Origin of the sequence: Metallococcus carri (assembly GCF_011440275.1) — a bacterium.
GTDB lineage: Bacteria > Actinomycetota > Actinomycetes > Actinomycetales > Dermatophilaceae > Metallococcus > Metallococcus carri.
Map to the genome: position 1 here is coordinate 1 of NZ_JAAOIV010000013.1, position 54,362 is coordinate 54,362.

The following is a 54,362-nucleotide window of genomic DNA, read 5'->3' on the forward strand; positions in this document are numbered from 1 at the left end:
GCTCGACGCCGGCGCGGACAAGCCGCTCACCTTCGCCGACCTCGGCCCCGAGGAGAATCCCGCGCTCGGCCGCCGCGGCCTGCGGCTGTCGGCCGAGCGGCCCGACCTGCTCGACAGCCAGCTGGCCGCGCTCGCGGCGGCCGGCAAGGCCACCGGCGCCGACCTGCGCGTGATGGCACCGATGGTCGCGACCGCCGAGGAGGCCGCGTGGTTCGCCCGGCGCGTGCACGAACACGGCCTGCCCAAGGCCGGCGTGATGATCGAGGTCCCGGCCGCGGCGTTGCGCTCACACCACGTGCTCGCCGAGGTCGAGTTCGGCAGCCTCGGCACCAACGACCTGGCGCAGTACACGATGGCCGCCGACCGGATGCAGGGCGAGCTGTCCGACCTGCTCGACCCCTGGCAGCCGGCCGTGCTCGACGTGATCGCGGCGGCGTGCACCGGGGCCGAGACCACCGGCCGCCCGATGGGCGTCTGTGGCGAGGCCGGCGGTGACCCGCTGCTCGCCCTCGTGCTCGTCGGCCTGGGCGTCTCGTCGCTGTCGATGGCGCCGAGCAAGGTGGCGATGGTGCGCTACGCACTCTCCCGGCATACCTGGTCGCAGTGTCAGCAACTGGCGACCCTCGCCCGGGCCGCCCGCACCGCGGGCGACGCGCTCGCTGCCGTGCGGGCCGAAGCCGACGAGGAACTCACCGCCCTGTTGTGACGGCGGCGGGCGGCGGCTGCCTCGACAGTCGCCGCCCGCCGCGTCGGTCGGCTCAGGCGGTGAGCTGCGGGTAGTCGGTGTACCCCTTGGCCCCGCCGCCGTAGAAGGTCGAGTCGTCGATCTCGTTGAGGTCGGCACCCGCACGCCACCGGGCCGGCAGGTCCGGGTTGGCGATGAACTCGCGCCCGACGGCCACGGCGTCACCGAGATCCGCCTGCAGGATGTCGTCGACATCCTGCAGCGTGGTGATGCTGCCGAAGCCGGAGTTGACGATGACCGGTCCGCCGAAGCGGCGCCGCAGATCCTGGGTCAGCTCCGCTGCCGGGTCGGCCAGGATGCTCAGGTAGGCCAGGCCCAGCGGGGCGATGCCGTCGACCAGGGTCTGGTAGGTCGCCCGGATGTCGGCCGGGTCGGTCTCCTCGATGCCGTTGAAGGCGTGCCCGGGGGAGATGCGCATGCCGACCCGGTCGGCGCCGATCGCGTCGGCCACGGCCTGCGCGACCTCGATCACGAAGCGCGCCCGGGCCTGCGGCGAACCGCCATACCCGTCGGTGCGCTGGTTGGTGTTGGGCGCGAGGAACTGGTGCAGCAGATAACCATTGGCGGCGTGCAGCTCGACGCCGTCGGCGCCGGCCTCGATGGTCGACTGCGCGGCGTGGACATATTCGGCGATGATCTGCGGCAACTCGTCGGTCTCGAGGGCGCGCGGCTGGTCGTGCGGCTTGGGGCCGTTGACAGTGATCATCTCGCCGGGAGCCTGGACTGCGCTCGGCGCGACGGTCTCCAGGCCGTTCTTGTTGTCGCTGTGGGCGATCCGCCCGGCGTGCATCAGCTGTATGACGATTGTGCCGCCGTCCGCGTGCACCGCGTCGGCGACCTTGCGCCAGCCGGCGATCTGCTCGGGGGTGTGGATGCCAGGGGTGTTGAGATAGCCCTGCCCACGCTCGCTCGGCTGGGTGCCCTCGCTGATGATCAGGCCGGCACCGGCGCGCTGACCGTAGTAGGTCGCGTTGAGCTCCGTGGGCGCCATACCTTTGCCGGCACGGTTGCGGGTCAGGGGTGCCATCACAAAGCGCTGCGGCAGGTCCCAGCGGCCGATGCGGATCGGGTCGAACGCGGAGGTCATGAGGTGGTGATTCCTTTCGTTGCGGACGCAACCACCTCGAACTGCTTTGTGCCGCAACCTATTCCGCCGTATGACGAGACTCACGTCCCGTCATACGGCGGAAGGTCGATCAGCGCTTGCTGGTGGAGACCACCGCGCCGGTGTCGGGGTTGAGGATCACCTGCGGCGCCTTCGGGTTGGGCAGGTGCAGCATGCCGGTGATCGGGTTGGCCCAACCGTCGGCCGAGCTGTCACCGATCCGGCCCAGCCCCCAGTTGTCCTCGATGAACCGCAGGATCGAGGACTGGTCGGTCTGGGTGTGGTCGACGTAGTTCGACTTGGCGTAGGGCGAGATCAGCAGCAGCGGCTGCCGGGTGCCGGGACCGCAGCGGTCGACATACCCACCGTGCATCGGCACGCCCTTGGCGTAGGCGTCGGTGCAGACCGCCGCGTCATCGGTGGTGTTGGAGGAGTTGGTCAGCGTGGCCATCTGGTGGTCGTACCAGCCGTCGGAGTCGTCATACGCGAGCACGACGAGGGTGTTCTTCCAGTTCTTCGACTTCTGGATCGCGTTGACCTGCTGCGCGACGAACTTCTGCTCGTCCAGCGGGTCGGAGTATGCCGCGTGCCCGTCCTGGTAGTTCGGCGCCTTGAGGAAGCTCACCGCCGGCATGGCATCGGAGTTCACCACCTTGGCGAAGTCGGTGATGTCGTACTGGTGGTTGGCCTGGTCGGTCTTGCCGATCATGGCCGTCGAGCTCGGCGGTAGGTGCTTCGGGTTGGCCGTCGACTTGTAGTACTGGAACGGCTCGTGGTGCGGGTTGTAGTCGGTGGAGCTGACCCCGGCGACATTGGTGTGCTTGTCGCCGCACACCGCGCGGGTGGTGCCGGTCGCCGGGACCGTCGGGCGGAAGCCGTCCTGGAACCAGCCCCAGGTCACCTGCTGGGCGTTGAGCAGGTCGCCGACGTTCTTGCCATCCAGGCCGGCCACCGGGTACTTCGTCGAGGAGCAGTCGTCCCACACCGGGTCCGGGTCGCCGGTCACCGTGCCGACGCCCTGGGCGTTCGGGAATTTCACCGTGTAGGGGTCCGGGGTGGCGGTCGGCCGGCGGGTCACCGGGTCGTAGGAACGCACGCCGTGGGTCTGGCCGGAGATCAGGTTGAGCGCGCCCGGCGTCGACGGGCCGAAGGTCGTGGAATACGAGTTGTCGCTCATCGCGTAGTTCTGCGCGTAGTTCCACAGGCCGGTGACGGTGTTGCCGTCGTAGTAGCCCATCGTCAGGCCGGTCCGGCCGTACTGCCCGGGCGCGCAGGCGTCCCGGCTGGTGTACTCCACGAACTTGTCCATCCTCCCGCCGTCGAAGGCCTTCTGCTCGGCGGTGTAGTCGTGGTCCTGGTCGCAGGTCACGGCCTGGCCGGGCGTCAGCCGGAAGGGCTGCACCGTGTTGGGATTGTTCGGTGCGAGCAGCCCGGCGTTCGCCAGGTTGTTGGTGCGCGGAGTGTTCGGCTCGGCGGTGAACGTCGTCGCCGGCCGGCCGGTGCCCTGCTGGGTCTCACCGGGGATATTCGCGGCCTTGGGGTAGGTCGCGAAGTAGTGGTCGTAGGAGATGTTCTCCTGGAAGATCACGACGACATGCTGGATCGGGCTGGCGACCTTGCCCCAGCCGTGGCCGCTGCTGCTCGTCGCGGCGTGGCCAGCGGACGCGCTGGCCGGGGCGAGGCTGAGGGCGAGCAGGCCGAGGCCGGCGGCGCCGATGGCCGCCGTCCGACAGGTGGTGGAACGCTTCACGGGGTTGCTCCTTGAATGACGGACTAGCAGGAGTGCTCGGCAAGCCGCCCGCCCCCGTCGAAGCGGCGGTGCCGAGGCGGCCACACGCTAGGGGCGGAGTCTGAAAGGACTCGGGGTCGTGCGCCGAGTTCGCCCAGCGTTCACGCCGGAGCCGGTGGATCGTCTCCGATTTCTCAGGGTGCGCTCAGGCTCGGGCGGGGTATGCCGCCCAGCCGCAGCCGCTTGGGGCGGGCGCGGCGCCAAAAGTCTCCATAGTGGCGACCTCGTGCGGGCTGCAGGGCGGGCGTGGCACCAAAAGTCTCCATCGTGGCGACCTCGTGCGGGCTGCAGGGCGGGCGCGGCGCCAAAAGTCTCCATAGTGGCGACCTCGTGCGGGCTGCGGGGCGGCGCGGAGCCAGCTCGCTTCACAGGGTCGAGGCGTACCGTCGAGACATGAACAGCCTGGTGCGTCGGCATCCGGCGGTGCGGTGGGCGGCTCCCGCACTCGTCGTCGGTCTGATCGGAGCCGGTCAGCTGGTGTCCCGGTCCGCCGACGCGGCGCCCAGCCTGCCCGCCAAGACACCGCAGCAGTTGCTCGCCTCGGCGCTGTCGGCGAAGGTGCCGGGCCTGTCCGGCACGGTCACCACCAGCGCCGACCTCGGTCTGCCGCAACTGCCAGAGGGCACGGGCAGCGGGGTTGCCGGCATACCGCTCAGTCTGTTGAGCGGCAGTCACACGATGAAGGTCTGGTATGCCGGGGGCACGGGCGCGCGGGTCGCGCTCCTGGGTCGCCAGAGCGAGACCGACCTGATCGCCAACCGCACCGACGCCTGGGTCTGGAACAGCTCGGACCGCACGGTGCTGCACGCCAAGCTGCCCTCCGGGGGTAAGCACGCCAACGCCCCGGTCGAGGCACCGAAGTACTCCCCGCAGCAGATCGCCGACTGGGCGCTGAAGCAGGCCGGGCCGACGACGGCGGTGTCGAGCTCGGCCAACACGGTCGTGGCGGGGCGGTCGGCATACGACCTCACCCTCACCCCCAAGCAGAGCGGCACCAAGGTCGGTTCGATCCACGTCGCGATCGACGCCAAGACCTCGATTCCATTGCAGGTCAAGGTGTTTGCCAAGGGTGCGGCCAACCCGGCGCTGTCCGTCGGCTTCTCCCAGGTGTCCTTCACGGTGCCGGACAAGAAGGTCTTCGAGTTCACGCCACCGGCTGGTGCAAGTGTGAAGTCCGTTGCGCCACAACGGCATTCGACCGATAAGACCTCGGCAGCGAAGGGCCGACTCGCCATGCCGTCGATCAGCGGCACCGGGTGGGAGACGGTGCTCACCACGACGTTGCCGAGCAAGGCCAGCCAATCCGTGCAGGACGCCCTCACCATGCTGCCGGCCGTGTCCGGCAGCTGGGGCAAGGGCCGGCTGCTCGACACCGCGCTCGTCAGCGCCGTGGTGACCGACGACGGACGGGTGGCTGCCGGCATGGTGCCACCGTCGGCTCTTTACACCGCCCTTGGCCGCGGCTGACCCGCCCGCGCAGGCCGGTGACGGCTTCGCGGTGCGCACCGAGGGTCTCGGCAAGCGGTATGGCGCGCAGGACGCCGTGCACGACCTCGACCTGGTGGTCCCGGCCGGGGCGGTCTACGGCTTCCTCGGGCCGAACGGCTCAGGCAAGACCACGACGATCCGGATGCTGCTCGGGCTGATCTCACCCACGACCGGCCGGCACGAACTGCTCGGTCACCCGATGCCCGACGGGCTGCTCGCCGCGCTGCCCCGCGTCGGTTCGCTCGTCGAGGGCCCGGCCTTCCACCCGCACCTGTCCGGGCGTGCTAACCTGACCCGGCTGGACGCCGCGGACCAGCACGCGGACCCGGCCACCCGCCATACCCGCATCGGGGAGGCACTCGAGCGCGTCGGATTGACCGCGGCGGCAGGCAAACGCTTCCGCGCCTATTCGCTCGGCATGAAGCAGCGGCTGGCGATCGCCGCCGCCCTCCTCGCGCCGCGCGACCTGCTGGTGCTCGACGAGCCCACCAACGGCCTCGATCCGCAGGGCACCCGGGAGATCCGCCACCTGGTCGGCGCGCTCGCGCAGGAGGGCGTCACCGTGCTGATCTCCTCGCATCTGTTGTCGGAGGTCGAGCAGGTCTGCACGCATGTCGGAGTGATGCGGGCCGGCACCCTGGTCGCGCAGGACTCGATCGAGGGGTTGCGCGCCCGCCAGCGTGCCGAACTCGTGCTCACCACACCGGACCCCGACCGCGCCCGCGTCGTCCTGCAGCGCGCCGGCGTGCGCGAGCTGGCCGCCTCGGCCGACGGTCTCACCGGCACACCGGGTGAGCAGCCCGCCGAGCGGATCGTCGAGGCACTGGTCGCCGACGGCGTGCGAGTGCGCGGCATCGAACTGCGCACACCGAAACTCGAGGAGCTCTACGTGCAGCTGACGGGTGAAGGGTTCGACGTCCGTGGCTAGCCTGCTGCGCTCCGAGATCGGGCTGATGATGAGCCGCCGGCGCAACCAGATGGGCCTGCTCGTGCTCGCCGGCGTGCCCGTGCTCCTGGCCGTCGCGACCAAGCTGTCCGGCGGCGGCGGCGAGCACGGGGGCGGGGCGGATTTCATCAGCCAGGTCACCCAGAACGGCCTCTTCGTGCCGCTCGCCTCGCTGACGCTCGAGCTCACGCTCTTCCTGCCGATGGCGCTCGCAATGGTGTCCGGTGACGCGATCGCCGGCGAGGCCCACCAGGGCACGCTGCGCTATCTGCTGACCGTGCCGGTCTCGCGCGTCCGGTTGCTCGCGGTGAAATATCTCGCGCTGGTCTTCGGTGCCTTCGTCGCGGTGACCGTGGTGCTGGCCGCGGGGTTGATCGCGGGCACGCTGCTGTTCGGTGCGCGCCCGATGATCACCCTGTCCGGCACGACGATCGGCGTCGGCGCGGGCCTTTGGCGGCTCGCGATCGCCGGGCTGTATGTCGTCGCCGGCCTCTGCGCGCTCGCGGCGATCGGGTTGTTCGTCTCCACCCTGACCGAGCAACCGATCGCGGTGACGGTGGCGGTGATGGTGGTGACCTCGGCAATGTGGATCGCCGATCAGATCCCGCAGCTGTCCTTCCTGCACGGCTGGCTGCTCGTGGACCGCTGGCCGGCCTTCGCCGACCTCATCCGGCAGCCGCCGGTGTGGGACTCGATCGTGCAGGGCCTGCTCGTCGACGGCGCGTATGCCGTCGTCTTCCTGCTGCTGGCGTGGGCTCGCTTCGCGGGCAAGGACATCACCAGCTAACAGCGGGACATCTGGCGCACCCGTTCACATCTGGCACGCCCGGTCAGATCTGGCACGGCATGCGGCGCCAGACGTGACGTGCGGTGCCAGATGTGCAGTCTCGATCTGGCGGGTCGGATCGCCGCTGGTCGTGCCGCGCTGCCACCGTCTTGGGCGCCCTTGCTTCGAAGGCGACGGTCCCGTTGGTCTGGAAGCTGCGTATGCCGTCCGCCCCAGCCCGCGCGAACGCCGCCTCCAGGCCCAGCCGGTCAGGGCTGCCCGGATGACCGAGGTTCAGGTTGCGGAAGAAGGCGACCGCGGCCGGCATACCCGCTCCCGACCGGTCAGGCGGACGGGTGGGTCATGTCGGCCGGGACGACCCACTTGTCGAAGTCCTCGCCGCTGACGTCACCGGAGGCGATCGCCGCCTCGCGCAGCGAGGTGCCCTCCTTGTGCGCCTTCTTGGCGATGGCCGCGGCCTTGTCGTAGCCGATGTGCCGGTTGAGCGCGGTGACCAGCATCAGGTTGGTCTCCAGGTTGTGCGCGATGCGCTCGGTGTCCGGCTCGATGCCGCGGGCGCAGTGCTCGTCGAAGGACAGGCAGGCGTCGGCGAGCAGGCGGCTGGACTCCAGCACCGCGTGAGCCATGACCGGCTTGTAGACATTGAGCTGGAAGTTGCCCTGGCTGCCGGCGAAACCCACGGTGGCGTCATTGCCGAACACCCTCGTCGCGACCATCGTCATCGCCTCGGCCTGGGTCGGGTTGACCTTGCCCGGCATGATCGAGCTGCCCGGCTCGTTTTCGGGAATCCTCAACTCTCCCAAGCCATTTCGCGGACCAGAGGCATACCAGCGCACGTCATTGGCGATCTTCATCAGCGCCCCGGCGAGCACCCGCTGGGCCGAGCTCGCCTGCACCAACGCGTCGTGCGCGCTGAGCGCAGCGAACAGGTCCGGCGCCTGCCGGAAGTCCTGGCCGGTCTCCTCGCTGATCTTGGCGGCGGCGAGCTTGCCGAAGTCGGGGTGGGCGTTGAGCCCGGTGCCGACCGCCGTGCCGCCGATCGCCAGCTCGCGCAATCCGTCGAGCGCGAAGCGGATGCCCTCGACCGCGAAGTCGAGCTGCGCGACCCAGCCGCCGATGACCTGGCCGAGCCGCACCGGGGTGGCGTCCTGCAGGTGGGTGCGACCGACCATGACGACGTCGGTGTAGGTAATCGCCTTGTCGTGCAACGTCTTTCGCAGCACGTCGACCGCCGGCAGCAGCCGCTCGACCAGGTCGAGCGCCACAGCGATGTGCATCGCGGTCGGGAAGGTGTCATTGCTCGACTGGCCGCGGTTGACGTGGTCGTTGGGGTGCACGGGCTTTTTCGAGCCGCGCTCACCGCCGGCGAGCTCGATCGCCCGGTTGGAGATGACCTCGTTGGCGTTCATATTGGACTGGGTGCCCGAGCCGGTCTGGAAGACCACGAGCGGGAACTGGTCGTCCAGGTCACCCGCGATGACCTCGTCGGCGGCGCGCACGATCAGGTCGGCGACATCCTTGGGCAGCTGGTCGAGCTCCGAATTCGCTTGTGCCGCAGCCTTTTTCAGTATGCCGAGCGCTCGGATCATCGGGCGACCCCACACGAAGGTGTCTCGGCCGATGTCGAAATTGCCCAGGCTGCGCTGGGTCTGCGCGCCCCAGTAGGCATCGCTGGGCACCTGCACCTCGCCCATGCTGTCGGTCTCGGTCCGGGTCTGCTGCTGCTCGCTCACCCCTCCACGGTATTAGCCCGGGCGCTGCGGCCGTCACCCGGTTGCCGCGAACCCGCCGGTTAGATTGCATGGGTGAGCGTCGACCTGGCCGAGGCAGAAGCGCTCGTGCGCGAGCGCGGCATACCGGCGCAGTTGTCCGTCCAGCACGCCGACGGGCAGGTGCTCGCCGATCTCGCGGTGAACTGCCCGGCCGACGGACTGTTCTGGATCTTCTCCGCGAGCAAACCGTTCGTCGGGCTGGTCGTGCACGAACTCATCACCCGAGGTGACCTCGACATCGATGCACCGGTCGCCGACTACTGGCCGGAGTTCGCCCACGGCGGTAAGGGCCACATCACCCTGCGTCAGGTGCTGCAACATCGCACCGGTATGCCGACCGCTGGTCACCCCCTCGTCGACATCCTCACCATGCCGTCCTGGCCGGTGCTGGTCCGCCGCATCGAGCGGGCGAAGCCGCGGTTCACCGGGCCGGCGCCCGACCCGGCATACCAGTTCGTCATCTATGGGCACCTGCTCGGCGAGGTCGTGCAGCGGGTGACGGGCGAGCCGGTGGCCAGGGTGCTCGACGAGCTGATCCTGCGACCACTCGGCGCGCACGACACCCACCTCGGCCTGACCGGTGCGCAGCTGCCGCGCGCGGTGAGTTTCGTCGGAGGCACCGGCGATGCCCGGGCGGTCGCGGCCTTCCTCAACCGGCCGCACGTGCGGCGCGCGGTGATCCCCGCCGCGGGCCTGTCGACGACCGCGCACGACCTCGCCAGGTTCTACCGGATGTTGTTGGGCGGCGGCGAGATCGACGGCGTGCGCGTGGTGGCGCAGGAGTCGATCGAGCGGATGCGGGAGCCGTCGAGCGACGGCGGTGTCGACCGGTTCATCGGGCTGCCGATGCGGTGGGGCCAGGGCTTCCAGCTCGCGCTGCCACCCGAGGTCGCGACCGACCCCTTCGGCACCCTTGCGTCACCAAACACCTTCGGGCACAACGGAAGTGACTGCTGCATCGGCTGGGCGGACCCGGATCGCGGCATCGCCTTCGGCTATCTCACGGCCCGCGCGATGCGCAGCGCGGAGCAGAACCGGCATCTTGGCCGCGTCGCCGATGCGGTGCTCCGCGCGGTCGACGGATAGCAATGTGCTGACATTATGACGTGCTGCACGCAGGCTGCCTATGATGGCGCGCATGGCCGTCACGGTGCCCGTCGTGATCGATCGCAGCAGTCCGGTGCCGCTCTACCACCAGCTGGCTGAGCAACTCACTGACGCGATCGAGTCGGGCCTGCTCAAGCCGGGCGACCCCTTCGAGAACGAACTCGCCCTCGCCGAGCGACTGTCGCTGTCCCGGCCGACAGTGCGCCGCGCCATCGGCGAACTCGTCCAGCGCGGCCTGCTCGTGCGACGGCGCGGCATCGGCACGACGGTCGCCAGCGAGGTGATCCACCGCCGCGACGAACTCACCAGCCTGTTCGAGGATCTGGTCCGCAGCGGCCGCACCCCGCGCACCCAGTTGCTCACCTTCGACCGCCACGCGCAGGATGCGACGGCGGCGCAGTTCTTCGGGGTGCCGCCGGACACCGAGCTGGTGCACGTCGAGCGGCTGCGGTTCAGCGGCGAGGTGCCGCTGTCGGTGCTCAACAACTGGCTGCTGCCGGCCACCACCACCTTCGACGAACGCGAGCTGGAGACCCGTGCGCTCTATGACCTGATGCGCGGTGTCGGCGTGCGGCCGGTGGTCGCCAAGCAGCGCATCGGGGCCCGTCGCCCGACCGGCGCCGAGCGCAAGCTGCTGCGCGTCGGCCGCAGCGAGCCGCTGCTCACCATGGTCCGCGAGGCCTATGACGACCGCGGCCACCCGGTGGAGTTCGGCGACCACGTCTACCGCGCCGACCAGTACACCTTCGACATCACCGTCCACGAGTCCTGAACTCACTCGTCGGCAGCGGAGGCAGGCTCGCGCGCCCGTGAGAGATTGGGACGGTGAGCCCGACGCATCGCTTCCGCACCCACCTTCCCTATCCGCCGGCGCAGGTGTGGGACTGGTTCGGCCGTCCCGGGGCGTTCCTGCGGCTCGCCCCGCCGTGGCAGACCCTCCAGCCGTATGCCGAAGCCGCGAACCTTCGCGACGGACGCGCCGAGCTGCGCGCGCAGGTCGCCGGGCGCACCATCCCCGGCTCGACGTGGGTCGCCCAGCACGATCCGGGCCGCTATCTGCAGGGGCAGCAGTTCGCCGACCGGTGCGTCTCCGAACCGATGGCGACGATCACCGGATGGGACCACCTGCACCGGTTCGAGGCCGACGCCGAGGGCACGACCGTCATCGACGAGGTGACGACGCGGCTGCCGCGCCGGATGCTCGAGCCGATCTTCGCCTACCGCCGCACCCAGCTGCTGGGCGATCTCGCGGCGCACGCGAAGCTGGGGCCGGTCGCGCCGCTGACCGTGGCGATCACGGGGGTGTCAGGTCTGATCGGCAGCGCGCTCGCGGCATACCTCTCGACAGGCGGGCACCGGGTGATCTCGCTGGCGCGCAAGCCGACCGACCCGGCGCGGCGCAGCTACGAGGAGCGCAACTGGGACCCCGACAGTCCGGCGCGAGACCTGCTCGAGGGCGTGGACGCGCTCGTCCACCTGGCCGGTGCGTCGATCGCCGGACGCTTCACCGACGAGCACATGGCCACGGTGCGCGACAGCCGGGTCGGCCCCACCAGGGCGCTCGCCGAGCTCGCCGCGAGCGGCCCGCACCGGCCGAAGGTTTTCGTCAGCGCCTCGGCGATCGGTTACTACGGCGCCGACCACGAGGACGAGTTGCTCACCGAGGACAGCCCTGCCGGGGAGGACTTCGTCGCCTCGGTCGTGCGCGAATGGGAGGACGCCGCGCTGAGCGTGGACAACCCGGTGCGCACGGTGCTCGTCCGCACCGGGATCGTGCAGTCGGCCCGGGGCGGGACGCTCGGGTTGTTGCGCCGGCTGTTCGAGACCGGGCTCGGCGGCCGGCTGGGCGATGGGCGGCAGTGGATGTCGTGGATCGCTCTGGACGACCTGCTCGATGTCTACCTGCGCGCCATCACCGACGAGTCGCTGCAAGGCCCGGTCAACGGGGTGAGCGCCGAGCCGGTCCGCAACAGCGAGTTCACCCGCGCACTCGGCTCGGCGCTGCACCGGCCGACGCTGCTGCCGGTGCCGTCCTTCGGACCGAAGCTCGTGCTGGGCTCTCGTGGCGCCGACGAACTCGCGCTCGCCAGCCAGCGGGTCAGCCCCTCGGTGTTGCTGCAGAGCGGGCACACCTTCCGGTGGCCGACCATCGAGCGCGCGCTCGCCCACGAGGTCGGCCGCGACCGCTAGTTGTCGTAGGTGATGGTGACCCGGCGGTTCTTGGCGCGGCCCTCGGGGTTGTCCGAGCCGTCCGGTGTGACGTTCGGCGCCACCGGCTGGGTCTGACCGGCCGAGGACACTTCCAGCTTCACGCCGGGGATGAGCCGCTTCAGCTCGTCCGCGACGGCCTGGGCGCGCTGCTTGCCGAGCTGCAGGTTGCGCGCCGGCGTGCCCTTGCTGTCGGTGTGGCCGACGATCTTCAGGGTCTTGCCCTTGGACGACTCGCGGATCGTCTCGGCCGCCGACTTCACCGCCGCCTTGCCGGCCGGAGTCAGGCTCGAGCTGTCGAAGTCGAAGAGCACGTCGTCGAACAGGTCGAGCGCGGTCGTGTTGCCGACATTGCAGACCGTGTAGCGCCCGGCGAGTTTCGCGCCCGGCCCCGGATTGCCGATCGAGGTTTTCTTGCCGTCCTTGTCGATATAGAAGGCACCGGACCGGGCGGCCGGGCCCTTGCTGCCGTCCGACCCGACGAACTGCAACCCCTGGGCGTTGGCGCACGCCGTCGAACCGTCCTTGGCCACCACGATGACGCCGGTCTTGTCGATGATCGTGCCCGCACCATTCGCGTCGACCACCGAGGCGCCGCTTTGCCCCTTGCCCTGCCAGCTGGCCCGGCCGCCCTTCAGCGTGAGCGTGCCGCGCGGCGAGGTGTAGGTGCCTTGCTTCGGGTCGCTGATCTCGGCGCCGGTGTCCACGACATACCGGACTCCGTTGGTGTAGACGAAGGTGACCTTCGACCCCTCGACGAGATATCCGCCCCTCATCGTCAGGGTGCCGGCAGCGTCGGGGCTGGTCGGTGCGGAGCTCGACGAGCTCGAGGGGCTTGAGGGGCTGGAACTCGACGAACCCGGACTCGGCGTTGCCGAGGGCGACGAGCTTGTCGCGGTGCTCGGGCTGGCCGGCGGATTGGCATCCGAGCTGGGCCCGGTGACGGTGCCGTCCTGGCAGCCGGTGAGTGCGAGCGCGGCGATCGCCGCGGCCGCCGCGCTGGCCGTGCGGATGGTATGACGCATGATTCTCCCCTGATCGTCGCGGCGCTGCCGACACGGCGCCCTGGGCCTCAGACGCACAGCGGTGCGACGCGGTTCCGCCCCGGGTCGGCGAGCGCACGCCCGCACTCACCCGGGAGCGGGGCGGGCGCCATACGCTGGATCGACGCGACCCAAGGAGCAAAAGTTGTCGAGCACGACCTTCATGGCCTACCGCGCGGCGCCGGACGGGCCGGCTCGCGGCGGGATCGTGCTGTTGCCCGGAGACGAGGCGATCGCCGACCGGCTCGCGGCGGAGGGATATGTCGTGCTCGCACCGCAGGGTGACCAGGCCGCCTCCGGGCTGCGGCGGCTGGTCGACGCGCTCGCCGCCGATCGCGGGGTCGACGGCCGGATCGCCGTGCTCGGCTCCGGGCCCGAAGGCGACGCCGGGTATGCGCTCGCCACCGACCGGCGGGTGCGGCTGGTGGTGAGTTTTGACACCGACCCCGGAGATGTCGACGAGGTCGCCGACATTCGCGCCAATGTCGCGGCCTTCTTCGCCGCCGACTCACCGACCGTGGCGGTGCTGCCCGAACTGCGCGCCGCCATGCGCCGGGCCGGCGTCCGGTTCACCGCTCGCGTCTATCCCGATGTCACGGCGAGCTTCTTCGGTGACCCGGCCTCCGACGGCGTCGCCGACGACTCCTGGCACCGTTCGCTCGCGCTGCTCGCCGCCAACCTGGCATGAGGGTCCTCACCACCACGCTGGAGATGACCGATCCGGCGCAGCAGCGACCGGCTCGCCCGCTGCCCGCCGGTGTCCGGATCGAGGAGGCGACCGCGGTCACCCCCGAGTTCGCGCGATTCCTGTATGCCGTGGTGGGCGGCCCCTGGACCTGGGTCGACCGGCTCACCTGGTCGCGTGAGCAGTGGGCGGGCGAACTGGCCGCGCCCGGCACCCGGTTCTTCGTCGCGTATGCCGAGGGTGTGCCCGCCGGCTATGTCGAGCTCACCGCCGGGCCGGGGGAGGACGAGGTGGAGATCCGATACTTCGGGCTGGCCGAACAGTTCATCGGGCGCGGGGTCGGCGGAGCGTTGCTCGCGCACGGGATCGCGGCCGCGTGGTCGGCGCCAGGGGTGCGGCGGGTGTGGGTGCACACCTGTTCCCTCGACGGGCCGGCGGCCTTGCCCAACTACGAGGCGCGCGGGCTGCGGGTGGTGTCGGCGGTGGAGAGCGATGAGCCGGTGCCGGACGCGCCACTCGGCGCCTGGCAGTCCACCACCGGTCTGCCCCGCTAGCAGGGGCGGGAGCGCGGTCGGTCCCGGCGTGCGAGGTTCTGCCCGGCGCCCGGAAATCCCGACATGATGGCGACTTTTGGTGGCTCGGGGCCGTCATACCGCGGGTTGGGGTCGCCGATCCGGACATAATGGCGACTTTTGGTGGCGTGGGTCCGGCATACCGCGGGTTGGGGTCGCCGATCCGGACATAATGGCGACTTTTGGTGGCGTGGGTCCGGCATGCGGCGGCGCGGAGCCCCGGGCTACCCGCGCAGCAGGGCGTCGATGCGCTCGATGGTGAGGGCGGTGGCGTCCGCATCCCCGTCGGGGCCGTCGGTGTCGGTGAACAGGTGGCCCTTGCCCGGCACGACGAAATCGCTGAACGACGCACCCTCCGCCTCGACCGCAGCACGCAGCGCGGCGACATCCTCCTCTTCGATCCAGTGGTCCTGCGCGTAGCGGTGCACCTGCACCGGCTGGCCCGGCCACCGACTGTGCGGCGCGGCCACCGAATGCATCAGGATCACCCCGGCGGCCTGCGGTCGCGTGCCGGAGAGCGTCTGCGCGAAGGCCGCACCGAGCGAGAATCCGGCGAGCGCCGCGCCGTCGTCGAGTCGTTCGACGGTCGGCAGGATGCGCTTGAACAACTCCCGCGCGCCGGTGCGGTCGCGGTAGTCGATGCCGGCCTCCTCGTCGGCGAACACCTGACCCTCGTAGTAGTCGGGCACCACGACGTCGTGGCCGCGGGCCTCAAGCGCCTCGGCGAAGGAGGTCACGGCCGGGCGCAGGCCGAGTGCGGAGTGCAACAGCAGGATCTGGCTCATATCCGGCCAACCTACCGGCCGGCGTCAGCCGAAGAGGACCGCCGCCTCATCCCAGCGATGCCGCGGCACGACCTTGAGCTCGGTGGTCGCCGACCGCAGGTCGACGGTCTCGATGTCGATGCCGCGCAGGCTCACCATCGTGCCCCACTTGCGCTCGACCACGGCGTCGATCGCCGCCGCGCCGAACCGAGTCGCGAGCACCCGGTCGTATGACGTGGGCACCCCGCCGCGCTGCAGGTGACCCAGGGTGGCGACGCGGGTCTCGATGCCGGTGCGCTCCTCGATGAGTGGACCGAGCGCCTCACCGACGCCCCCGAGCCGCGGCCGGCCGAAACCGTCGACCGCATCGCGGGCGATGATGTCGCCGTCCTCCAAGGTGAACCCCTCGGCGACGACGACCAGGGGCGCGCGGCCTCGGTCACGGGCGCTCTCCACCCACTCACAGACCTGGTCCAAGGTGACCGGCACCTCGGGCACGAGCACCGCGTGCGCGCCGCCGGCGAGCCCGGCGTGCAACGCGATCCAGCCGACGTGGCGGCCCATCACCTCGACCACCATGCACCGGTGGTGGGACTCGGCGGTGGTGCGCAGCCGGTCCACCGACTCGGTCGCGATCGACACCGCGGTGTCGAAACCGAAGGTGTAGTCGGTGGCCGACAGGTCGTTGTCGATCGTCTTGGGCACGCCGACGATCGGCACGCCCTCGTCATACAGCATCCGCGCGACGGTGAGCGTGCCCTCGCCGCCGATGGCGATGATGGCGTCCATCGCGTGGGCCGCCATCACCTCCTTGACCCGCTCGGCGCCCCCCGCGTCACCGCGGAAGGGGCTGACCCGCGAGGTGCCGAGGATCGTGCCGCCCTGCCGGGACAGGCCGCGGACTTCGTGCCGCGGCAGCGGTATGACGTCGTCCTCCACCAGCCCGCGCCAGCCGTCGCGGATGCCGAGGAAGGTCTGGCCGTGGATCCGGTCGCCCTTCATCACGGCTCCGCGGATCACAGCGTTGAGGCCGGGACAGTCGCCGCCGGCGGTGAGGATGCCGATATTCACGGGCGAAAGCATCCCTGCTACTCCCGCGTCACCCAAGCGGCTGCCCGCGGACTGGGCGCCGGTGTGCCAGGCTCGCAGCCATGACTGTGCCCGCCAAGCTGCTCTGTCTCGCGTTGGTGATCGACCGCCAGGGCGGGCGAATCCTGTTGGGGCACAAGCTTCGTGGCATCGGGATGGGCAAGATCGTCGGGCTCGGCGGACATCTCGAGCCGGGCGAAACAGCCCGGGCGGCCGCGGCCCGCGAACTGGAGGAGGAGTCCGGTCTGGTCGTGCCCGAAGCCGCACTGGTCGAGGTCGCCCGAGTGTGGTTCGACTTCGCCAGCCCGGACTGGCCGCCCTTCGACGTCGCCGTCTTCACTGCCGACACCTGGACCGGCGAGATCCGCGACTGCGACGAGATCGAACCTGCGTGGTATCGGCTCGACGCGCTGCCCTGGGAGCGGATGTGGGATGACAACCGCATCTGGTTGCCGCACGTGCTGCGCGGCGAGGCGGTCGACACCCGGATCGGCTACGACCTGAGCGGAGAGCGCGTCGTCTCGGTGCAGCTCACCGTGCGGTGAGGTTCCTGCGAAACCCGAGGCACACCGGCATACCCGCAGGTAACCTCGCCTGAAGATGATCTCGGGCCAGTGCAGGGAGTGATGCAGATGTCGACGATCAGCTACAGCCGCAAGGGCAGCGGGCAGCCGGTGGTGCTCATCCACGGGATCGGCCATCGCCGGCAGGCGTGGCAGCGCGTCCCCGACATGCTCGCGCAGCGGTATGACGTGATCGCGATCGACCTGCCCGGCTTCGGTGAGTCGCCGATGCCGCAGAAGCCGGCGAACACTTCGGTGCGCAGCTATGTCGAGCAGGTCGAGGACTTCATCCGGTCGCTCGACCTGCCCACCCGACCGCATGTCGTCGGCAACTCCCTCGGCGGCATGATCGCGCTTGAGCTCGCCACGCGCGACCAGGTGGCCTCGGCGGTGGCCCTGTCACCGGCGGGGTTCTGGAACGCCCTCGAGCTGTGGGGTGTCACCGGCCCCAACCTGATCGCGCTGAAGGCGTCGACCTATGCGCCCGGGCCGGTGCTCAAACTCTTCGCCGACAAGCCGGCGCTACGCAAGCTGTCGATGCGCAGCCTCTATGTCCACCCCGAGTGGCTGTCGCCGGAGGACGCCCTCGGCGACACCCTCAACCTGCGCAACTCCAAGGGCTTCTGGCCGACCTTCTTCCGGGCAATCCCGTTGCAGTACAACGCAACTCCCAAGGTGCCGACCGCGATCGGCTGGGGCGAGAAGGACCGCCTGCTGCTGCCGCGGCAGGCCCGTCGGGCCCAGGAGCGACTCGGTGCACCGGTGCCGGTGCGGATGCTGCCGGGCTGCGGTCACGTGCCGATGCTCGACGACCCGCAGGCCGTGGTCGACCTCGTGGAGGAGACCATCGCCCGCGCCGAGACGCCGGCGGTCGCTGCGGTCTGAGGGTGGCGTCGGCCTCCGCTGGCGTTAGCGCAGTGAGCGCAGTTGGCGCCGTCAGCGCCCGTCAGCGTAGGAAGTCGGCCGCGAGGCCCGGCCAGGCCGCCAGGTCGTCCGGATCGGAGGCCAGCTTCAGGTGGGCGTCCGGGATCAGGTCGGCGAGGCGCTCGGCGGTGGACAGCGGGTGGCCGGGATCACCGACCCACGCCAGGATGAGCGTCGGCTGCGGCAGGCCGGCGAGCGCGTGCGGCTCGGGCAGATCCGAGCGGCCGGCACCGCGCAGGATCGACGGCCACAGCTGCTCGTCAAGGTCGGGATCGGGAAAACCGTTGTCTCCCAACGCTGGTGGCGACTCCTCTTGCGGCTGCATCGCCCGGAAGCGCTCGGCGCCATACTGCTCCAGCAGCCGTGCACCCTGCTCGTATGCCGCCGTCTGCTCGGCCCGCGTGGACCAGGCGGTCGGCGGGATCACCAGCACCAGCCGGCCGAACCGCTGCGGCGCCCGCACCGCCGCATGCAAGATCGTGGCGCACCCCATCGAGGCACCGATCGCAGCCACCGGCTCGGCCGGACTCACGGCATCGGCCACCGCGAGCAGGTCACCGGCCAGCGCGGACCACTGCCAGTCGTCCGGCTCCGGCCGGCCGGTGGAGCGGCCGTGGCCGCGGGCGTCATACGTCACGACCCGGTGCGTGGCCCGCAAGGCGGACGTCCAGTCGAAGCCGATCGCCCGGTCCGATGCGCGACTGGAGGTGAGGCCATGCAGCGCGATCACCGCGGGTCCTTCGCCCTCGATCGTGGCATCGAGGCGGGCGCCGGGCACATCGATGGTCGTCATGGGCCCACCTTGGCATCGTCACGGCGCGGCGATGCGTCGACCCGGTGTGCCGCAGATCACCTTTGCCGCCAGGACACCTACGGCTACCATCGTCGCCGTACATGAAGGGGAGTAGCCCTCCTCCTTGGCCAGCCCGTCGACATACTGGACCGCCCATGCGGCCCCGGCGGCTGGGCCCGCGGCGCGATCGCGGGTGGGCGAGACCTTCGACCGGTCAGACAACTGTCTGTCGCGGGTCGAAGTCGTCCTCGCCTTCTTCTCGTGGCAGCACGAGAGGACTTCCCCTTGATCCACGTCATCTTGCTGCTCGTCTGCGCAGTGATCATCTATCTCGCGTGCGAGTTGTTCGTCAACGCCGTCGAATGGCTCGGCGCCCGCCTCGCGGTCGGTGCGATCGCGGTCGGCTCGATCCTCGCCGCGGCCGGCACCGCCCTCCCGGAAAGTGTCGTCACGCTGGTCGCGGTGCTCTTCGGCAGCGACGAGGCCGGGTCCGACATCGGTGTCGGTGCCGCTCTCGGTGGCCCGCTGGTCGTCGGCACCATCGCGTATGCCGTGACCGGGGCGATGCTCCTGCTGCGGCACCGCGCCAACCCCGCTGCGAAACGCGACGACATGGCCGGCGTCGACCTGCAGCGGATGGGTCGCGACCAGGTGTGGTTCATCGCGATCTTCGTCTTCAAGATCGCCCTCGGGCTGGTCGCCTTCGCGATCAAGCCCTGGCTGGGCTTGCTCTTCCTCGCCGCGTATGGCGTGTACTTCTGGCAGGAGATGCGCCAGGACGGCGACGCCGCCTCGCACGAGGACCTCGAACCGCTGCGACTGCAGCGCAAGCGTGAGCGGCCGGCGACCTGGGCGATCGTGGTGCAGACGCTCGCGACCCTGGCGGTGATTTTCGTGGCTTCGCAGGTGTTCGTGAGTCAGCTGGAGTGGGCCGGCCCGGCGATGGGGTTGCCGCCGATGGTGGTGGCGCTGCTGCTGTCGCCGATCGCGACCGAGCTGCCGGAAGTGCTCAACGCGATCATCTGGGTGCGCCAGGGCAAGACCGCGCTGGCGCTGGCGAATATCTCCGGCGCGATGATGATCCAGGCGACCGTGCCGTCGGGCATCGGCCTGCTCGGCACGCCGTGGGAGTTCGACACCGGAGCCACGCTCGCCGGACTCGCGACCCTGGCGTCGGTCGTCTACCTGACCATCCTGTTCCACCGGCGGGCGGTCACGGCGGGCCGGTTGGTTGTGGCGGGCGGCTTCTACGCCGCGTTCGCGGTCGGCCTCGCCGTGACGCTCTGAGGTATGCCGCCGGGCCCCCGCGGCACTGGCGCAAAACGCCCAGTTGGGCGATCCGTGTGTCCCCCGGACCGCGGCATCGGTGCAAAACGCCCAGTTGGGCGATCCGCGTACCACCCGGGCCGCGGCACCGGCGCAAAACGCCCAGTTGGGCGATCCGTGCACCACCCGGGCCGTGGCATCGGCGCGAAATGCCCAGTTGGGCGATCTGTGTGTCCGCTGGGCCGCGGCACTGGCGCAAGATGCCCAGTTGGGCGATCTGTGTGTCCGCTGGGCCGCGGCACTGGCGCAAGATGCCCAGTTGGGCGATCTGTGTGTCCCCCGGACCGTGGCATCGGCGCAAAACGCCCAGTTGGGCGATCCGCGCACCGCCTGGGCCGCGGCATCGGCGCAAAACGCCCAGTTGGGCGATCCGTGTGTCCGCCGGGCCGTGGCATCGGCGCGAAATGCCCAGTTGGGCGATCCGCGTGTCCCCCGGGCCGCGGCACTGGCGCAAGATGCCCAGTTGGGCGATCCGTGTGTCCCCCGGGCCGCGGCACTGGCGCGAAACGCCCAGTTGGGCGATCCGCGTACCACCCGGGCCGCGGCACTGGCGCAAAACGCCCAGTTGGGCGATCCGCGCACCAGCGAGCGGCCGCCTCAACCAGCGACGCTGTGCTAGGCGACGTCGGGGAGGTGCAGGCGCGCCCAAGCACGGCGGCCGCCGCGGACGGCATACACATTGTCGTGACCGCCGGCGCGCAGGGTCTCGGCGAGCAACCGCGACTGCGAGCCGTCGGCACACATGAGCAGCACCGGCCGGCCGGTGCGCAACGCGCTCGCCTGCAGGTCCTCCACGTCGACCACCGCAGCCCGCTCCCAGAGCAGGTCTTGGTAGGCCGCCCGCGGGCTGACCGTGAGCGAGTCGCGCGAACCGGTGCCGGCGGAGGCGAAGAGGCCTGCCGGTGAGGTGCCGCTCGAGGTAAACATAACGAGAGGTTAGAAAACAAATAACCCGATCTGCAATCGCACGTCCGCGATGTGGGCAGCGGCTCCGGTTCACCGCGCGTGCAGGTCTGCGTGCCATGCTCGGCGCATGACCTCCACGAAGCCCGTGACCCTGCTCGTCCTCGGCGCCGGCGGCGACCTCACCAAGCGACTGCTGCTGCCCGGCCTCGGCAGCCTGCTCAAGGTCGAGACGGGCCGCCAGGTGACCGTGGTCGGAGCCGACCGAGCCGAGTTGACCGACAAGGCCTTCGGCGCGCTCGTGCGCGGGGCCTTCGAGGGCGTGGGTGTCAACAAGCGCACCACCGATCGGATCGTGCGCACCGCGCGCTACCAGCAGGCCGACCTGCTCGACCCCGCCGCGCTCGCCGACCTGATCGCCGGCTGCGGCGACGACGAACTCGTCATCTACTTCGCGCTGCCGCCGTCGATCGCGGTCAAGGTCTGCGCCGAGCTGCAGAAGATCGGCCTGCCCAAGGGCACCCGGCTCGGCCTGGAGAAGCCGTTCGGCACCGACGAGGCGAGCGCCCGGGCGTTCAACAAGCAGTTGCAGCGCCTGGTGCCCGAGGAGCAGATCTTCCGGGTCGACCACTTCCTGGGAGTCGCCACCGTGCTCAACCTGATCGGCTTGCGCTTCGCCAACCGGATCCTGCAGCCGATCTGGAACGCTGAGCACATCGAGCGGGTCGAGATCGCGTATGACGAGGACCTCGCCCTCGAGGGTCGCGCGGGCTATTACGACGGGGCGGGTGCGCTGCGGGACATGCTGCAGAGCCACCTGCTGCAGGTGCTGGCGATCTTCGCGATGGAGCCCATCGCCAGCCTCGAGCCGCAGGAGCTCGCCGACCTCAAGGCGCAGGTGCTGCGTGCGACGCACTTGTGGGAGGACGACCCGACCCAGGCCAAGCGGGCGCGGTACACCGCGGGCAAACTCGGCCGCCGCAAGATCCCGTCGTATGTCGACGAGCAGGGTGTGGACCCCAAGCGCAAGACCGAGACGCTCGCGCAGATGACCGTCGAGGTGCGCAACAACCGCTGGACCGGCGTGCCGATCGTGCTGCGCAGCGGCAAGGCGCTCGGCCAGGCGCACAAGCAGATCGTCGCCTACCTGCGGCCGGTCGCCCATCTGCCGAGCGGCTTCATCGGCGAGGCGACCGGTGACGTGCTGATCATCGACGTCAAACCGGGCGCGGTCTCCTTCCGGCTGACGATGAATGCCGAGGGTGACCCGCTCGACCTGGAGCACAAGCTGCTCACCGCCGAGCTCGCCGACGGTCAGATGACGGCGTATGGCGAGGTGCTGCGCCACATGCTCGACGGCAACCAGCTGCTGTCGGTGCGCGCCGACGCGGCCGAACTGTGCTGGCACATCGTGGCGCCGGTGCTCGCGGCGTTCGAGGCGAACAAGGTGCCCCTGGAGGAATATCCCGCCGGCTCGACCGGCCCCGACGGCTGGCTGCCGAAGGACTCGGTGCTGCTGGACTCGGCATACGGGAACAGTGCCGCGGTCTAAGCGAGTTACTACATTCGTAGGACGGCGGGGGAGACCCGCGGGTAACTTGGACGCCGGACCCATACGGCGAGGAGTAGTGATGCAGCTCAAGGACCATTACGACGTGATCGTGGTCGGTGCCGGCCTGTCGGGAATCGACGCCGGCTACCGGTTGCAGACCATGTGCCCGGACAAGGACTACGCGATCCTCGAGAGCCGCGCCGAGATCGGCGGCACCTGGAACCTGTTCACCTACCCCGGCGTGCGTTCCGACTCCGACATGTACACCTTGGGCTTCCCGTTCGAGCCGTGGCGCGGCCGCAAGGCGATCGCCGACGGTGAGGACATCCTGCAGTACGTCAAGGACACCGCCGCCAAATACGGCATCGATGAGCGAATCGCCTTCGAGCACAAGGTGATTGCTGCCGACTGGTCGTCAAAGGACGCGCAGTGGACGCTGCAGCTGCAGACGCCCGACGGCCCGCGCCAGGTCACCACGCACTATCTCTACCTGTGTTCGGGGTACTACAACTACGACCACGGCTACACCCCCGACTTCCCGGGCGTCGCCGACTTCACCGGCCAGCTGATCCACCCGCAGTTCTGGCCGCAGGACTTCGACCCCAAGGGCAAGCGCGTCGTGGTGATCGGGTCCGGTGCGACCGCGATGACGCTCGTGCCCGCGCTCGCCGACCGCGGCGCTCAGGTGACGATGCTGCAGCGCTCGCCCACCTATGTGCTGTCGATGCCGGGCTCGGATCCGCTCGCGCTCGCCCTGCGCGGAAAGGTCTCGGCGCAGCGCGCCTTCGACATCGTGCGGATGAAGAATGCCGTGCAGACCCTGGGCTTCTACAAGTTCACCCGCAAGGCGCCGAATGTCGCCGCCAAGGTGATCATCAAGCAGGCCAAGGCTCAGCTCATGGGCGGGGCGAATGCCACCGAGGCCGACTTCACCCCGCGCTACAAGCCGTGGGACCAGCGCGTGTGCATCGTGCCCAATGGCGATCTGTTCCGTGCGCTGCGCGCCAAGAAGGCCTCGATCGTCACCGACACGGTCGACAGCTTCGTGCCCGAGGGCGTGCGCACCGGCTCGGGCAAGGTGCTCGAGGCCGACGCGGTCGTCACCGCGACCGGGTTGTCGATGCTCGCCGGTGGCGGCATCACGGTGACCGTGGACGACCACGCGGTCGACCTCGGCGACCGGCACATCTACCGCGGGCTGATGATCGAGGGGCTGCCCAACGCCGCGATGTGCGTGGGCTACACCAACGCCTCGTGGACGCTGCGCGCCGACCTGTCCTCGCGGTACTTCTGCACCTTCATCAACTATGTCGACGGGCACGGTTACGCCTTCGGCTACCCCAAGCCGTCGCAGCCTCTGCAGAGCCACCCGGCGCTCGACCTCACCAGCGGCTATGTGCAGCGGGCGATGGCGGAGTTCCCCAAGCAGGGACACATCTCGCCGTGGTTGATGCGCCAGAGCTACTTCAAGGACCGCGCGGAGTTCAAGAAGGCCGATGTCACCCACGACATGGTCTTCGCCCTGCCGGGGGAGAACCACCGGCCCGAGCGCGCCGCGGCGCAGGACCCGGTCCTGGCCTGAGGGCCGCCCCGAGCACCGGATGAGGATCGCGCTCGCGTCATACCGCAGTAAGCCGCACTCGGGAGGGCAGGGCATCTACGTCCGCAATCTCTCCCGGGAGTTGGTGGCCCTCGGGCACCAGGTCGAGGTGTTCTCGGGGCCGCCATACCCCGATCTCGACGACGGGGTGCGGTTGACGCGGGTGCCGAGCCTCGACCTCTACCGCGACGACGACCCGTTCCGGCGGCCTTCGCTGCGCGAGTTCCGTTCGCGCACAGACGTTTTCGAGTATGCCGTGATGTGCACCTCGGGCTTCCCCGAGCCTCGGACGTTCGGCCGTCGGCTGGAGCGGCTGCTGACGCCGCGGCTGGGTGAATTCGACATCCTGCACGACAACCAGACGCTCGCGCCCGGGCTGCTGCGGCTGGCCAAGGCGGGGTTGCCGCTGCTCGAGACGATCCACCACCCGATCAGCCGGGACCGGCGGCTGGAGCTCGCGCACGCCAGCGGGTGGCAACACCTCACCAAGCGGCGGTGGTACGGCTTCGTCGCGATGCAGCGGCGGGTCGCGCGGGAGTGCCCGCACGTGTTGACCGTCTCCGAGGGTTCGGCGCGCGACCTAGTCGACGACTTCGGGCTGCGCCGCGAGCGGATCTCGGTGGTGCCGGTGGGCGTCGACGTCGACACCTTCCGGCCGCCGGTGGCGCCCCGCGTGCCTGGCCGGCTGGTGACCATCGCCTCGGCGGACGTGCCGCTCAAGGGCTTGCCGGTGCTCATCGACGCGCTGGCCGTGATGCCGCCGACGACCTGGTCGGAGCTGGTCGTCGTCGGCACGCCGAGTGAGCGCACCAACAAGGCGCTCGCCGACCGGGGGCTGCTGGACCGGGTGACCTTCCGCACCGGCATCAGCGATGTCGAGCTGGCCGAGTTGATCGGATCGGCGCAGGCTCTGGTCGTGCCCTCGCTCTACGAAGGCTTCTCGCTGCCGGCGGTCGAGGCGCTGGCCTGCGGCACGCCGCTGGTCGCCTCGCGGGTGGGCGCGCTGCCCGACCTGGTCGGTGACGACGCCGGCCGACTGGTCGCGCCGGGCGACCCGCAGGGTCTGGCCCAGGCGCTGATCGACACCCTCGCCGATCCCGCCGGCGCGGAACTGGCGGGCCTGGCCGGCCGCAGGAGGGCGGTCGCCACTTACAGTTGGCGGGCGGTCGCGAGCGCGACCGCCGCACTCTACGAGCAGGTCATCGCCGACCGCTCGCTCGCCGGACCCCCGTCGCGGCGGGACGCCTGACCCCCGAGGAGCACAGATGATCACCGTCGACTTCGACCGATTCCCGGTCGAACCCGGCATGCGCCTCGTCGACGTCGGGTGCGGCCAGGGGCGGCATTCGTTCGAGGCCTTCCGGCGCGGCGCCCACGTGGTGGCCTTCGACCAGTCCGAGTCCGACCTGGCCGACGTGAAGTCGATGTTCGCCGCGATGGAGCTCGAGGGCCAGCAAGGCCCCGGTGCCACCGCGGAGGTGCGGCACGGCGACGCCCGCGCAATGCCCTTCACCGACGGCGAGTTCGACCGGGTGATCGCCTCGGAGATCCTCGAGCACATCCACGAGGACGAGCAGGTCATCGCCGAGCTGTTCCGGATCACCCGGCCCGGTGGCCTGGTCGCGGTGACCGTGCCGCGCAACTGGCCAGAGCGGGTCTGCTGGGCGTTGTCCGACGAATACCACGAGGTCGAGGGCGGCCACATCCGCATCTACCGCGCGAGCGACCTGGTCGACAAGCTGACCCGGGCCGGGTTCGAGCCCTATGGCCGCCACCACGCGCACGCGCTGCACTCGCCCTACTGGTGGCTGAAGTGCGCGGTCGGCACCGAGCGCGACGCCGCGCCGGTGCGGGCCTACCACCGGCTGCTCGTCTGGGACATGCTCAAGGCACCGTTCGCCACCCGGTTCGCCGAGAACGCGCTCAACCCGGTGCTCGGCAAGAGCTTCGTGGTCTACCTGCGCAAGCCGGAGCAGGCCGCGTGAGGGTCCCGGCCCTCGAGGGGGTCTTGAGCGTCGAACAGGCTTGTGCGACAGGCGATTTCATCGCTTCCCAGCAAAGTTCGGACGGCGCGATCCCGTGGTATGCCGGAGGTCGGCTGGACGTGTGGGATCACGTCGAGTCGGCGATGGGCCTGACCGTTGCCGGTCGCATTGCCGAGGCGGAAGCGGCATACGGCTGGCTCGCGCGCACCCAGCGCGACGACGGCTCCTGGCCGATGCGGCTGCAGGACGGGCGGGTCGAGGACGCCGCCGCCGACACCAACCAGTGCGCGTATGTCGCGGTCGGGGTGTGGCACCACCACCTGGTCACCGGCTCCGTCGCGCATCTCGCTCGGTTGTGGCCGACGGTCGAGCGGGCGATCAACTTCGTCATCCGGGCGCAACTGCCGAGCGGTGCGCTGGGCTGGGCGGTCGACGGCAACGGGGTGGTGCCGGAGGCGCTGATCACCGGCAGCTCCAGCGCCCTGCAGGCGATCGACTGCGCCGGTGAGATCGGGCGCGTGCTCGGTCACGACCGGCCGCGTTGGCGGGCCGCCGCGCGCCGGCTGGGTGCCGCGGTGCGCTCCGACCACGGCTTCCTCGACAAGACGCGCTACTCGATGGACTGGTACTACCCGGTGCTCGCGGGCGCGGTGCGCGACGAGGCTGCCGAGCGCCGGCTGGCGAGCCGGTGGGACACCTTCGTCTGGCCGGGGCGGGGCATCCGCTGTGTCGCCGACGAGCCCTGGGTCACCGCGGCCGAGACCTGCGAACTGGTGTTGGCGCTCGAGGCGACCGGACGGCATACCTCGGCTTTGGAACTCTTCGAGCAGGTGCAGTTCCTGCGCGACGGGGCCACCGGCGGCTACTGGACCGGCATGAACATCCCGCTCGCCGAGGTCTACCCCGAGGGTGAGCAGACGACCTGGTCGGCCGCCGCGGTGCTGCTGGCCGCCGACGCTCTGTGCGACGCCACCGGGGGAGCCGAGATCTTCCGCTCCGCCGGTGCGGGGCAGGTCGTGGAGGACGCCGCGTCATGATCCCGGCGGACGCCTTCGCCCGGTTCGCCGCCGTCACCGGCTTCCTGCCGGACGACGAGGCGCACGCGCTCTACGACACCGCGCTCACCGCCGAGGCGGGCACCTGGCTGGAGATCGGCACCTACTGCGGCAAGTCCACAACCTTGTTGTCGTATGCCGCCCGCGCGCGCGGCGCGCAGCTGGTCACCGTCGACCATCACCACGGCTCGGAGGAGAACCAGCCCGGCTGGGAGTGGCACGACACCTCACTGGTGGATCCGCGCACCGGGCGACTGGACACCTTCCCCCACTTCCGGCCGGTGCTGGACGAGTTCGCCGATGTGTGCAGCGCCGTCGTGGCCGACACCCGGGTGGTCGCGCGGTGGTGGACCTCGCCGGTGCGGCTGCTCTTCCTCGATGGCAATCACACCGAAGAGACCGCGCAGCACGACTACCGCGCCTTCGCGCCCTGGGTGGTGGATGGCGGGCTGTTGCTCGTGCACGACGTCTTCCCCGACCCGGCCGACGGCGGGCAGGCTCCGTGGCATGTGGTGCAGGCTGCGCTGGCCTCCGGCTTCGACCCCGTCGCCGAATATGGGTCGTTGCGGGTGCTGCGCCGCAATGCCGTCTGAGCCGCCGCGCCGCGTCGTGGTGGCGGTGCTGCTCGCCACGCTTGTTGCCGGTTGTTCGGGCGCGGGTATGGCGTCCGGGAGGGGGACCCTGGTGGCGTCACCGACCAGCGTGGCGTCGCCGACCCTGGTGGCGCCGCCGACCGGCGGCGCGTCGGCGACCACCTCGCCACGGGGCGGGTCAACGGCTACGCCAGGGCCGCCATACGTGCGAAATGCCGTGTGGCACAAGGGAACTCGCGGTCGGAGCCTACACGTGACGCCGACCGAGAGCGGTCGGGTCGCCGTGGCCGACGGTGCCGAGGCGGCCGCCTGGCAGGAAGTGCTGCGGCTGGCCCCCGACGCGGACACCCCAGGCATGTGGGCGCAGTTCGACTGTCACTGGCGGTTCGCCCGGCTCGCCGAACCGGCCAAGCCGACCTGGAACCTCGAGCCCTGGCGGCCGGTCGTCGAGGAGTCGGCCATGCAGTCCGCCGGGTGCAATCCCGGCGGACCGGAGGACGATGCCACCTCGCCGCTGGGGCGGTGATTCCTGCCCGCTGGGGCGGTGACTACTGCCCGGTGGGGCGGTGACTACTGCCCCACCGGCGGGTTGCCCTGCTGCTCGGCGGCGATCTTGGCCTTGATCTCGTCCATCGGCAGGTCACGCACCTGCTGGATGAGGTCCTTCAACATCGGCGCGGGCAGCGCACCGGCCTGGGCGAAGACCATGATGCCGTCGCGGAAGGCCATCACGGTCGGGATGCTGGAGATCTCCAGCGCCGCGCCGAGTTCACGCTGGTCCTCGGTGTCGACCTTGCCGAAGACGACGTCGGAGTTCTCCTCCGAGGCGGCTTCGTAGACGGGCGCGAACATCTTGCACGGGCCGCACCAGTCCGCCCAGAAGTCCACGAGCACGATGTCGTTGGAGGTGATGGTCGAGCTGAAGTCTTCGGCGGTGAGGGCTCGGGTAGCCACGGTTGTCTCCTTGGGTTGCTGTCCAGGTGTTCAACGTGCGGCAGGCGTGAGCATTCCCGGCGGCGACATCCGGTCTGGGAGGATGCCGGGGTGAGTGAACCGTCCGTGACCACCCACCGCCTGCAGCCGATGATCGGCCGCGACCCGCACGAGGAGGGCCGCGCCGCCAGCCCCCTCGAACTGCTCTACGACCTCACCTTCGTCGTCGCGATCGGCGTCGGCGCGTCCTATTTCGCCGAGCTGACCGCCGCCGGGCATCTGCGTGACGCGCTGATCGGCTTCGGCTTCGTGATGTTCGCCGTGCAATGGGCCTGGATCAACTTCTCCTGGCTGGCCTCGGCATTCGACACCGACGACTGGCTCTACCGGTTGATCACGATGGTGCAGATGACCGGCGTGGTGATCCTCGCGCTCGGCATACCGCCGGCCTTCAAGTCGATCGAGGAAGGCCCACATTTCGACAACCGGACCATCGTGCTCGGGTATGTCGTCATGCGCATCGGCCTGGTGACGCACTGGCTGCGCGCGGCACGCGGCTGCGAGGGCGAGCTGCACCGGACCACGCTCCGTTACGCCTTCGGCGTGCTCGCGATCCAGGTGCTGTGGGTCATCTACGCCCTCGCGCCGATGTCGATCACCACGGCGCTGCTGATCTCGGTGCCGCTGTTCGTCATCGAACTGGCCATCCCGCTGTGGGCCGAGCGGCGCAGCCCAACCCCTTGGCACGCCCACCACATCGCCGAACGCTACGGCCTCTTCGCGATCATCGCGCTCGGCGAAGGCGTGGTCGGCACCGTGGCGCCCGTCGGCGGAGGCCGCGGTGAGGGGCGCGAACATCGTGGTGCTCGCCACGAGTTCGTCCACACCAGTCATCGAGTCCGCGTGGTTGGCCGATGACGTCTTCGTGACGACGATGGGCCCGAAGCAAGCGGGTCGAGCCGAATTCGACCTCGACCTGATCGCGTCGGCGGACCTGGTCGTCACTGACTCGCCGGAGCAACTCGGTGCGTACGACCCGCCGTCGTTGGTCGTTCAGGCAGGAGCGGCCGACCGGGTGCTCGACCTGGCGCAGGTCGCGGCCGGTCAGGTCGATCTTGAGCGGGCTGCCCGCACTGGCCGCCGGGTTTATCTGTCCGTGGGTATGGCGGGCACGGAGGTGCAGTTGCTCGGCCACCTGGCCGAAGGCGCCCGCGAATCGGCGTGAGTTCCTGCTGCGCGAGACGGTCGCGTGCGGCTAGAAACCCACGAGGATTCTAGCCGGCACAGTGATAGCAGTGATTGTGTTGTGAAGTGTTACGATGATCACTGACTGATCGGAGGCGGCGTGACCGAGGCAATCCGGGTGTGGGCGCTCGACAAGCGCGCGGCCCAAGCCGTGCGCGCCTCGGAGAGCGTGGACGCCTCGACGCCGCTCGACCCGGGCGACAACGAGTCGATGATCGTCATGGAGTTGCCCGCCAGCGTGGTGCGCCGGCACCCCGAGCTGCTCAACCCGCAGCGCTCGGTCGCCCTCGACGTTTTCGACTCACTCACCCGCGACGTCGGCCGCTACGGCCGGGGCATGCACGCGCAGACCCGCCTCGCGGCCGACCGCGTGCGCGCCATCGACGAGGAGTTCGGGCTGCTCGACAGCGCAGCCGTCGCCGAACTGTCGGGGAGCACGGCCAGCAATGCGGCTGCGACCGCGAGTCGCTGGATGCGAGCGGGCAAGGTGTTCGCCGTGCGTCTCGGCGGTCGCACGCTCTTCCCCGCGTTCCAGTTCGACGAGTTGGGAGCACCGTTGCCGCTGGTACGTGACGTGCTCACGGCATACGGCCCGGCGACCGGCACCGCACTCGCGCTGTGGTTCACCGCACCGAACGCTTATCTCGCGGGCGATCGCCCGGTCGACCGCTTGGGCGACCGCGACGAGGTGGTGGCCGCCGCGAAGCAGGCTCAACAGGCCAGTGTCTGACCCGCCGAGTCCCGCGCCGGACCGGCCCGATTTCGAGGAGGAGGTCTGGCGCGCGGAGGTCCCGCTGGTGCGCTGCGGGCACCGTGGGTATGCCGGCAACGAGCCGTTCGCCTCGCCCGCGCTCGGCCGGTTCAGCCCCATTGTCGGCGCCGACGGCGCGCGCCTCCCAGTGCTGTATGCCGCGAGCTCGGTGCGAGGAGCGTTGTCGGAGACCGTGTTTCACGACGTACTTCCTGGTGGCACGCTCGATGTCACGCGGCTGCGCGACCGGCAGCTGTCCCGGCTGCGCGCGATGCGTCCGTTGCGGCTGGCGTCACTCACTTCGCTCGGGCTGAAGCGGCTGGGGCTGCGCCGGCAGCAGTTGATCGACTCCTCGCCGGCGGCCTACCCACTGACGGCTGCCTGGGCGCACGCCGCCCACGACGACGAGCGGGGGTTCGACGGGCTCGCCTGGGTGTCCCGGATGGACGACACCGCGCGGGCAGTCATGCTCTTCGGCGACCGCGTGACCTCGGCCGACCTTGTGCTCGATGGGCCTGCGGACGATCTCGATCGAGGTGACGGTTTCGACGAGGTGCTGGCCATCGCTGAAACGCTGCGGGTCGTCGTCCTCGGCCTCCCCTTCACCTGATTCGTCCTAGCCGCTGAACGGCGGACAGCGCACGCCGATTTCAGCCATGAGCCGGGTCTGCGCAGGGTGCTACGTTTGCGCACATGCCGACCATCGCGTCCCGCGACCTGCGGAACCACACCGCATCGGTGCTGGAACGGGTGAGTCGCGGCGAGACCTTCACCGTCACCGTGCATGGCCGGCCGGTGGCGGAATTGCGCCGCGTCGCGAGCCAGCGCAGGCCCGCGGTGCCCTTGGCCGACCTGCTCGCGCTCCTTGACCGGCAGCAACCGGACGCCACCCTCGCCGAAGACATGGCATGGATCGCAGACGGCACGACGGATGATCTCGGGTGACCTCCCATGGTGTCGCTGCCTGGCAGACGGTTCCGCACCTCCACGTCCACGTCATACCCGTCATGGCGGAGGATGATTTCCCGCCGCGCGAGCGCATCCCGACGACGCCGAGCGAGATTCGCAGACAACAGGCCGCAGCGTTGCGCAGCAAACTCGGACGGTCGGACCATCTGGCCAGCGAATGACAGTCGCCGACGACGTAGCGTTTACGCATGCGATCTCGTTGCAGTTCGAGGAGGAGACGACCCATCGGTTGCTGACGGCGCGGAAAGCCTTGCGCGCCAATGGGATTGAGCCGGTGGATGACCGGCCGCACATGACCTTGGCGTATGTCGATCGGATCGAAGGCGTTGAACAGATAGCTCAGCAGCTGACACCGATCGGCTCAGTCGCGGTTGCCAGCTGTGGTCTCGTCCCCAACTCAGCAGACGTGATCGGCCTGCACCCCGACAGCCCACAGTTGCGCACCCTCCACCGGCGACTGCACGACCAGCTCGCGGCATACGGCATTGCATCCTTCGACTATTGCAGTCCACGCCAATGGTTCCCGCACGTGACGATGGCGATGCATGTCCCGCCCGAGCAGCGCGACTGTGGTCGCGAGGTGCTTCGACGGCTCAGCCCAACTCCGTTGCGGGTCAGCGGAATTGGCGTTTACGAAATGGCAAGCGGCCGCTCCACGACGGTTGCCTTCTTCGAGCCGGAGCGCGTGAGTGGGGACCGTGGATCAGCCACCGCCCAGCGCTCCGACCGCGCGTGAGATCACCAGCAAGCAGACCAGGAGCGCTGCCGTCGCTTCGACGCCCATCAACAGTTTGGCTCGGCTCGACAGCGGCATTGTGTCGGTGGGGCTGAACGCGCTGGAGTTCGTGAGCGACACGTAGAGGTAGTCCACGAAGGTTGGCACCCAGCCCGACGTGCGGCTGGCCGACACGGCGACCTCGTCGACCGCATCGTCGTTCTCGTCCTGGGAGAACCGCCAGTCGGCCGGTGGCAGGTCCTTGCGACGCAGCTTGCGCCGAGCGATCGGGCCGCCGCGGTCCAACTCCCAGAACAGCAGGCCGAAGCCGATCACATTCGTCAACCAGACCTGCAACGCCGCAATCAAGAGGGGGCTGCCGTCGGTGGACTTGCTGGTCAGCTCATGAACAAGCAAGCCCAACGCCACCAGGTTGGTGAGGATCACGATCACGGCCAGGCCGATCGCGACCCTGCGGGACCACCGCGACTCGCGCGTCATCCGCACGGGGTTGGTGCAGATCAGCGCGGTCAACAGCGCCAACTCGACAGCCGGTATGACGAACCGCGGGCCCAGCAGCAGGGATTCGGGCAGGAGGGCGTATGTCGCCGCTGCGACCACCACCGCGATCGCCGGCGGCAACCGGTGCTCTCCTTCGGCGACGCGCCTGCGTTCTCGGCCCTCGTCCAGCGCGTCCGGCATTGTGATCCTCTCTCCGCCTCCCTGTAGTAGACCGTCTCAGGGGGCATCAGGACCACCTTCTCGCTCGGCGGCTTCAACAGGCGAGGCGGCGAAACCTGCTCGCGTGGAAGACGAGCGGGTTGACCTCGGTGCGGTGGACGGCGTCATGCACCCGCAACACCACGATGTCGTGATCTCCAGCGGTGACGACCTGGTCGACACTCGTCTCCAGCCACGCAGCGGCACCAGCGATCTCGATGGCGCCGCATTCGGTTGCCTCCCAACGCAATCCGGCAAACCGGTCGACGCCGCGGGCAGACAACACCCGGCCAATCTCTTCCTGCTCCGCGGACAACACACTCACCCCAACGCGGTGCGCGGTCCGCAACACGGGCCAGGTGCTCGACGTGTGCGCCACGCACACCGACACCAGCGGCGGGTCCAGCGACACCGAGGTGAAGGAGTTGGCGGCCAAGCCGACGGGCACCCCGTCGACGACGCCGGCAAGCGCAGCCACACCCGTCGGGTATGACGCCAAAACCGTTCGCAGATAACCGGATTCGAGTGCGGTCACCGTCATTGCTTCCTCCTCATAGCGGGTCGTCCTAGGCGCTGGCCAGCGACTCGGCAGCGGCGCCCTCCGTCACTTCGTCATGGGTCGGATTCACCGGCCCCCACTGCGGCGGGTCAGGCAGATCGCGCCGCAGGATCGGTGCCACCTCGTCCGCGAAGAGTTCCAAGCTCGCCCGGTGTTCCGCTGGTGCCGTCGGACGGCCCTCTGCCGGAACGTGAATCACGCTGTGTCCCAACCGTTCGTGATAGCGGTGGACCTTGTCGATCACCTCAGCCGGGCTGCCGACCAGCGCAGAGCTGCGCTCGACGAAGTCCTCCAGCGTGGGGAACACCGGCTCCACGCCGAGGCGCGCCTGCGCCTGCAGGTAACCCTCGAAGCTCGGCGCGAACGCGCGCCGCGCCTCCTGCGAGGTCGGTGCGATCGAGAGGCCGGCCGTCCCCGCCCCCACCGTGAGCGCCGCCGGGTCGTGCCCGTATGCCGACCAGCGATCGCGGTAGTAGGCGACCAGCTCGGCATACGGCTCGATCGGGTTGGTGACATTCGCCGAGTAGAGCGGATCGCCGTATCGGGCTGCCAGGTCTACGGATTCGCGACTGGTGGCGCTGCCGTGCCAGACGCGCACCGGCTGTTGGAACGGCCGCGGCCAGACCTCGGCATCGCGCAGCGGCGGCCGGAATGTCGTATCCGCGGTCACCGGCTGCGATCGCCAGAGCGAACGGAAGACTTCATAGGACTCAGCGTTGCGCGCCCACTGATCCTCCGGCGAGACCGCAAAGAGATCGCGTTGCGCGCTACCATTGCCCTTGCCGATGATCAGCTCGAGCCGGCCGTCGGACAGATGGTCCAGCGTGGCGTAGTCCTCGAAGGCACGCACCGGATCGAGCAGGCTCAGCGTCGTGACCGCGGTGAAGAGGCGAAGCCGCGAGGTGCGAGCAGCGATGTGCGACAACAGGACTGTCGGTGCGGACGACAGGAACGGACGTTCGTGACGCTCGCCGACACCGAACCCGTCGAAGCCCAACTCCTCGGCGAATTCCGCGGCCGCCACCACCTGACCGAACCGTTCGCGGGTGGAGACCTGCGCTCCGGTCTGAGGGTCGGGCGACTGCACGACGAGGGTAATGGCGAGGATCTTCACGACGCAGCCTCCGTCCGGCCGCGCTCGCCCAGCGGAGGCAGCCCGAGATGGTCGCGCAAGGTGATGCCGGTGTAGTCCGCGCGGAAGACCCCGCGCTCCTGCAGCAGCGGCACCACCCGATCGACGAAAGGTGTCAGGCCGTCGGGAGTGATGTGCGGCACCAGGATGAAGCCGTCCGAAGCGTCCGCCTGAACAAGCTCATTGAGCTGTGCCGCAACGGTTTTCGCGCTGCCGACGAAGGACTGTCGGCCGGTGACCTCGATGATCAACTCGCGGGTCGACAAGCCCTCGGCTTGCGCGCGCTCGCGCCACGCCTGTGCGGTGGCTCTGCGGTCCTCGATGCGCGCGGCTGCCCGCCCTTCGCTGACTAGCTGCTCGGTCTCGACCGGGTCGATCTCGGGCAGCGGTCCGTCCGGGTCGTGGTCGCTCAGGTCGGTGTTCCAGACCTGTTCGAGGAAGGTGATCGCGGTCGCCGGGCTGACCTGAGCCAGCCGCACCTCGCGCGCCAGCTCCTGCGCCTCCTCGTCGGAGTCGCCGAGCACGAAGGTCGCTGCGGGCAGGATGCGTAGGTCATCGCGCGAGCGGCCGAATCGTGCCAGGCGGCCCTTCACGTCGGCATAGAACTTCTGCCCGGCCTCGAGGGTGCTGTGCCGGGTGAAGATCGCGTCCGCTGAGGACGCCGCGAAGTCGCGCCCCTCGTCGGAGTCGCCAGCCTGGAAGATCACCGGGCGACCCTGCGGGCTGCGCGGCACATTGAACTGGCCGGCGATGTCGAAATGCCTGTCCTGGTGGGCGAATTCGCCCACCTCGGCGCGCCGCACGAAGGTCCCTCTCGCAGCATCCGCGACGAGGTCGTCGTCCGCCCACGAGTCGAACAGCTCCCAGGTCGTGTGCAGGAAGGACCGCGCTCGGTCGTAGCGATCCTCCTTCGCGAGATAACCCCCGCGTCGGAAGTTCTCACCGGTGAAGGCATCCCACGAGGTCACGACATTCCAGGCGGCCCGCCCCGCGCTCAGGTGGTCGAGCGTCGCGAACTGGCGCGCGACGTCATACGGCTCGTTGAAGGTGCTGTTGATCGTCCCGGCGAGGCCGAGCCGCTCGGTGACCGCGGCAAGCGCGGCGAGGATCGTGAAGGTGTCCGGTCGCCCCACCACGTCCAGGTCGTGGATCTTGCCGTGGTGCTCGCGCAACCGCAGGCCTTCGGCGAGGAAGAGGAAGTCGAATTTCCCGCGCTCGGCGGTCTGCGCGAACCGCCGGAAGGAGTCGAACTCGATGTGACTGCCCGCCGCGGGGTCGGACCACACCGTCGTGTTGTTCACACCGGGGAAGTGCGCCGCGAGGTGAATCTGCTTGATGGGCTTGGACATTGCACTCCTCGGAGATTGTCACGCGGGGGCGTAGCGGTTGATGGCGGCGGTGAGCTCGAACCGCTCCCGCAGGCTCGATCCGTCGTAGCGGCTAGGTCGCACGCCGCGTTGCTGCAGCACCGGAACGACCTCCTCGACGATCCGGGTCAGGTCGTCCGGGATCGTCGCTGGCCGCAGTCGTATGCCGTCTGCTCCCGCTGCGTGCCAGTCCTCGATCAGGTCAGCCAGATCTGTGGGCGACCCGGTGAAAACGGTTGCGTCACTGCCGAATTCAGCACCCTCAAGGAGGTCGAGGCGCTCCTTGCGGGCACGTGCGGCGGCCTCTGACCCGTCGAGGAAGACCACCACGTCGGCAACCACGATCGGTGGGTCCGGCAGGGTGCGCTCGGGGCTCGCGGCTCGGATCGCCGCGCGGATCTGCCCGAGCTGGGCGGGGTTGCGCGGCGTGACGAGGCCCAGGTCGGCGGAACGCGCGATGAGTTCGAAGCCGTCCTGCTGGTGGGCCAGCACTGTCACCAGCGGTTGGCCCTGCGGTGGCCGCGGGGTGATCGACGGTCCGCGCACGGAGAAGTGCTCGGAGTGGAAGTCGATGTAGTGCAGCTTGTCCCGGTCAACGAACCGGCCGGTTGCGACATCGCGGATCTCGGCGTCGTCCTCCCAGCTGTCCCAGAGCCGGCGGATCACCTCGGCGTAATCGCTCACCTCGGTGAAGGCAGCTGCCACGGCGCGTCGCCAATCCGCAGTGCCGACAGGGGAATCGGGGAACTCGCGTCGCCCGAAGTGGCGTGCCTCGGTGGCGTTGGCGCCGGCGCGCAGCCGCACCCCGGCCCGGCCACCGCTGACGAAGTCGAGGGTGGCGATCGCCTTGGACAGTTGGAAGGGTTCGGTGTGCGCGACGGTCGCGGTCGGCAGCAGCCCGATGCCGCGGGCCGTCGGCGCCACCCGCGCTGCGGTGAGCACCGCGTCGAGGCGACCGGTCACGTGATCGACCCGCCGAGCGGGCGCCCCGGCATACGGCGACTGGAGTGTGAACTCGTCCTCGAAGGTGACGAAGTCCAAGACACCGCGCTCGGCTTCGGCGACCAGGTCGACCCAGTACCCGGCGGTGAAGAAGTCCTGGGCTCGCGCGCCGTCCTCTCGCCAGGCCTGCGGGTGCCACCCTCCGGCGGTGAGCGCGACGCCGAGGAAGGGCCCGCTCACCGTGCTGCTCCGGCCGGTTGCTGCTCGCCGGCGCGCACCTCGAAGGGCAGCCGGTTCTGAGCCGGCGGCAGCGGACAGGTGGCGTGCGGGGTGTAGGCGCACGGCAGGTTGACCGCGCGGTTGAAGTCGAGCACGACCTCGCCCGTGGCACTCGGCGCCGCGACGCTCAAGCCGCGCACCGAGTCGACCGTCTCCCGGCCGGCAGTCGCGTCAGTGAAGAGGATCTGCAGGCCGTCGTCCTTGCCGGGGAAGGCCAGCACGGTATGCCGAATACCCTTGTACTCGAACGTGATTCGGCCAGGCGCGTCGTAGACATGCTCGAGGCCGTCGACCGCAGCACCCACCGTGGTCGGCTGCGGCTCAGCGAAGGGTTCGTAGTGTCCGGGCAGCACCCACTCATGGGAGACCGGGAAGGCGGGCGTCCCGGCATACTCCCTGACGAGCGGGTGGTCGGGGCGACGGGGGCGGACGATCGACAGCCCACCCCGAGTGGCGACTTCGATCGCCGTGTCGCCCGAGATCAGGGTGAGGCCGCCACGCTCGGGAATGACCGGCAAGATGTGCCGCCCCTCGAGCGGTTCGCCGTCGAGCAGCAGATGCTCGCCGGGCTGGAGCTGCACGACGACCTGGTCGTCGGCCACCGACCACTCACCGGGGGCGTCGGGCACCCGTTGTGGGAAGTCGTCGAGGAAGTTCAGCCCGGTGATGGCGAGAAAGCCGTGCGGGTCGGCGCGGCGCGCCTCGTGGTCGCGATGCCAGTCCTGCCAGTCCTGCTGCAATGCGGTGTCGTCACGGACGTCTTGAGTCGTCATGGGGTCCTCCTCGCGCAACGAAACACGTTGCGGTTGTTGGTAATAGCCGTCAGAAGGTCGGCCTGGGGTTGAGTTGTGACTGTTTGATCGCCGAGAACGGGACGCCCCATTTGGCGAAGATCTTCGCGTAGGTGCCGTCCTTGATCAGACCGTTGATCGCGGCGATGAGCGCGGGTGCGATCGGTGAACCCTTCGCGGTGATGAAACCCACCGGCGTCTGGGTGACCTGTCCAAGGAAGCGGGTGCCGTCGAGCTTCTTGACCAGCACCTTGAGGCTCAGCGTGGGACCGAAGTAGGCGTCGATCTTGCCGTTCTGCAGGCCGAGATAGATCGGTGCGTTGTCGGAGAAGTACTGCACGGTGTAGGGCTGCTTGCCCTGCGCGGCGCACTCGTTCTTGTGGGTCTCGAGCAGCTTCTGGAAGGTGGTGCCCGAACCGGTCGCGATCTTCAGACCGCACACATCGCTGAGCTTGGTCACCGACTGGACCTTGACCTGCTTGCTGCCGACGAAGGCCTGACCGTCGTTGAGGTAGGTCGCGAAGTCGACGATCTTCAGCCGCTCCTTGGTCACGCCGAAATTGGCCTGTCCCACTTGGTATTTGCCGTTCTGGACGCCCGGCACGATGGTCGGGAACGTGCCGGTCTGCACCTTCCAGGTGATGCCCAAAGATTTGGCGACGGCCGCGCGCAGGTCGATGTCGAGACCGACTTCCTTGCCGTCCTGTATGCCGGTGTGCGGCAGCGCCGAGGTCCCGGTCACCCGGGTTGCCCCGAGCGTGAGTTGCTGCGAGGACTGGACGTCGGCGGGGAGGAGCTTGCGCGCAGCGCTGTTGATCTGGACGGCCGCGACCGCGTTGGCCGACCCGCCCGGTGCTCCGGACTGGGAGGAGGAGTCCGGGCTGTTGGAGCCACAGCCCGCAAGGGTGGCGAGGGTGAACACGGTGGCCACCGCCGGGGCGGCGCGGCGGAGCAGAGGCGAGGGCATGAGGGGTCCTTTCACAGCACCGCGGCCAGGAAGGCGCGGGCACGTTCGGATTGGGTGTGCTGCAAAACCGTTGCGGGATCGCCGGATTCGATGATGTGACCGTCCTCGAGGAAGACGACCTGGTCGGCGACCTCGCGAGCGAAGCCGATCTCGTGGGTGACGATCGCCAGCGTGATGCCGGTGGCGGCGAGGTCCTTGATCACGCTCAGCACCTCGCCGACGAGCTCGGGGTCGAGCGCGCTGGTTGGCTCATCGAAGAGGATCAGCGCCGGGTCCATCGCCAGGGCGCGGGCGATCGCCACCCGCTGCTGCTGGCCTCCGGACAACTGGCTCGGGTAGGCGTCGTCACGGCCGGCCAAGCCGACGCGGGCGAGCAGCTCACTGGCCCGAGCGCGCGCGGTGCGGACGGGCACGCCCTGAGCGAGTGGGCCCTCGACGATGTTTTCGGCCGCGGTGCGGTGGGCGAAGAGGTTGAAATGCTGGAAGACCATGCCGATCCGGGCGCGTTGCGCGGCGATCTCACGCGGTGACCGCTCCCGCAGCCGGTTGCCGTCCGGGCGGAAGCCGATGATCTCACCACCGACTTCGACATACCCACGGTCCGGCCTTTCCAGGTGGTTGATGCAGCGCAGCAGCGTCGACTTGCCCGAACCGGACGGGCCCAGGATCGCCGTGACGCTGCCCTCGGCCAGGTCGAGGTCGACGCCGTCGAGCACGGTGTGGCTGCCGAACTGCTTGTGCAGATTGCGGATTCGCACCAGGGGCCGGGTCATCGGGTCACCTCCAGGTCGCGGCGGCCGGGGAAGATGCGCAGGCCCGCACCCCAGGTGCGCCACCAGCCGCTGGATGTGCCGACGCGGGTGCTGCGCCCGAAGTGCCGCTCCAGGAAGTGCTGGCCGATCGAGAGCAGGGTGGTGAGCAGGAGGTACCAGAGGGTCGCCACGAGCAGCAGCGGGATGATCTTGAAGTTGTCGTTGTAGATCAGCTCGGTGGTGCCGAGGAGGTCCTGCACCGCGATGACGCTGACGAGCGAGGTGGCCTTGAGCATGCCGATGAGCAGGTTGCCCGAGGCCGGGATGATCGACGGCATGGCCTGCGGCAGGATCACCCGTCGGAACACCCGAAAGCGTGACAGGCCAAGGGATTCCGCCGCCTCGACCTGGCCGCGCGGGACGGCCAGGATGCCGCCGCGGACGATCTCGGCGGCGAAGGCCGCGACGTCGACGCTGAGCGCGACATAGGCGGCGGCCACCGCGGAGAACAGATGTGCGGTCTGGAAGGAAACGAACTCCGGGCCGAACGGGATGCCGAGGGACAGGCGCGGATAGAGCGAAGCGATCTCGTACCAGAAGAGCAACTGCACTAGCGGCGGCACGGAGCGGACCAGCCAGACGAAACCGAAGCTCACCGTCGACAGCACCGGGTTGTCCGACAGCCGCATCGCGGCGACCGCAACGCCGAGCAGGTAGCCGCTGACCAGCACGGCAGCGGTCAGCCAGATGGTGAGCACCAACCCGCGCAGGATCGCGTCGCTCAGGAAGTAGTCACCGACGATCGACCACTGGAAGTTCGGGTTGGTGAGCAGCGTGTTGACGACCATCGCGGCGAGCACGAGCCCGGCGACGACGCCGGCCCAGCGACCCGGTCGGCGCCGGGCGACCAAGCGCGGTTCGGGGCTCGGGATCGGGCGGGTGGTCGTGGCGTCGGGTGACTCGGCGGTCTTTGCCGACGCCAGTGATGCAGCAACTGGAGACATGGCTTCTTCCTCGCGCTTATGACCCGACGGGACGCGGGTCATCCGGTGGTCACCTGGAGCACCCCACCGCGGTGGAGGGTTGCCGGGTAGCAAGCCAGGGCTTCGCGCTACCTCTCGTCACCTGGCGACCACGCTAATGCCAGGTTTTGAATATCGCAACGTAAAGTTATGTGAATGACGCCACAGGACCGGGCGGCGAGCCCGGCATACGGGCGATATCTGTTGTGCCGCAACGGTTTTCGCTGATTCACGAGAGGCCCACCATGCCCGCTGACCGCCCCACACCGCTGTCCGTGCTGGATCTGGTGCCCATTGCGAGCGGGAGCAATGCCCACGATGCGATACACGCCAGCGTGGAGTTGGCCCGCGCTGCGGAGGAGTGGGGATATCGGCGGTATTGGTTCGCCGAGCATCACCTCAACCCGGGGGTCGCGGGCACCTCACCGGCGGCGCTCATCGCCCTGGCCGGGGCGGCGACCTCCTCGATCCGGCTCGGCTCCGCAGCCGTGCAGATGGGCCACCGCACCGCGTTGACGACGGCTGAGGAGTTCAGCCTGCTGGCGAGCGCCTTCCCCGGTCGGGTCGATCTCGGGCTCGGACGTTCCGGCGGCGGCCCGCCGCAGGACGCAGCTCAGCCGAGGACCACGACCGAAGTGCTCGACAACGGGCTGATTCTGCCGCCGCCGTTCTCGTTCGGTGCCGTTGCGCGGTCGCCGCGGTTCGCCATGCAGAAGGATCTGCTGCTCCAGCCGGGCGCGAAGCCGCAGCCGTATGGCGATCAGCTCGCCGACCTGCTCGCCCTGCTCGACGGGCGTTATGTGCACGGCAACGGTCAGCGGGCTGCCCTGCCGGGCGGCCGGTCGGACCTGCAGGTGTGGGTGCACGGCAGCAGCGCCGGCGAGAGCGCGCAGGCCGCCGGGCGGCTGGGTCTGCGTTTCGGTGCGAACTACCACGTTGCGCCGGCGAGTGTTCTCGAGGCCGTGGACGCCTATCGCGCGGCGTTCAAGCCGAGCGCCGACCTGGCAGCACCATACGTCATCGTCTCAGCTGACGTGGTCGTGGCCGAAACCGCAGCAGCCGCAAGGGAACTCAGCGCCGGCTACGGACCGTGGGTGCGCAGCATTCGCAACGGAGAGGGGGCGATCGAGTTCCCGTCACCATCCGAAGCGCGCGCTCTGCCGTGGACGCCGGAGGATGACGCGATGGTGGCCGACCGCGTCGCGACCCAGTTCGTCGGCACGCCCGACCGGGTGGCCGAGCGGCTCACGCAATTGCGTGATGCGACCGGCGCGGACGAACTGCTCGTGACGACGGTGACCCACGATCCGGCCGATCGGCTGCGCTCCTATCAACTGCTGGCCAAGGAGTGGTCCCAGCGCGGGTCCGCGTGACGAACCCGGTGCTGCCGAAGCCGGCGGGCGGGGAGTGACGTCTCGCGATGAACTGGTGACGTTTCGCGGAGAACTGGTGACGTTTCGCGGAGATCTAGTGACGTTTCGCGGAGATCTAGTGACGTTTCGCGGGCGGCGGGCGGTAGGTCAGCCAGAGTCCGCCGTTGGTCGTGGGCACCGACTCGACGAGTTCGAAGCGCACCAGATCGGGCAGCGCATCGCTGAGGCGACGGCCCTGCGGGTCGAGCACCGGTCCGACGGCCAGCTGCAGTTCGTCCACCAGACCCTCGGCGAGCAACGATTGCACCAGGGTGATGCTGCCGTGCACGCCGATGTCACCGTCACCCGGGCGAGCCTTCAGCTCGGCCACGACGTCGGAGAGCGGACCGCCGACGGCCTCGACCTCGCCCCACTCGCGGTCGAGGGGCCGCGAGGTGATGACGACCTTGTGCACGCCGTTGATCCAGTCGGCGAACGGCTGCTCAGTGACCGTCGGCCAGTAGCGGGACCACTCGTCATACATGTTGCGGCCCAACAGGATCAGGTCCTGTCGGCCGATGAGCTTGGCTTCCTGCGCGTCCATCACCGCGTCGTACCCGGGCGGCGACGGCCCGTCGGACTCGACGGGGAAGGGACGGCTCGGGTCGTCGACCGCACCGTCCAGCGAGCTCAGGGTGAAGACCACGATCCTGCGCATGCCTGGCTCCTGTCGTAAAATGTCCGCTCAGAGGAGACTCCCAGCGGCGCTAACCGCCACCCTCCCAGGGTCACCGGTCAAGATGTCCTGCGTGACCGACACCATCCTGAACCTCAGCCCGATCCTCGTCTTCGTGGTCGTCGGGCTGCTCGTCTTCGCCGAGGACGCGCTCTTCGTCGGCTTCGTGCTCCCCGGGGAGACGGCGGCCGTGCTCGGCGGCGTCGTCGCCAGCCAGGGCCGCATCAGCGTCGTCGCGATGTGCGCGGTCGTCGTGCTCGCCGCGATCGCCGGCGACAGCGTCGGCTACGAGGTCGGCCGCAAATTAGGACCCCGCCTGCTGCAGCTGAAAGTGCTCGACAAGCGCCGCGCCAAGCTCGACCAGGCGCAGGATTTCCTGCGGCGGCGCGGCGGCTCGGCGGTCTTCCTCGGGCGATTCATCGCGTTCTTCCGCGCGGTGATGCCGGCGCTCGCGGGTACGGCGCGCATGCGCTATCCGGTCTTCCTCGCCTTCAATGCCCTCGGCGGACTCGTGTGGGGCATCGGCTTCGTGCTGCTCGGCTACCTCGCCGGCGCGTCATACAAGACGGTCGAGAAGACCGTCGGGCGCGACCTGGCGATCGGCATTGCCGCTCTCGTGGTCATCGGTCTGGTCGTATGGCGGGTGCGCGCCCACCGCCGGGACGCGCGGACTGAGTAGCCTGCGAGGTATGACGCTCCGCGTCCCGTTCGCGCCGCTGCCCATCGACCAGAGCGACGTCGACTACGACCTCGGCCCCGACTCGTTCGTGCGGCCGGGCGTTCCGGCGGGTCGCACCGTCGAGTTCACGATCGATGACCCGGCGGCATACCCCGGGACGACCCGCACGGTGTGGGTGCATCTGCCAGCTCAACCTGGCTCAAAACCGTTGTCGTGCATGGTGTTTCAGGACGGCTGGTGGTATCTCGACCCGGACGCATCGGTCAGGGGCGCGATCGTGCTCGACAACCTGATCCACGATGGGGCGATCCCACCGATGGTGGGAGTGTTCGTCGACCCCGGGGTCTTCCCGGACCGCTCCGACCCGACCGCTCGCAAGAACCGCAATGCGGAGTATGACGCGGCGGACAGTCGGTATGCCGACTTCCTGGTGGACGAGGTGCTGCCCCGGGTGAGTGAGTTCGCGAAGCTCAGCGGCGATCCCCGGCGGCGCGGACTCTGTGGTGGCAGCAGCGGAGGCAATGGCTCGTTCACCGCGGCCTGGCAACGTCCGGACGCCTTCGGCCGCGTGCTTGCGCTGGTGTCGAGCTTCGCCCAGATGCCCGGCGGCAATCCCTACCCGCGACTGCTCGCTGCGGGGGAGCGCAGGCCGCTGCGGATCTTCCTGCAGGCCAGCCATCGTGACCTCGGGTGGAACGAGCCGGAGGACAACTGGTTGGCCGAAAACCTCGAGGTGGCAGCGGCTTTGGCCCGGTCGGGCGCTGACTTCCGCTTCGTGCTCGGGGACGGCGGCCACGCCTCCGACCACGGAGCAGCCCTTCTGCCTGACGCGCTGCGCTGGCTCTGGCGCGCGTAGCTGAATTCGGTTGGCACGCCTCGTCGTTCGGCCTAGCATCGAGCACGTGAGCGCCTTCATGATCGTTCGGACCCGCTGCCGCTGAGCGGCGCGGATCCTGCCACCTCGCATTCGCGTCGCCTCTCGGCACCCGCCGGGCGGCGCTTAGTGCTGCCCGGCTCCACCCCTCTCGAAGGAGCCCAGCACCATGCCCACGTCCCGCCCCGGCCGACACGAACTCGGCCAGAACTTCCTCACCGATCGCAACGTCGTCCGCCGCATCGTCCACCTCGCCGCCGCGCGACCCGGTCCACTGGTCGAGTGGGGCACCGGCGACGGCGCGCTCACCCTGCCGCTGGCCGAACTCGGCCGCCCACTTGTGGGCATCGAGCTGGACCGGTCACGGGCGCGCCGGCTTGGCAGGCGGGTCGGGCCACACGTCTGCATCGAGCACGGCGACATCCTGCGGCACGCACCGCCGGCAGGAGCCGTCGTCGTGTCCAATGTGCCCTTTCACCTGACCACGCCGGTGCTTCGACATCTGCTCGCAGAACCGTTGTGGCACAGCGCAATCCTCATCACCCAATGGGAGGTGGCCCGCAAACGCGCAGGCGTCGGCGGCGCCACTCAACTCACCGCGCAGTGGTGGCCATGGTTCGACTTCTCGCTCGACCGCCGGATTCCCGCCACCTCCTTCAGACCGGTGCCGTCCGTCGACGCAGGTCTGCTCGTGATCGACCGTATGGCGGAGCCGCAGCTCCCGCTGACCGTGCAGCGCGACTACCAGGAGTGGGTGCGCCGGGTCTTCTCCTCGCGAGGCCGGGGTCTGCCAGACATCTTGCGCCGCAACGGAGTTCCTGCTCCCGTTGCCGCGCGAGTCGTCGGCGGCCGTCGCTCGGCGCTGCCCCGCAACCTCGATGCCAACGGCTGGGTGACGGCGTTCACGGCAGCCCGCAGCGGTCGGCATACGGGGTGATGGGTCAGTCCGTCACAGCCCGGTGCAGGACGTCCGCGTTGTCGCGCAGCCACTGCTCGCGTCGTTTGATGACGTCACCGATCCGTTGTCCCACATGCGAGCCCACCCGCCGCCGTGCGTCGCGGCACGTTCGCGCATGGAGTGCCAGCTGCGCCCGGCGATGGCGATCGACACCGGGACGATCCATCGGCGCTCGTCCCCGCCCAGCCCGTAGGCGTCGACCAGCAACCGCCCGCGGGAGGCGGGGTCGACGTCATACAGCACGGCATCACGGTCCTTGGGTGCCAACCAGCCGCCCCACCACAGGAGCAGGTTGGCGACTTCGTCGACGCGGCTCGACGGGCGCGCGAGATCGAAGTCGATCAGCGCGACTGCCACGCCGTCGCGGAAGACGGTGTTCTCCGGCGTGACATCCCGGTGGCCGATGAAGGTCGCCGCCGGACCTGGACGGGCTGCGAGAGTGGGGCGTTCCTTGCGGTTCGGCGAGCCGGGCGGCAGGCCGAACGGGATCAGCGCGTCATCGAGTCGGCGGAGCAGCCGGGCGACCGATGTTGCTCGCTCGTCGTCGGCGACCCAGGCCGGCCAGGGCCTCGTGGCGACCTCACCGTCGATGAAGGTCAGGATCTCGCGCCCCCGCTCGTCGATGCCCAAAACCTTGGCGCACCGTCGAATTCGACGCGCTCCAGGTGACGCAGCACCTCGTGGACAAGCGGCGAGTGGTCACCGACGGGGCAGCGGACCGTGTCGCCCACGCGCACCACGCCCTCGGTGACATCACCGCCGGGCAGCGGGATCTCCTGCATGGGAGCATTCTGGCGTGAACGTGTCCGGGCCGCCGTCGTCTGCGGGCGCGCCGAGCCGCTGGGCGGTCGCCGCCGTGGCGCATGTCGACGCGCTGAGCGTCGGTGAGCCGCTGGACCGGTCGCTGCGGGTCACGCTGAACTTCCACCCGGATCGGTCCGCTGGGGAGTTGCTCACGATCGAGGCGCTTGCCCGCGACGGCGTCTATCGTTCTCAGTTCGAGACCGGCACGAGCGCGGGTGGGTTGACCGCGCACCCCGGGGGTGACCGGTGGCGGTGGGAGCAGCGGATCTTCGGCGGGGCGTATGACGACGCGCCCGCTGCCGAGCGTCCGAAGTATGGCGCGCTGAACCATCGCCACCGCCCACTCGGAGCGGCACCCCGCTTCGGGTCGGCGCACCTCCGTTTGCGCGAACACGTCCTCGACCGAGCGACCTTCTGCTTCCCCGATTCCTATTTGACGCCAACGGATTTCGGGACCGCGCATCGCTTCGACCTGATCCGTCTGGCCGACGAGTGGGACGCGCTCGATGCGGTTGAGCCGGACGGGGCCGATCGTCTCGACGGCTACATCGAGGCCCAGGTGCACGGTGTGGTGGATCTGGCCATGGACGTCGAGGCGCTGGTTCTCGACCCCTGTTATGCCGGCACGCGGGTGGAGGACGTGGCCGCGACGCTCGGCATACCTGTCGAATGGCACGAGGGGCGGGTGCTCACGCTCGACGAGCTCGAGCGGCATCCCGACTATCGCGACCCTTCGGCGTATGCCGCCGCCCGGGCGATCGCGCGCCATGGTCGGATCGACGCGCGGATCATCGGTGAGGCTTCGCGTGCCGGTGGTTTCGAGCCGCAGGCGCTGAAGCAGGTGTGGCACCTGACGGCGCGCTTCGGGGCGTGACCCGCCGGTTGAGCACCCCCTCCTTCGCCGGTTGAGCGAGCGTTGTCCTGAGCGAGCGCAGCGAGTCGAAGGGCGGAGCGGGTCGAAACCCGCCCTCCGCCGGTGGAGCGAGTCGGAGCTTCGGAAACGTGGTCGCTATAGCCGCCAGATTCCTCTACTACGGGTGTAGCAGGATGAGCTGCTGGGTCGCGCGGGTCATCGCTACGTAGCGGTCCACGGCTCCCTCGATTCCTGCGCACTCGATGCCCGCGCCCTCGATGCCACTACCCCAGGACAACGGATCGAGCAGGATCACCAGGTCGAACTCCAGGCCCTTGACGTTCTGCGGGCTGAGCCAGCGGACTCGGTCGGAGGCTAGAGCGGCATTGGAGCCCCGGATGCCCGCGGACCCCGGGACACCGTCCGGCCTCTCGAGGCCAGGCGCGGCGACGACGCAGGCGACGCCCTCGTGCTCGGCCAGCCAAGCCTCGAGCAGGGCAGCGAGGTCCTCGATGCGCCCCTCGGTGACGGCAATCCCATTGCTGCGCACCGACGTTGGCACGTTCGCGTCCGGCAGCACCGCACGGATCACCGGGGCAGCGGCCTCCATCACCTCCGTTGGCGTGCGGTAGTTGATGCTGAGCGTCGCCTCCTCGACCCGCCGCAGACCGGCCCGGGCGAGCCGCTCCTGCCACGACTCGGCGAACCCGTGCCGCGCCTGCGCACGATCACCCACCACGGTGAAACTGCCTGAGGGACAACGCGATAGCAGCATCTGCCATTCGGCATCGGTGAGCTCCTGCGCCTCGTCGACCACGATGTGTGCGAACGGCCCGGCCAGCAGGTCGGGGTCCGCGGTGGGCAGCGCGTCCGGGTCGACCAGCGCGTCTCGAAGGTCCGCGTGCCGCAGGCTCTTCATCAGCCCCAGGTCGGAGTCGTCGGCATCCATCAGATCCTGTATGACGTCCGCCATCGCCGCACGCTCGGCCGCTTCGGCTGCCGCTCGTTGCCGGCGCCGGCGCACCGCCTCGGGGTCGCCGACCCGGCGTCGGGCAGCGTCCAGCAATGGCAGGTCCGCGGCGGTCCAGGCACGGGCCGAGTCACGCTGCAACAGCCGAATCTCTTTGCGGCTCAACCATGGCGCGCATTTGTGCAGATAGGCCGGCACCGACCACAGGTCCTCGACAATCTCGGTCGGATCGAGCAGCGGCCAGGCCCGGCCGAAGACCTCGGTCAGCTGCTCGTCGCGGGCCAGTGATCGGCGCACCAGGTCGGGGGAGATGTCAGTGTCCAGACGGTTCACGACCAGCGTCACCAATTCCTCCCAGATGAGTTCGCGCGCGTCGTTGTGGGAGATCCCGGGGTCGTAGGTATCGAAGATCTCGGTCCAGTCCGACCCGGTGATGACAACCTCGCCGCCGACGGTGTCCAGTGCGAGCGACTCGGTCGGCGGTTCCTCGTAGAACCGCACGGCTGGCTCGATCGCCTCAACCAGTCGAGCGCTCGACTTCAACTGTGCGACAACGGAATCGGGCTCTGGGACGACGGCCGCACCCTCGGGCACCAGATCGGCCAGCGTGCAGGTCTGCACCCCCTCCTCCCCAAGGCTGGGCAGCACGTCCGCGACATACGCGAGATAGGGATGGTGCGGCCCGACCACCAGCACCCCTCCACGCTGGGCGTCGATGCGCGGGTCGGCATACAGCAGGTAGGCCGCGCGGTGCAGCGCGACGACGGTCTTGCCCGTGCCCGGTCCGCCGTCGACGACCAGCGTGCCGCGGGCGCTCGCGCGGATGATGCGGTCCTGGTCGGCCTGGATGGTGCCGAGCACGTCGCGCATCCGGCCCGACCGGCTCGCGCCGAGACTGGCGATGAAGGCCGACTGGTCGTCCAGCGCGGCAGCCCCGGCATACCCCTCGATGAAGACCTCGTCCCAGTAGTCGCTCACCCGACCGCCGAGCCAGCGGTAGCGCCGCCGGCTGGCGATGTCCATCGGATTGCCATGTGTCGCAGCGAAAAACGGTTCGGCGGCGGGTGTGCGCCAGTCGATGAGCAGGGGTTCGCCGTCGGCGTCGGTCAGCCCGAGCCGGCCGATGTAGAGCGGCGGGCCGTCGGCGGGGACGATCCGGCCGAGGGTGAGGTCGAGATCGTGCCGCCGCAGCGTGGTGAGTTGCCCGGTGATGCGGTGGATCTCGCGGTCCCGGTCGGCGGCGGTCTGCAGCGAACCCGCGGGCGCCCTGCGCAATGCGGCGAGGCGGCGGGTCAGCTCGGCGACGCGCGCGTCGAGCGTGCTGCGCAACCTGGTGAAGAAGAGTTCGTCGTCGGTGATGAGCGCTGGGTCCGCCTTGGCGGCGCGGATCTCGGGCAGGTCGAAAGCAGAAGTGACAGCAGGCACAGGTCCCCCGAATCGGTGTGGTCGGCGAGGATTCTGCGCCCTCGAGGGGGCCTTGCCGCAAGACCCCCTGTGCGCTATAAGTTGGAAATGCGAGGACGACCGGTCGGTCGTCCTCTTCGCGTCTCGGGACCCTGTGCCATCCTGAGCGTGCTCCAGCTTCGCCGCCGTCGCACATCGGAGTGCTGAAAACCTATGAGCCGCATCGTGAATGGCCGCCTCGTCACTCCTGCTGGCGTGCTCGACGGCGGCACGGTCGAGACCGACGGGGGCCGCATCACCGCAGTTGACCCCGGTCCAGCCGACCGGAGGCTGGACGATCTCGATGTCGACGGATCATGGGTGCTGCCCGGCTTCATCGACCTGCACGTGCACGGCGGCGGCGGCCACGACATGGGTGCCTCCGCCGATGACCTGCGCGCCGCCGTCGCTTTCCACCAGGCCCACGGGACCACACGGACGCTCGTGTCCTTGGTCACGGCGCCGGTCGACCTGCTCGAGCGGCAGCTTGCCGATGTCGCACAGCTCGTCGGTGAGCCCGGTGTGCAGGTCATCGGCAGTCATCTCGAGGGCCCGTTCCTGTCCGAGATCCGGTGCGGGGCGCAGAACCCGGCATACCTCATCGAGCCCGACCGCGAAGTCTTCGAGCGGCTGGCGGCGGCCGCGGACGGCACCCTGCGGGTGCTCACGATCGCTCCCGAGCTGCCGCACGCGCTCGAGGTGATCCAGGCCTGTTGTGATGCGAAAGTCGTTGTGGCACTTGGTCATTCGGATGCGACGTATGACGAAGCCTGGCGGGCTATCGACGCCGGCGCGGGGCTGGCGACGCACCTGTTCAACGGGATGCGGCCGGTGCACCATCGCGAGCCGGGCCTGGTGAGCGCGTTGCTGGAGTCACACCTGCCCTGTGAACTCGTCAACGACGGCGTGCACCTGCACCCGGGCATCGTGCGCCTGGCCGCTGAGGACCCGAGCCGGCCGGTCTTCATCACCGACGCGATCGATGCCACCGGGATGGGCGATGGTGCGTACGAGTTGGGCGGCCAGCAAGTGCGGGTGCGGAACGGGCAGGCGCGGTTGGTCAGCAATGACGCACTCGCCGGATCGACACTGACGATGGACGCGGCGGTGCGGCGAGCGGTCGCGAACGGCATACCGATCGAACGCGCCTCGGCCGCGGCATCGCAGAACCCGGCTCGCGTGCTCGGGATGGACGACCAGGTGGGCCGGATCGCACCTGGACTGGCGGCGGATCTCGTGGTGCTCGATGGCGACCTACGGGTGCAGCGGGTGATGGTCGCCGGCCAGTGGGTGCAGGACCCACCAGCGCCGGATTAGACCCGTTGGCGCGCCTCCGCCTCGCGGGCTCCGGCGTGGGTGGCGCGGCGCACCATTTCGGCCAGGCCGCGGCGGGCAAGCACGGCGCACACGATCGCGCCCGGGATCTCGAGCAGCGCCGCCGCGAGGAGGGCCTGCACACGCGGCTCGCCCGGAGCCGAGGTGGTGATGTCGAACCACGCGTCGGTCACCAGCAGGGCACCGGCCACGGTTGCGGTCAGCACCACCTGCGGGTCGCGGCGGTAGGCATGCCAACTCACCCGCAGCAGCACGATGATGAGCAGCACGTCGAAGCCCACCCAGGTCAGCCGATAGTGATCGCTGAGGGACCGGGCGGGCAGCGTCACCGCGAGGAACACGGCATACGGCACAAGCAGCGCCGCGCAGATCAGGTAGACGCGCGGCACCCAGCGCCACCGGCGTAACGCCTCGTCCATGCCGGCTACAACAGCACGCGGCGCTGTGCGATTCCTGTCGAGGTCAGGTCAGGTCGGCGCGGATCCGGCCGAAGATCACCAGGTCGACCCGGCCACCATGGACGATCCCGGCCGACCGGGCGACGCCCTCCCGGGTGAATCCGGCGGCTACGGCGGCCTTCTGCGAGGCCAGGTTGCCGGTGGCGGCGCGGATCTCCACGCGCTGCAGGTCCTGGGTGCGCAGTCCCCAATCGGCGAGCAGGGCCGCGGATCGGCCGGCCAACCCGCGGCCGCGCGCCCACGGTGCGACCCAGTAGCCGATCTCGCTCACCTGCGAGCGCCAGTTGGTCGCCTTGAGGTCGACCAGTCCGGCAAACCCGCCGTGATCGATCACCCGCAGCAGACCGGTGCCGGCTTCCTGCTGGGCCGGGGCGATCTCCCGCACGAAGGTCGCGGCCACCTGCTCGGTGTACGGCTGGGGCAGCGGCAACCATCGCAGCGTCTCGGCGTCTTGGCAGGCGCGGAAGATCGGGTCAATGTCATCCTCGGTGACCGGCCGAAGCCGCAGGTCAGCGGCGTGCAGAGGGACATCGTCGAAGCGGGCACGCGGCATACGGAAAAGAATCTCAGAAAAAGCTGTAACGCCCGGTGACGCCGCCCGATGTAACCGTTGAATGAGGCGCCACTCGAACCCCCGAGCGAGTGGCGCCTCATCCATGTCCGGCGGCCCTAGCCTGCTGCCATGAGGTGCGCCGCGGCATGATCATCAGACCGGCGGAGGCCGCTCGTGACGCGGCGTCATGTGCGGCGATCTACGCGCCCTATGTCACCGACACGGTGATCAGCTTCGAGGCCGAACCACCGGACGCCGCCGAGATGGGCAGGCGGATGAACGCCGCGATCGAGTGGCTGGTGGCCCGCGAGGACGACGTGGTGCTCGGCTATGCCTACGCGACGCGGCATCGCGAACGCGCGGCCTACCGTTTCGCATGCGACGTCAGCGTGTACACGGCGCCTGCCGCTCACCGGCGCGGCGTCGGAACTGCGTTGTATGGCGAGCTGCTCGCCCGGGTGACCGCGCGCGGCTTGCGGATGGCGTGTGCCGGTGTGACACAACCGAATCCGGCCAGTGTGGGCTTCCACGAGGCGATGGGTTTCCAACGGGTCGGGCTCTATCGGGCGATCGGGTGGAAGTTCGGCGCGTGGCATGACGTGCTGTGGCTGCAGCGTCCGCTGGCGGGCGACGGGCCGCCGGAGCGCGAGCCGAACCTCACCGCCCCCTCCGCCGGTTGAGGCCCCACCCTCGCCGGTTGAGCGAGCGGAGCGAGTCGAAACCAGCGAACCCCCTCCCCTCGCCGGTTGAGCGAGCGGAGCGAGTCGAAACCAGCGAACCCCGGGAAGCGGTCGCGATAACCGCCGGAAAGCTCTACTACGGGTGTTGGATGGTTGCGGACGATTGGCCGCCGGAAGGTTCACCCGATGCTGCGCGACGAAACCAGCCCGACCGCACGAGCGCTGCTCATGCTCGAACTCCTGCAGGCCAGCCCCGGCATCAGCGCCGACCGCCTCGCCAGCCGTCTGGGAGTCTCCACCCGCGCGATCCGCCGCTATGTCGAGATCCTGCGGGAGGCCGACATACCGGTGACCTCGGTGCGGGGACCGGCGGGCGGCTACCGCCTGGGCCGCGGGCTGCGGCTGCCACCGCTGATGTTCAACGCGCCCGAGGCGCTCGCCCTCGTGATGGCGGTGCTCGACGGGCATCACGACGCTTCCGACCCGCACACGCCGGTGGGCAGCGCCCTCGGCAAACTGCTGCGCGCGCTGCCGGAATCCGTTGCAGCACAGGCAAAAGCAGTCCGTATGGCGACCGCGCCAGTCCGCGACCGCGGCGCCGCCCGCCCCGATCCGGAGACGACGGTGGCGCTGGTCCGGGCCAGCGAGGCGCGCCGACGGGTGGACATCGACTACCGATCCGAGGCGGGCTACGAGCGCACGATCGACGTCGAGCCATGGGCGGTCGTGGTGCGGCACGGCCGGTGGTACCTGCTGTGTCAGGCCATGCACGCCGGCGAGACGCGCGCCTACCGCATCGACCGGGTGCGATCGGTGCGCGAGCGGCCGGAGACCTTCGCCCCGCCGGACCTCGACCCGGCGAGTGCGCTCGAGGAGCACCTCGGCCAGGGCTGGGAGCACCCGGCCGAGGTGGTGATCCACGCCCCGGTCGACCAATTGCGTTGGCTGTCAAAGCATCTCGGCCGCCTCGAAGCGATTAACGAGGGCACCACTGTGCTGCGTGGCAGCACCTCCAACCCGGTGATGTATGCCGAGCAGCTCGCCCTCATCCCCGGTGACTTCGAGGTGCGCCGGGGCGACGAGGTGCGGGCTGCGGTGGCGGCGCTCGGCCGACGGCTCACCGCCGCCGCACGCCTTTCCGCCGGTTGAGCGGCGCCCCCTCGCCGGTTGAGCGGCGTCCCCCTCGCCGGTTGAGCGGCGCCCCCTCGACGGTTGAGCGGCGCCCCCTCGACGGTTGAGCGAGCGCAGCGAGTCGAAACCACCACCACCGCCCCCGCGACACCCGATCAGCGCTGGGACTGGCGCGGCGGGCGGCATACGGGAGAAGATCCGGCGTGACCAACCCAGCGATCGTCATTGTCTCCGCCGAACACGGCGAGGCCCTGTGCAGCGAGTTCAGCCGCTATGTGCGCGACTACGACATCCGGTGCGCGGGCGACAAACGCGACGCCATCAAGCTGATGAAGTCGCTGCGCGCCGAGCAGATCGACGTGGCGATGATCGTCGCGGATTCGGCGATGATGGAGGTGCTCAAGGCCTTCCACGACTGGCGGGCCGTGGTGCCGACGGCGCGGCGCATCGTGGTCGCGCACCGCAGCCGATTCGCGCAGGACGCCGAAGCCTTCCGGCCGGCGCTGGGCAAGGGCAAATTCGACGCATTCCTGTTGATGCCACAGGGAGTTCGCGACGAGGAGTTCCACACCGCGGTGACCGAGCTGCTGTCCGATTGGGGCTCGACCGTTGCGGCGCCGGTCGTCGACGCGGTGCGGATCATCAGCCGCCCAGGCGACCCGCTGACCTACGAACTGCGTGACTTCTTCGACCGGGTCGGGGCACCCAACCGCACCTACTCACCCGACCATCCGGTCGCTCGCGAGGTGCTGTCTCACCTCCCTGAGGACATCGAGCTGCCGGTCGTCGAGAGCTTCGCGCGGGCGCGAGCGCATGTCGGCAGCGTGCGCGAGGCGGCGGCCCTGATGTATGGCCGGCCCGATCAGGTCGAGGTCGGCCACACCGTCGACGTCTGCGTCGTCGGCGCCGGTCCCGCGGGTCTCGCGGCCTGTGTGTATGCCGCGTCCGAGGGCCTGGCGACCGTCGCGCTGGAGTCGGAAGCCATTGGGGGACAAGCG

General features: G+C 69.6%; 61 protein-coding genes and 1 riboswitch (1 of these 62 running past the window's edge). Of the genes, 36 read left to right on the forward strand and 25 right to left on the reverse strand.

Annotation, left to right across the window (positions count from 1 at the left end; translation table 11 throughout):
* Positions 1 to 706 (forward strand): putative PEP-binding protein (locus G9U51_RS15335; RefSeq protein ID WP_328823506.1); only part of this gene is annotated, 706 nt, incomplete at its 5' end.
* Between the two features lie 52 nt (positions 707 to 758).
* Here the strand turns inward: G9U51_RS15335 and G9U51_RS15340 are convergent.
* Positions 759 to 1,832, reverse strand: coding sequence for an alkene reductase (locus G9U51_RS15340; RefSeq protein ID WP_166198132.1), 1,074 nt, complete (start codon positions 1,830 to 1,832; stop codon positions 759 to 761).
* A gap of 109 nt (positions 1,833 to 1,941) precedes the next feature.
* Positions 1,942 to 3,600, reverse strand: a complete 1,659-nt coding sequence (locus tag G9U51_RS15345; protein ID WP_328823507.1) for a phospholipase C — start codon at positions 3,598 to 3,600, stop codon at positions 1,942 to 1,944.
* Between the two features lie 432 nt (positions 3,601 to 4,032).
* Between G9U51_RS15345 and G9U51_RS15350 the strand changes: the two genes are divergently transcribed.
* The 3 genes from G9U51_RS15350 to G9U51_RS15360 are packed head-to-tail and all read left to right on the forward strand — an operon-like array spanning position 4,033 to position 6,860.
* Complete coding sequence (locus tag G9U51_RS15350; RefSeq protein WP_166198134.1) at positions 4,033 to 5,106, forward strand: LolA family protein; 1,074 nt, start codon at positions 4,033 to 4,035, stop codon at positions 5,104 to 5,106.
* On the forward strand, positions 5,093 to 6,055 hold the full coding sequence (locus G9U51_RS15355; RefSeq protein WP_166198136.1) for an ABC transporter ATP-binding protein: 963 nt from the start codon (positions 5,093 to 5,095) through the stop codon (positions 6,053 to 6,055). The genes G9U51_RS15350 and G9U51_RS15355 overlap by 14 nt, the downstream gene beginning before the upstream one ends.
* Complete coding sequence (locus G9U51_RS15360) at positions 6,048 to 6,860, forward strand: ABC transporter permease (RefSeq protein WP_328823508.1); 813 nt, start codon at positions 6,048 to 6,050, stop codon at positions 6,858 to 6,860. Before G9U51_RS15355 ends, G9U51_RS15360 begins: the two co-directional genes overlap by 8 nt.
* A gap of 43 nt (positions 6,861 to 6,903) precedes the next feature.
* On the opposite strand, the gene G9U51_RS15365 is transcribed toward G9U51_RS15360, so the two are convergent.
* Together G9U51_RS15365 and fumC are read right to left on the reverse strand one after the other, a co-directional pair.
* Positions 6,904 to 7,167, reverse strand: a complete 264-nt coding sequence (locus G9U51_RS15365; protein ID WP_166198138.1) for a hypothetical protein — start codon at positions 7,165 to 7,167, stop codon at positions 6,904 to 6,906.
* 16 nt (positions 7,168 to 7,183) lie between these two features.
* Positions 7,184 to 8,554 (reverse strand): class II fumarate hydratase, encoded by a 1,371-nt coding sequence (gene fumC / locus G9U51_RS15370; RefSeq protein WP_166198374.1) that lies wholly within the window; start codon positions 8,552 to 8,554, stop codon positions 7,184 to 7,186.
* 111 nt (positions 8,555 to 8,665) lie between these two features.
* Between fumC and G9U51_RS15375 the strand changes: the two genes are divergently transcribed.
* The 3 genes from G9U51_RS15375 to G9U51_RS15385 are packed head-to-tail and all read left to right on the forward strand — an operon-like array spanning position 8,666 to position 11,929.
* Complete coding sequence (locus G9U51_RS15375) at positions 8,666 to 9,718, forward strand: serine hydrolase domain-containing protein (RefSeq protein ID WP_166198140.1); 1,053 nt, start codon at positions 8,666 to 8,668, stop codon at positions 9,716 to 9,718.
* Between the two features lie 52 nt (positions 9,719 to 9,770).
* Positions 9,771 to 10,511, forward strand: coding sequence for a GntR family transcriptional regulator (locus G9U51_RS15380; RefSeq protein WP_166198142.1), 741 nt, complete (start codon positions 9,771 to 9,773; stop codon positions 10,509 to 10,511).
* A 53-nt stretch (positions 10,512 to 10,564) separates the two neighbouring features.
* The gene (locus G9U51_RS15385) at positions 10,565 to 11,929 is read left to right on the forward strand and encodes a TIGR01777 family oxidoreductase (protein ID WP_166198144.1); all 1,365 of its coding nucleotides are present in this window, start codon (positions 10,565 to 10,567) and stop codon (positions 11,927 to 11,929) included.
* Here the strand turns inward: G9U51_RS15385 and G9U51_RS15390 are convergent.
* Complete coding sequence (locus G9U51_RS15390; protein WP_166198146.1) at positions 11,926 to 12,723, reverse strand: OmpA family protein; 798 nt, start codon at positions 12,721 to 12,723, stop codon at positions 11,926 to 11,928. The genes G9U51_RS15385 and G9U51_RS15390 overlap by 4 nt on opposite strands.
* Before the next feature lie 7 nt (positions 12,724 to 12,730).
* Here G9U51_RS15390 and G9U51_RS15395 point away from each other — a divergent pair, with 7 nt between their 5' ends.
* The 3 genes from G9U51_RS15395 to G9U51_RS15405 all read left to right on the forward strand — a co-directional run bounded on the left by G9U51_RS15395 (position 12,731) and on the right by G9U51_RS15405 (position 14,229).
* Positions 12,731 to 12,967 carry a hypothetical protein gene (locus G9U51_RS15395; protein WP_166198148.1) on the forward strand — a complete coding sequence of 79 codons (237 nt, stop codon included), beginning with the start codon at positions 12,731 to 12,733 and terminating at the stop codon, positions 12,965 to 12,967.
* A gap of 168 nt (positions 12,968 to 13,135) precedes the next feature.
* Positions 13,136 to 13,678 (forward strand): dienelactone hydrolase family protein, encoded by a 543-nt coding sequence (locus tag G9U51_RS15400; RefSeq protein WP_166198150.1) that lies wholly within the window; start codon positions 13,136 to 13,138, stop codon positions 13,676 to 13,678.
* Positions 13,675 to 14,229: a GNAT family N-acetyltransferase gene (locus tag G9U51_RS15405; RefSeq protein WP_166198152.1), complete on the forward strand. Its 555-nt coding sequence runs from the start codon at positions 13,675 to 13,677 to the stop codon at positions 14,227 to 14,229. The genes G9U51_RS15400 and G9U51_RS15405 overlap by 4 nt, the downstream gene beginning before the upstream one ends.
* A gap of 242 nt (positions 14,230 to 14,471) precedes the next feature.
* On the opposite strand, the gene G9U51_RS15410 is transcribed toward G9U51_RS15405, so the two are convergent.
* Both G9U51_RS15410 and G9U51_RS15415 read right to left on the reverse strand, forming a co-directional pair.
* Positions 14,472 to 15,032 carry a dienelactone hydrolase family protein gene (locus G9U51_RS15410; protein WP_166198154.1) on the reverse strand — a complete coding sequence of 187 codons (561 nt, stop codon included), beginning with the start codon at positions 15,030 to 15,032 and terminating at the stop codon, positions 14,472 to 14,474.
* A 24-nt stretch (positions 15,033 to 15,056) separates the two neighbouring features.
* Positions 15,057 to 16,082, reverse strand: a complete 1,026-nt coding sequence (locus tag G9U51_RS15415) for a 6-phosphofructokinase (RefSeq protein WP_166198376.1) — start codon at positions 16,080 to 16,082, stop codon at positions 15,057 to 15,059.
* A gap of 80 nt (positions 16,083 to 16,162) precedes the next feature.
* Between G9U51_RS15415 and G9U51_RS15420 the strand changes: the two genes are divergently transcribed.
* Together G9U51_RS15420 and G9U51_RS15425 are read left to right on the forward strand one after the other, a co-directional pair.
* A complete protein-coding gene (locus tag G9U51_RS15420; protein ID WP_166198156.1) occupies positions 16,163 to 16,645 on the forward strand; it encodes an 8-oxo-dGTP diphosphatase in 483 nt (160 codons plus the stop codon).
* Positions 16,646 to 16,732: 87 nt separating this feature from the next.
* Positions 16,733 to 17,548 carry an alpha/beta fold hydrolase gene (locus G9U51_RS15425; protein WP_166198158.1) on the forward strand — a complete coding sequence of 272 codons (816 nt, stop codon included), beginning with the start codon at positions 16,733 to 16,735 and terminating at the stop codon, positions 17,546 to 17,548.
* A gap of 61 nt (positions 17,549 to 17,609) precedes the next feature.
* Here G9U51_RS15425 and G9U51_RS15430 read toward each other — a convergent pair whose 3' ends face one another.
* Positions 17,610 to 18,380 carry an alpha/beta fold hydrolase gene (locus G9U51_RS15430; RefSeq protein WP_166198160.1) on the reverse strand — a complete coding sequence of 257 codons (771 nt, stop codon included), beginning with the start codon at positions 18,378 to 18,380 and terminating at the stop codon, positions 17,610 to 17,612.
* Positions 18,381 to 18,641: 261 nt separating this feature from the next.
* Here G9U51_RS15430 and G9U51_RS15435 point away from each other — a divergent pair, with 261 nt between their 5' ends.
* Together G9U51_RS15435 and G9U51_RS15440 are read left to right on the forward strand one after the other, a co-directional pair.
* Positions 18,642 to 19,667, forward strand: a complete 1,026-nt coding sequence (locus tag G9U51_RS15435; protein ID WP_207948386.1) for a sodium:calcium antiporter — start codon at positions 18,642 to 18,644, stop codon at positions 19,665 to 19,667.
* A gap of 79 nt (positions 19,668 to 19,746) precedes the next feature.
* Positions 19,747 to 20,325, forward strand: coding sequence for a hypothetical protein (locus G9U51_RS15440; RefSeq protein ID WP_166198163.1), 579 nt, complete (start codon positions 19,747 to 19,749; stop codon positions 20,323 to 20,325).
* Here the strand turns inward: G9U51_RS15440 and G9U51_RS15445 are convergent.
* Positions 20,322 to 20,633 (reverse strand): rhodanese-like domain-containing protein, encoded by a 312-nt coding sequence (locus G9U51_RS15445; RefSeq protein WP_166198165.1) that lies wholly within the window; start codon positions 20,631 to 20,633, stop codon positions 20,322 to 20,324. The two genes, G9U51_RS15440 and G9U51_RS15445, sit on opposite strands and share 4 nt — an antisense overlap.
* Positions 20,634 to 20,739: 106 nt before the next feature.
* Between G9U51_RS15445 and G9U51_RS15450 the strand changes: the two genes are divergently transcribed.
* From G9U51_RS15450 to G9U51_RS15480, 7 genes are all read left to right on the forward strand, one after another.
* Positions 20,740 to 22,161, forward strand: coding sequence for a glucose-6-phosphate dehydrogenase (locus G9U51_RS15450; RefSeq protein ID WP_166198167.1), 1,422 nt, complete (start codon positions 20,740 to 20,742; stop codon positions 22,159 to 22,161).
* A 79-nt stretch (positions 22,162 to 22,240) separates the two neighbouring features.
* Positions 22,241 to 23,743, forward strand: coding sequence for a flavin-containing monooxygenase (locus G9U51_RS15455; RefSeq protein WP_166198169.1), 1,503 nt, complete (start codon positions 22,241 to 22,243; stop codon positions 23,741 to 23,743).
* Positions 23,744 to 23,762: 19 nt separating this feature from the next.
* Complete coding sequence (locus G9U51_RS15460) at positions 23,763 to 25,010, forward strand: glycosyltransferase family 4 protein (RefSeq protein ID WP_166198171.1); 1,248 nt, start codon at positions 23,763 to 23,765, stop codon at positions 25,008 to 25,010.
* Between the two features lie 16 nt (positions 25,011 to 25,026).
* Entirely contained in the window at positions 25,027 to 25,746 is a 720-nt protein-coding gene (locus G9U51_RS15465; RefSeq protein ID WP_166198173.1) for a class I SAM-dependent methyltransferase, read from the forward strand.
* Positions 25,743 to 26,783, forward strand: a complete 1,041-nt coding sequence (locus G9U51_RS15470; RefSeq protein WP_166198175.1) for a prenyltransferase/squalene oxidase repeat-containing protein — start codon at positions 25,743 to 25,745, stop codon at positions 26,781 to 26,783. The genes G9U51_RS15465 and G9U51_RS15470 overlap by 4 nt, the downstream gene beginning before the upstream one ends.
* Positions 26,780 to 27,394, forward strand: coding sequence for a class I SAM-dependent methyltransferase (locus G9U51_RS15475; RefSeq protein ID WP_166198177.1), 615 nt, complete (start codon positions 26,780 to 26,782; stop codon positions 27,392 to 27,394). Before G9U51_RS15470 ends, G9U51_RS15475 begins: the two co-directional genes overlap by 4 nt.
* 67 nt (positions 27,395 to 27,461) lie before the next feature.
* Positions 27,462 to 27,920 carry a DUF2599 domain-containing protein gene (locus G9U51_RS15480; protein WP_166198380.1) on the forward strand — a complete coding sequence of 153 codons (459 nt, stop codon included), beginning with the start codon at positions 27,462 to 27,464 and terminating at the stop codon, positions 27,918 to 27,920.
* Positions 27,921 to 27,964: 44 nt separating this feature from the next.
* On the opposite strand, the gene trxA is transcribed toward G9U51_RS15480, so the two are convergent.
* Positions 27,965 to 28,348, reverse strand: a complete 384-nt coding sequence (trxA, locus tag G9U51_RS15485) for a thioredoxin (protein WP_166198179.1) — start codon at positions 28,346 to 28,348, stop codon at positions 27,965 to 27,967.
* Positions 28,349 to 28,438: 90 nt separating this feature from the next.
* Between trxA and G9U51_RS15490 the strand changes: the two genes are divergently transcribed.
* From G9U51_RS15490 to G9U51_RS15515, 6 genes are all read left to right on the forward strand, one after another.
* Positions 28,439 to 29,245, forward strand: coding sequence for a low temperature requirement protein A (locus tag G9U51_RS15490; RefSeq protein WP_166198181.1), 807 nt, complete (start codon positions 28,439 to 28,441; stop codon positions 29,243 to 29,245).
* Complete coding sequence (locus G9U51_RS15495) at positions 29,190 to 29,552, forward strand: hypothetical protein (RefSeq protein WP_328823515.1); 363 nt, start codon at positions 29,190 to 29,192, stop codon at positions 29,550 to 29,552. Before G9U51_RS15490 ends, G9U51_RS15495 begins: the two co-directional genes overlap by 56 nt.
* Positions 29,553 to 29,672: 120 nt before the next feature.
* Complete coding sequence (locus tag G9U51_RS17930) at positions 29,673 to 30,302, forward strand: hypothetical protein (RefSeq protein ID WP_166198185.1); 630 nt, start codon at positions 29,673 to 29,675, stop codon at positions 30,300 to 30,302.
* Entirely contained in the window at positions 30,295 to 30,933 is a 639-nt protein-coding gene (locus tag G9U51_RS15505; RefSeq protein ID WP_166198187.1) for an RES family NAD+ phosphorylase, read from the forward strand. The genes G9U51_RS17930 and G9U51_RS15505 overlap by 8 nt, the downstream gene beginning before the upstream one ends.
* A gap of 83 nt (positions 30,934 to 31,016) precedes the next feature.
* Positions 31,017 to 31,268 carry a type II toxin-antitoxin system Phd/YefM family antitoxin gene (locus G9U51_RS15510; RefSeq protein WP_166198189.1) on the forward strand — a complete coding sequence of 84 codons (252 nt, stop codon included), beginning with the start codon at positions 31,017 to 31,019 and terminating at the stop codon, positions 31,266 to 31,268.
* Positions 31,269 to 31,449: 181 nt separating this feature from the next.
* Positions 31,450 to 32,028, forward strand: coding sequence for a 2'-5' RNA ligase family protein (locus G9U51_RS15515; protein ID WP_166198191.1), 579 nt, complete (start codon positions 31,450 to 31,452; stop codon positions 32,026 to 32,028).
* Here G9U51_RS15515 and G9U51_RS15520 read toward each other — a convergent pair.
* The 9 genes from G9U51_RS15520 to G9U51_RS15560 form a co-directional block, all read right to left on the reverse strand.
* Positions 31,996 to 32,709, reverse strand: a complete 714-nt coding sequence (locus G9U51_RS15520; protein ID WP_166198193.1) for a hypothetical protein — start codon at positions 32,707 to 32,709, stop codon at positions 31,996 to 31,998. The two genes, G9U51_RS15515 and G9U51_RS15520, sit on opposite strands and share 33 nt — an antisense overlap.
* A 73-nt stretch (positions 32,710 to 32,782) precedes the next feature.
* The gene (locus tag G9U51_RS15525; protein WP_166198195.1) at positions 32,783 to 33,268 is read right to left on the reverse strand and encodes a flavin reductase family protein; all 486 of its coding nucleotides are present in this window, start codon (positions 33,266 to 33,268) and stop codon (positions 32,783 to 32,785) included.
* A 25-nt stretch (positions 33,269 to 33,293) separates the two neighbouring features.
* Positions 33,294 to 34,400 (reverse strand): LLM class flavin-dependent oxidoreductase, encoded by a 1,107-nt coding sequence (locus G9U51_RS15530; protein ID WP_166198197.1) that lies wholly within the window; start codon positions 34,398 to 34,400, stop codon positions 33,294 to 33,296.
* Positions 34,397 to 35,767, reverse strand: coding sequence for an NtaA/DmoA family FMN-dependent monooxygenase (locus G9U51_RS15535; RefSeq protein WP_166198199.1), 1,371 nt, complete (start codon positions 35,765 to 35,767; stop codon positions 34,397 to 34,399). The genes G9U51_RS15530 and G9U51_RS15535 overlap by 4 nt, the downstream gene beginning before the upstream one ends.
* 18 nt (positions 35,768 to 35,785) lie before the next feature.
* On the reverse strand, positions 35,786 to 36,967 hold the full coding sequence (locus G9U51_RS15540) for an LLM class flavin-dependent oxidoreductase (RefSeq protein WP_166198201.1): 1,182 nt from the start codon (positions 36,965 to 36,967) through the stop codon (positions 35,786 to 35,788).
* Entirely contained in the window at positions 36,964 to 37,779 is an 816-nt protein-coding gene (locus tag G9U51_RS15545) for a DUF1684 domain-containing protein (protein WP_166198203.1), read from the reverse strand. The genes G9U51_RS15540 and G9U51_RS15545 overlap by 4 nt, the downstream gene beginning before the upstream one ends.
* Before the next feature lie 49 nt (positions 37,780 to 37,828).
* Positions 37,829 to 38,764: a transporter substrate-binding domain-containing protein gene (locus tag G9U51_RS15550; RefSeq protein WP_166198205.1), complete on the reverse strand. Its 936-nt coding sequence runs from the start codon at positions 38,762 to 38,764 to the stop codon at positions 37,829 to 37,831.
* Between the two features lie 11 nt (positions 38,765 to 38,775).
* The gene (locus G9U51_RS15555) at positions 38,776 to 39,537 is read right to left on the reverse strand and encodes an amino acid ABC transporter ATP-binding protein (protein WP_207948387.1); all 762 of its coding nucleotides are present in this window, start codon (positions 39,535 to 39,537) and stop codon (positions 38,776 to 38,778) included.
* On the reverse strand, positions 39,534 to 40,520 hold the full coding sequence (locus G9U51_RS15560; protein WP_166198210.1) for an amino acid ABC transporter permease: 987 nt from the start codon (positions 40,518 to 40,520) through the stop codon (positions 39,534 to 39,536). The genes G9U51_RS15555 and G9U51_RS15560 overlap by 4 nt, the downstream gene beginning before the upstream one ends.
* A gap of 7 nt (positions 40,521 to 40,527) precedes the next feature.
* Positions 40,528 to 40,642: riboswitch (SAM riboswitch) on the reverse strand.
* Positions 40,643 to 40,783: 141 nt separating this feature from the next.
* On the opposite strand from G9U51_RS15560, the gene G9U51_RS15565 reads away from it, so the two are divergent.
* Positions 40,784 to 41,911 (forward strand): LLM class flavin-dependent oxidoreductase, encoded by a 1,128-nt coding sequence (locus G9U51_RS15565; protein WP_166198214.1) that lies wholly within the window; start codon positions 40,784 to 40,786, stop codon positions 41,909 to 41,911.
* Positions 41,912 to 42,026: 115 nt separating this feature from the next.
* Here the strand turns inward: G9U51_RS15565 and G9U51_RS15570 are convergent, their stop codons facing one another.
* Positions 42,027 to 42,608 (reverse strand): dihydrofolate reductase family protein, encoded by a 582-nt coding sequence (locus G9U51_RS15570; RefSeq protein WP_166198217.1) that lies wholly within the window; start codon positions 42,606 to 42,608, stop codon positions 42,027 to 42,029.
* Between the two features lie 82 nt (positions 42,609 to 42,690).
* Here G9U51_RS15570 and G9U51_RS15575 point away from each other — a divergent pair, with 82 nt between their 5' ends.
* From G9U51_RS15575 to erm, 3 genes are all read left to right on the forward strand, one after another.
* Positions 42,691 to 43,305, forward strand: a complete 615-nt coding sequence (locus G9U51_RS15575) for a DedA family protein (protein WP_166198221.1) — start codon at positions 42,691 to 42,693, stop codon at positions 43,303 to 43,305.
* A 10-nt stretch (positions 43,306 to 43,315) separates the two neighbouring features.
* Complete coding sequence (locus G9U51_RS15580) at positions 43,316 to 44,161, forward strand: alpha/beta hydrolase (RefSeq protein WP_166198224.1); 846 nt, start codon at positions 43,316 to 43,318, stop codon at positions 44,159 to 44,161.
* Positions 44,162 to 44,348: 187 nt separating this feature from the next.
* The gene (erm, locus tag G9U51_RS15585) at positions 44,349 to 45,116 is read left to right on the forward strand and encodes a 23S ribosomal RNA methyltransferase Erm (protein WP_166198228.1); all 768 of its coding nucleotides are present in this window, start codon (positions 44,349 to 44,351) and stop codon (positions 45,114 to 45,116) included.
* Positions 45,117 to 45,128: 12 nt separating this feature from the next.
* On the opposite strand, the gene G9U51_RS15590 is transcribed toward erm, so the two are convergent.
* A complete protein-coding gene (locus G9U51_RS15590; protein WP_166198231.1) occupies positions 45,129 to 45,767 on the reverse strand; it encodes a phosphotransferase in 639 nt (212 codons plus the stop codon).
* Complete coding sequence (locus tag G9U51_RS15595; protein ID WP_166198234.1) at positions 45,734 to 45,919, reverse strand: hypothetical protein; 186 nt, start codon at positions 45,917 to 45,919, stop codon at positions 45,734 to 45,736. The genes G9U51_RS15590 and G9U51_RS15595 overlap by 34 nt, the downstream gene beginning before the upstream one ends.
* A gap of 14 nt (positions 45,920 to 45,933) precedes the next feature.
* On the opposite strand from G9U51_RS15595, the gene G9U51_RS15600 reads away from it, so the two are divergent.
* The gene (locus G9U51_RS15600) at positions 45,934 to 46,815 is read left to right on the forward strand and encodes a DUF3626 domain-containing protein (RefSeq protein ID WP_328823510.1); all 882 of its coding nucleotides are present in this window, start codon (positions 45,934 to 45,936) and stop codon (positions 46,813 to 46,815) included.
* Between the two features lie 157 nt (positions 46,816 to 46,972).
* Here G9U51_RS15600 and helR read toward each other — a convergent pair whose 3' ends face one another.
* Positions 46,973 to 49,189 (reverse strand): RNA polymerase recycling motor ATPase HelR, encoded by a 2,217-nt coding sequence (helR, locus tag G9U51_RS15605; RefSeq protein WP_166198236.1) that lies wholly within the window; start codon positions 49,187 to 49,189, stop codon positions 46,973 to 46,975.
* Between the two features lie 192 nt (positions 49,190 to 49,381).
* Between helR and nagA the strand changes: the two genes are divergently transcribed.
* A complete protein-coding gene (gene nagA / locus G9U51_RS15610; RefSeq protein WP_166198238.1) occupies positions 49,382 to 50,524 on the forward strand; it encodes an N-acetylglucosamine-6-phosphate deacetylase in 1,143 nt (380 codons plus the stop codon).
* On the opposite strand, the gene G9U51_RS15615 is transcribed toward nagA, so the two are convergent.
* Positions 50,521 to 50,961 carry a hypothetical protein gene (locus G9U51_RS15615; protein WP_166198241.1) on the reverse strand — a complete coding sequence of 147 codons (441 nt, stop codon included), beginning with the start codon at positions 50,959 to 50,961 and terminating at the stop codon, positions 50,521 to 50,523. The two genes, nagA and G9U51_RS15615, sit on opposite strands and share 4 nt — an antisense overlap.
* Before the next feature lie 43 nt (positions 50,962 to 51,004).
* Positions 51,005 to 51,553: a GNAT family N-acetyltransferase gene (locus G9U51_RS15620; protein ID WP_166198243.1), complete on the reverse strand. Its 549-nt coding sequence runs from the start codon at positions 51,551 to 51,553 to the stop codon at positions 51,005 to 51,007.
* Positions 51,554 to 51,699: 146 nt separating this feature from the next.
* Here G9U51_RS15620 and G9U51_RS15625 point away from each other — a divergent pair, with 146 nt between their 5' ends.
* From G9U51_RS15625 to G9U51_RS15635, 3 genes are all read left to right on the forward strand, one after another.
* Complete coding sequence (locus G9U51_RS15625) at positions 51,700 to 52,233, forward strand: GNAT family N-acetyltransferase (RefSeq protein WP_166198245.1); 534 nt, start codon at positions 51,700 to 51,702, stop codon at positions 52,231 to 52,233.
* Between the two features lie 186 nt (positions 52,234 to 52,419).
* Positions 52,420 to 53,382, forward strand: a complete 963-nt coding sequence (locus tag G9U51_RS15630; RefSeq protein WP_235946225.1) for a helix-turn-helix transcriptional regulator — start codon at positions 52,420 to 52,422, stop codon at positions 53,380 to 53,382.
* Between the two features lie 185 nt (positions 53,383 to 53,567).
* Positions 53,568 to 54,362 carry the 5' end (the start) of an FAD-dependent oxidoreductase gene (locus tag G9U51_RS15635; protein ID WP_166198247.1) on the forward strand. 846 nt of this gene lie beyond the right edge of the window, so the window shows 795 of its 1,641 coding nt (coding positions 1-795); the start codon lies at positions 53,568 to 53,570; its stop codon lies off the right edge, out of view.

Bases quoted from the DNA above. Each gene is read 5' to 3' on its own strand.
- G9U51_RS15340 (WP_166198132.1), bottom strand. From the start codon at position 1,832: ATGACCTCCGCGTTCGACCCGATCCGCATCGGCCGCTGGGACCTGCCG.
- G9U51_RS15350 (WP_166198134.1), top strand. From the start codon at position 4,033: ATGAACAGCCTGGTGCGTCGGCATCCGGCGGTGCGGTGGGCGGCTCCC.
- G9U51_RS15365 (WP_166198138.1), bottom strand. From the start codon at position 7,167: ATGCCGGCCGCGGTCGCCTTCTTCCGCAACCTGAACCTCGGTCATCCG.
- fumC (WP_166198374.1), bottom strand. From the start codon at position 8,554: ATGGGCGAGGTGCAGGTGCCCAGCGATGCCTACTGGGGCGCGCAGACC.
- G9U51_RS15380 (WP_166198142.1), top strand. From the start codon at position 9,771: ATGGCCGTCACGGTGCCCGTCGTGATCGATCGCAGCAGTCCGGTGCCG.
- G9U51_RS15390 (WP_166198146.1), bottom strand. From the start codon at position 12,723: ATGAGGGGCGGATATCTCGTCGAGGGGTCGAAGGTCACCTTCGTCTAC.
- G9U51_RS15405 (WP_166198152.1), top strand. From the start codon at position 13,675: ATGAGGGTCCTCACCACCACGCTGGAGATGACCGATCCGGCGCAGCAG.
- G9U51_RS15410 (WP_166198154.1), bottom strand. From the start codon at position 15,032: ATGAGCCAGATCCTGCTGTTGCACTCCGCACTCGGCCTGCGCCCGGCC.
- G9U51_RS15420 (WP_166198156.1), top strand. From the start codon at position 16,163: ATGACTGTGCCCGCCAAGCTGCTCTGTCTCGCGTTGGTGATCGACCGC.
- G9U51_RS15425 (WP_166198158.1), top strand. From the start codon at position 16,733: ATGTCGACGATCAGCTACAGCCGCAAGGGCAGCGGGCAGCCGGTGGTG.
- G9U51_RS15430 (WP_166198160.1), bottom strand. From the start codon at position 18,380: ATGACGACCATCGATGTGCCCGGCGCCCGCCTCGATGCCACGATCGAG.
- G9U51_RS15445 (WP_166198165.1), bottom strand. From the start codon at position 20,633: ATGTTTACCTCGAGCGGCACCTCACCGGCAGGCCTCTTCGCCTCCGCC.
- G9U51_RS15450 (WP_166198167.1), top strand. From the start codon at position 20,740: ATGACCTCCACGAAGCCCGTGACCCTGCTCGTCCTCGGCGCCGGCGGC.
- G9U51_RS15455 (WP_166198169.1), top strand. From the start codon at position 22,241: ATGCAGCTCAAGGACCATTACGACGTGATCGTGGTCGGTGCCGGCCTG.
- G9U51_RS15460 (WP_166198171.1), top strand. From the start codon at position 23,763: ATGAGGATCGCGCTCGCGTCATACCGCAGTAAGCCGCACTCGGGAGGG.
- G9U51_RS15465 (WP_166198173.1), top strand. From the start codon at position 25,027: ATGATCACCGTCGACTTCGACCGATTCCCGGTCGAACCCGGCATGCGC.
- G9U51_RS15475 (WP_166198177.1), top strand. From the start codon at position 26,780: ATGATCCCGGCGGACGCCTTCGCCCGGTTCGCCGCCGTCACCGGCTTC.
- G9U51_RS15480 (WP_166198380.1), top strand. From the start codon at position 27,462: ATGGCGTCCGGGAGGGGGACCCTGGTGGCGTCACCGACCAGCGTGGCG.
- G9U51_RS15510 (WP_166198189.1), top strand. From the start codon at position 31,017: ATGCCGACCATCGCGTCCCGCGACCTGCGGAACCACACCGCATCGGTG.
- G9U51_RS15515 (WP_166198191.1), top strand. From the start codon at position 31,450: ATGACAGTCGCCGACGACGTAGCGTTTACGCATGCGATCTCGTTGCAG.
- G9U51_RS15520 (WP_166198193.1), bottom strand. From the start codon at position 32,709: ATGCCGGACGCGCTGGACGAGGGCCGAGAACGCAGGCGCGTCGCCGAA.
- G9U51_RS15525 (WP_166198195.1), bottom strand. From the start codon at position 33,268: ATGACGGTGACCGCACTCGAATCCGGTTATCTGCGAACGGTTTTGGCG.
- G9U51_RS15535 (WP_166198199.1), bottom strand. From the start codon at position 35,767: ATGTCCAAGCCCATCAAGCAGATTCACCTCGCGGCGCACTTCCCCGGT.
- G9U51_RS15545 (WP_166198203.1), bottom strand. From the start codon at position 37,779: ATGACGACTCAAGACGTCCGTGACGACACCGCATTGCAGCAGGACTGG.
- G9U51_RS15550 (WP_166198205.1), bottom strand. From the start codon at position 38,764: ATGCCCTCGCCTCTGCTCCGCCGCGCCGCCCCGGCGGTGGCCACCGTG.
- G9U51_RS15555 (WP_207948387.1), bottom strand. From the start codon at position 39,537: ATGACCCGGCCCCTGGTGCGAATCCGCAATCTGCACAAGCAGTTCGGC.
- G9U51_RS15560 (WP_166198210.1), bottom strand. From the start codon at position 40,520: ATGTCTCCAGTTGCTGCATCACTGGCGTCGGCAAAGACCGCCGAGTCA.
- G9U51_RS15565 (WP_166198214.1), top strand. From the start codon at position 40,784: ATGCCCGCTGACCGCCCCACACCGCTGTCCGTGCTGGATCTGGTGCCC.
- G9U51_RS15570 (WP_166198217.1), bottom strand. From the start codon at position 42,608: ATGCGCAGGATCGTGGTCTTCACCCTGAGCTCGCTGGACGGTGCGGTC.
- G9U51_RS15575 (WP_166198221.1), top strand. From the start codon at position 42,691: ATGTCCTGCGTGACCGACACCATCCTGAACCTCAGCCCGATCCTCGTC.
- G9U51_RS15580 (WP_166198224.1), top strand. From the start codon at position 43,316: ATGACGCTCCGCGTCCCGTTCGCGCCGCTGCCCATCGACCAGAGCGAC.
- erm (WP_166198228.1), top strand. From the start codon at position 44,349: ATGCCCACGTCCCGCCCCGGCCGACACGAACTCGGCCAGAACTTCCTC.
- G9U51_RS15595 (WP_166198234.1), bottom strand. From the start codon at position 45,919: ATGCAGGAGATCCCGCTGCCCGGCGGTGATGTCACCGAGGGCGTGGTG.
- nagA (WP_166198238.1), top strand. From the start codon at position 49,382: ATGAGCCGCATCGTGAATGGCCGCCTCGTCACTCCTGCTGGCGTGCTC.
- G9U51_RS15615 (WP_166198241.1), bottom strand. From the start codon at position 50,961: ATGGACGAGGCGTTACGCCGGTGGCGCTGGGTGCCGCGCGTCTACCTG.
- G9U51_RS15620 (WP_166198243.1), bottom strand. From the start codon at position 51,553: ATGCCGCGTGCCCGCTTCGACGATGTCCCTCTGCACGCCGCTGACCTG.
- G9U51_RS15625 (WP_166198245.1), top strand. From the start codon at position 51,700: ATGATCATCAGACCGGCGGAGGCCGCTCGTGACGCGGCGTCATGTGCG.
- G9U51_RS15630 (WP_235946225.1), top strand. From the start codon at position 52,420: ATGCTGCGCGACGAAACCAGCCCGACCGCACGAGCGCTGCTCATGCTC.